Here is a 57,671-nt window from a genome sequence, read left to right on the forward strand (position 1 = left end):
TACACCGGCGTTAACCATGTTTTCGCCACCGCCGTAAGAAGTACCTACGCTAACCATTGTATCACCGTTTGGACGGTAGAACGCACCTAACGCTACGGCGTTAGCACCTTTGTAGTTACCTACACCGGCGGATACTTCCCATTTAGCTTCAGGGCTGAATTCCAATGGATGTAAAGCTGCGAGTGCGGCTGCACCGGCACCTACACGGTCAACACGGTTGTCCAAGTTGTTAATGCGGTTATTCATTTGGCCCATGCCGTTGTCAATGCTGCTGATTGCACGATCAAATTGACCTTTGTTAATTGCATCAGTTGCATTTACACCATCGCCAACGTTCTGGATTACATTACCACCCATGCTTACGTTATTGTTTTGGATAGTAATTCCATTAGTACCATCGTCGTTTTTAATCGTTAAACCACTGTTGTTGATAGTTGTATTACCGGTTGTTACGGAACCTGTGTTTACAGAGCTATCGTTGATGATAGTCTGGTTATCACCGGAGCCGATGGTAATGTTGTTAGCTACTTCGATGCTGTTAAGACCTTTAATGTCTTTGGACAATTTAATGTCGAAACCGGATCCGTCGCTGTTATTTACAACACCGATGTTGTTATCGGACAAGTTGTTTGCATCAGCGCCGCCTTTAAGTTTCATAGCATCTGTATTCTTACGAGTTACCTGATTAGCTTCCCCGCTGTCGCTTTCGAATACACGGCTGGAAGATTTAACAGCTGTGTCGATGTCATCAATCTTCTTGGAAATGCTGTCAGCTACGTCTTTCAACTGACCTTCAGTTGCTGCACGATTTTCAACGATACCTTTGTTTGCAGGATCCCATGTTGTGTTATCAAGGCCGGTAAGGAACTGACCGTTCTGGGAATCAGTAGTGCCATCAGCTTTTGTGCCGACTACATTGCTCTGGTTCCCCATTACGATACCGCCATTAGCAGCGTCACCGATAGTTACCTGACCGTTAGTACCGTCAACAACTACTTTGTTAGCACCGTCGCCGGCAGTAACTGTAGCTGCATCACCATTGATATTAACCTGTTTAGCTGCATCAGTGTCAGAACCTAAAGTAATGTTGTTTTCCAAGGATACTTTAGTACCGGTGCCATCAGCGTTTACTTCAACACTAATATTTTTACCGGCAATCACTTTATTAGCAGTTACATTGGAATTAATAGTGTCATATACAGATTTCAACTGATCTTCAGTTGCTGCACGGCCACTTACATAACCGTTAGCCGTTGGATTCCAAGTTGTGTTTGTTAAACCTGTAATGTAGTTACCTTCTTCAGCAACGCCATTGGAGTTCTTTACAGACTGTTTTGCAATGTAAATTCCTTCGCCTTCAGTAGATCCACCTACACGAACGCTGTTAAGTGCGTTCAAGTCTTTAGACAATTTAACCTGTAAGGTGTCATCAGCGGATTTTACAACACCAATGTTGCCGTCAGTTAAATTGTCGCTCGCTGCACCACCGGTAATGTTGAGTTTCTGACCATTACCGCGGGTAATTGCATTCTGATCATCGCCGGCAAACTGTAATGTTGTTTTGCCTGCTTCTTCAGCTGCACTAGCAACTTGTTTCAACTGAGCTACGTTTACAGCATCAGTATCATTTGTACCGGCTGCTACGTTAGTGATCTGACGAGTTAAGCCTGTAGCGCTGTCACCTACGGATACAGCAGCACCGGTTGCCTGCCAAGTGGACACTAACTTATTCATTTCAGTTTGGTCAGCACTTAAGGAATTTTGAGCTGCAGTCAATTCAGTTTGTTTTGCATCAATCTGATCTTGAAGGTCAAAGTATTCATTGGACCATCTGCTGTATTGGCTCTGTTGCTGTTTTAAATCAGCAATATCAGAGTTTAACGTGCTAACTGTGCTGTTGCTCGACTCAATGGAAGATTTAAGGGCATCATACTGCGTCTTATTAAGAGCACCAATGCTATCAGTATCAGTGATTTGACCCAATGGATCATAGCCGATAGCGCCTTTATCTACTGTTGCAAGGGAATTTGCACCAAGAGCTACACCGCCATCGTAGGATACATTCGTATTTCGACCGATAGCAACTGCATTATTAACAGTTGTTGTAGTTCCTGTATCAGCAGAACCAATGATAACGTTGTTATTAACGCCTGTTAACGTACGGTTATCACCAATTACTACAGCAGTCTTAGTATCTGATACTGTATTGTTGATACCTGTAATCGTTACGTTATCTACATTAGTCGCTGTATTTTTGTAACCTGTCACAGAGTTATACTGAGCAATGTCGGCACTTGTACCGGTAACGGTATTATTTACACCGATAATCGCTGTGTTCTGAGTGTAGTCTGCAGTATTACCGCCACCAACAGCTAAGGTAGAACCGCCGCCACCGGAGCTTTGAATGCCCTTACGCAATGCATCAGCCATTTCATCAACAGTCAACGTGCTGGTTAATGTGTCAATGCCGCTAATGGATTGTACAGAGTTGGTAATTTTATTGCCTGCACCGTAAATCAATGCACCATTAGCATTTTCAGCAATATTGCCTACACCAACGATACTGTTAGCGATACCGCTGGCACCGCTGTAGCCGGCAGAGCGAATGCTGTTCAAGGAACCAACTACGTTAGCGCCGAAGTTTTGAGAGCCATAAAGAAGGCTGTTGAAACCGCCGGCACCGGTGAAGTTACCGGTCATTACAGAGTACGCACCGAGCATACTGCCTAATGCACCTTTATTGTAGGAGTTGGAACCGATTGTGGTCATACCTACAAGGTTTGCCTGAGACTGGTCGTTGATTTCAGAACCGCCCATAGTGTAGCCCTTCATAGTGTGAGAGCCGATTTGAACACTGCCTGTACGAGCATATGCATTCGCACCGATAGCGATACCGCCCGGGGATTTGTCAGGATCAATTGGAAGGTCACTAGCGGATGTGTAGTTATCCGGAGTGAAGCTTAATGCTCTATCCTGTTTACCACTACCATTCAATACAGTGGCACCTTTACCCATAGCAATACTTGTTAAGTTAAGACCGTTAGTAGTAACGACTGCGTTTTCACCGATCGCAATACTGCCTGTGCCGGTGTCTCTATTACCACCATTACCCAGCACACGAGCATTTGTACCGATAGCCACGGAATTGTTGGTCTGAGCACTAGCAGCTACACCGGCAGCCAATGCATTAGAACCGGTAGCACCGTTATTGTTGTAGTTGCCGGCTGTAGTATCAGTGGAGTTAACACTGTAGAAATGAGTTTTATTAGCATTAATTGTATTTGTTAAATTTGTAATATCTGTGGAGGACGCAATGCCGTCTACAGTAACAGTACCACCGTCATTACGAGTCAGTGTCAATGTGTTACCACTTAACGATGCACTTGTTACATAGGCGTTCTTGATACCTGTTACTTCAACAGTTTTACCTGTAGAATCAGTCAATACCAAGGTACCATCAGTACCGGCGTAGGAGATTGTGCCGCTAGCCAATGTTGTATTAGTGTCAGTAGCTGTAATCTTATAAGTAGTAGAACCGTCATTTTCAGTAGCAGACGTAATGGTTACATTTTCACCTGCGTCTAAATTCACTTTAGAAGCTTTGAGCTGTGCTACGTTAACAGCATCAGTGTCCTGCATACCGGCTGCAACGCCTGTAATCTGACGAGTTGCAGTAGCTGCACCGCCATCAGTAGGAACACCTACGGAAACAGCGCCTAATGTGGACTGCCAAGTTGCGGATGTATCTGTAGATGCCGCTTTAGTTCTAGGGTTATAACCGGCTACACCGGATGCTACGCTGGCTACAGAGTCGGAACCTAAGGCCACACCACCATTAACCGTTACATTGGCATTGCTACCGATAGCCACAGCATCACTGGCAGTTGTTGCTAACGCGGAATCAGCAGAACCGATTACAACTGTATCAGCCAAGTTAGACAATGTTCTATTAGTACCAACAACAATTGTATTGTCTATATTAGTCGCCGTGTTGTTAAAGCCGGTTACAGAGTTGTACTGGCTGATGTTACTGCTTGTGCCTTTAACAGTATTGTTTACACCAATAATCGAAGTTTTCTGCGTGTAGTCAGCTGTATTACCACCACCGATTGCAAGTGTGGCACCACCACTTTGAGAGTTCTTAATGCTAGTCATCAAAGTTGTCTGCAATTCTTTAGCAGATGCACCGCCACTGGATGGAGCAGAAATCGCTGTAATAGAGTTTGTAATTTCATTGCCCGCACCGAAGATTAATGCACCATTAGAGTTAGCTGTTCTGTTTGCCGTACCAATAACACTGCTTGCTACGCCGGAGTAGTTGGATGAAGAGGTAGCGGATTCAATGCTGTTCAAAGAACCATAGATGTTAGCACCAAAGTTTTTAGCTGCTTTCGGTCCGTCAAAAAGACCGGCAAAACCACCAAGACCTTGGTAATCAGATGTTGCAATGGAATAGGAACCATTTACTGTGGAAAAAGAACCTGAGTTGTAAGCGTTCGCACCAAGCGTAGTGGAATTGATGTATAACGATTTAGCACGCACACCTGTATTAGAGGAACCGTCAACTGTAACATCACCAAGAGCACCTACATACTTGTGGTCGCCAATCATAACGCTGCCGGAACGAGCATAGGTATTCTGACCAATGGCAATACCGGCTGCCAACTGAGTTAAATCGGTTTGACCAAAGGTAAACGTTTTTTCCTGATTACCATACATATTCTCAACATAGGCATCATTACCGATAGCAATACTACCTACCTGGTTAACATAGTTGCTAGTTTTGGACCCGTCACCAACTTTAATATCGGAAACCGCTTCAACTGTACCAATTCCGGATGCGGAAATTAATGCAACAACAGCTAAGGCTGTAGCCATGGAAACGTATTTAGTTACGCTTCCGGATTCAGATTTGCCGTGGCGTTTTGCTAATTCGGACACTACCACATAACTATTTTTTACTTTACTCCAAATTACTTTATACTGCTTATTCATTAGCAGAACCTCCTAAGATTCGAGCTTTCACACAATACTCACTTAAGTTCATTTAAAAATCACACAATCAAGAGATTTTGAAAACGATAATCTCTTTTATTAACTCAGCTTATTGTATAGGTTATATCGATAACTGTCAATCATATCGAATAAACTAAATGTGTATTTTTCACAAAAATTTCATTTAATTCACTCTTTATTCAATTTTGATATAATTAAGACATCGCCAAAATTTTGATTTTATTCCTCATCTATCCCCTAAAAATCTCACTTTTTTATCAATTTTCGCAGTATTTTAATATTACATTTCATCATTATTACAAATTATCATTTTATAAATAACAATTTGTATTGTAATCCTTCTTCATTTTAAAATCAGATTTAATTTCATAAAAATATTTTATAAATTATCTCCAGCCCTTCGAAAATTTATTTTATATACGAAAATCACCAACTCATTCTTTCCTCATGCATTTTTACTCATATGATTATCGTTCATTTTATCCAATCATCGCTTTATTCAAATAATTATCATTTTATTCAACACAAAAAGGAGCTGCAGCGACCTAAGTCGCCACAGCTCCTTTCTATTTGTCTCTATTCAGTTGTTAGTCCGTTCATATAACCGGTTCATTTTTTATCCTTACCGGCATAAGCCACTAAGTGTTCTAAAACTGAAGGTTATATTATCGGCTGCTGATTAACGTATTAACGAGTCTTGTTAATTCTTCAATACGTTCATCTTGCGATGCAAGACGTTCGTTTTGATCAGCTACTACTGCTTTCAAATCAGTAATTTCTTGAGCCATTACCTTCTTAGAAGGATAGTTCTGGGTTTCACCATCACCAACACGCAAGGTTACACCGGCGTTGATCATGTTTTCACCACCGCCTAAGGAAGTTCCAACGCTGAACATTGTGTCGCCGTTTGGACGATAGAACGCACCTAATGCTACGGCACTCGCGCCTTTGTAGTTACCTACACCGGCGGAAACTTCCCATTTAGCTTCAGGGCTGAATTCTAATGGATGCAATGCTGCGAGAGCGGCTGCACCGGCACCAACGCGGTCAACACGATTATCCAGTTTGTTGATTCGGTTGTTCATTTGACCCATGCCGTTGTCAATGCTGCTGATAGCGCGGTCAAATTGACCTTTGTTAATTGCATCAGTTGCATTTACACCGTCGCCAACGTTCTGAACTACATTACCACCCATGCTGATGTTGTTGTTTTCGATAGTAATGTTCTTCGTAGGATCTTCGTTCTTAATCGTTAACCCACCATTGTTAATCGTTGTGTTACCTGTAGTTACAGAACCAGTATTGATAGTGTCGCCTTCGATAGTAGTCTGTTTATCACCGATACCAATCTTAACGCTATTGTTTACTTGAATAGTGTTAATATCTTTGATGTCTTTAGCCAACTTGATGTCAAAACCAGTCTTATCGCTGTTATTTACAACGCCGATGTTTCCATCAGACAATTCACCGGTAGCGCCGCCTTTGAGTTTCATTGGATCTGTATTCTTAACAGTTACTAAGCTACCTGCATCAGCTCCACTGTCACTTTCGAATACACGGCTGGAAGATTTAACAGCTGTGTCGATGTTGCTGATTTGGTCGGCAATATCTTTCAACTGACCTTCAGTAGCTGCACGGTCGGCTACATAACCTTCACCGGTTGGATCCCAAGTAGTGTTATCAAGGCCTGTAATGTATTTACCAGTTTGAGCTGTGCCATCAGTTTCAGTACCATCAGCACCTACAACTTTTGGTGTAACTGTTTGGTTGCCGATAGAAATTGCACCTTTCGTAGTATCGCCAACTGTTACAAGGCCGCTGTTACCATCTACAGTTACCTTGTTATCTCCAGTACCTGCAGTAATCGTGGAGTTAGTACCATCAATAGCGACTTGGTTAGAGCCACCATCACCGGCTGTGATTGTGCCGTTTGTACCACTAATAGCTACGTTCTTACCAGATGCATCACCAAGAGTGATATCATCTTTCAATGCTACCTGAGTACCTGCACCATTCGCAAGCTCAGTTACAGTAATATTCTTACCTTCAACGACTTTATTGGCTTTTACAGTGGAGTTAATTGTATTATATACAGATTGTAATTGATCTTCAGTAGCTGCACGACCACTTACGATACCATCCGTCGTAGGATTCCAAGTCGTATTAGTTAAACCTGTGATGAACAATCCATCTTCAGTTTTATTCGTAGTAGTTTTAACACCGGTCTGGTTAGCAATGTAGATGCCTTGACCTTCAACAGAACCACCAACACGAACACTGTTAAGGTCGTTCAAGTTTTTAGCCAATCTTACTTTTAAGCCACTGTCGCTTGCTACAACACCGATATTATCTACGGTAGTAAGTTGATCTGCATCAGTGATACCACCGGTAATCGATAATGTTTCATTCAGTTTCTTGGAAACTGTTACGTCTGCAGTATCGCCAGTGAAATTCAAACCATCATCCAATGTTGCCACTTCATGTGGAGTGCCATCTTCATCTGTATAAACAACACGAGTAAATCCGTCTTTACCATCAAGACCGTTAGACCCGTCTTTTACGATAATGTTGGCACTTGCATTCTTACCGTCAGCACCTGCTGAACCAGGTTCACCGATAATAGTAACGCTACCGGCTTCGCCGTTTTTACCATCTGCACCAGGAGTACCGGCTACAAGGTTATTACTCATCTTCAAGTCATAAACCTTCTGACCGTCAACATCTTTCACAGCCATAGTAAGGTTGCCGGTTCCGATGTAGCTGCCTAAAGCACCATCAGCGCCTGCAGTTGGAGCATTGCCATTTAAGGTAACTTCAGTATGTTTTGCACCTTTAATAGCACTATTCAACTGACTTACGTTAACAGCATCAGTATCAGCTGTACCGGCTGCTACGTTAGTAATCTTCTGGTTGCCATTGTCGAGGCCTGTGCTGGATAATTTAACACCGTTATTGAAGGAGATGCTACCGTCAGCCATTGTGAGATCTTTAGCCAACTTAACAGTTAAACCGCCATCAGCCTTAGCAACAACACCGATGTTATTATCTGAAAGTTTTGTTTCGTCTGTGATACCACCGGTAATAGATAAGGTCGAATTCAATTTCTTAGCAATTGTTACGCCTGCCGTATCGCCTGTAAAGTTCAAACCATCATCCAATGTTGCAATGTTATTAACAACAAACGGATTTCCTGCATTTTGCGTAATGGTTAATGTATGATCCTCCAAATCAACATCCGTTACATAAGTATCCTGGAGCCCAGTAACTTTTACCGGATTTGCAACATCAGTTGTAGTCAACGTGATTGTCCCTGCACCCGTAGATTTATCATAGGTAGCCGTACCACCGGTTACCTTGGTATCAATAGCATTTACCGTATAAGTAGTACCATCATCTGTTTTCACAGTGTTAAGTTTTACATTCTCACCTTCAACTACAGTTACTTTGTTAGCGTTCAACTGAGATACGTTAACTGCATCGGTAGGGTTCACACCATTAGCTACATTAGTAATTGTTTTACTACCTGCATCAATACCTGTTGTAGTAACGGATGGCCCATTAGTGATTGTCAAGCCTGTTGTACCAAGGGCCACTGCATCACCAACTGCAACACTATTTAAGCCTGTAAGATCTTTAGATAATTTAACTTTCAATGCAGTATCGCCGTCTTTTACCACACCGATATTACCATCTGTTAAGTTACTGCTAGCTGCACCGCCGGTAATATTGAGGACATCATTATTGCCTCGGGAAATTTCAGCTGTCTTATCATCACCGGTAAATTTCAGAGTTGTATTACCGGCATCGGAAGCTGCCTGCGCAACTTTTTTCAACTGTGCCACGTTAACCGCATCAGTATCTTCCATACCGGCTGCAACGCCTGTAATTTGACGAGTAACATTATTAGCAGCATCACCTACAGATACGGCAGCCGCTGTAGATTTCCATGTTGCTGTTGTATTTGTAGATGCCTTTTCAGTCTCTACATCATAACCTGCAACACCTGCATCAACACTTGCTACAGAACCGGAACCTAACGCTACACCATTAGCCACCGTTACATTTGCATTATGGCCAATCACAGTTGCATCGGCTACTGTTGTTGCCATAGTTCTATCTGCCGAACCAAGGATTACGCTATTGGAAGCACTTGTTAATTGTCTGCTATCACCAAGAACAATTGCTTTATTGGTATTAGTCACAGTGTTACCGCTACCGATAATTGTAACATTATTAACGTTAGTACCTGTATTCATATACCCGTCAAGCATGTTAAGCTTACTTTCATTACCTTCAGTACCTGTCAAAGTATTCCCTACCCCAACCACTTTAGAAAGTAATGCATAGTCAGCCGTATTAGCTCCGCCTACAGCAAGAACTGCACCACCGCTAGTTTTTACCATATCGCTTAAGGCCGTAATCATATCATCTGTATCACCAGAATCAATAGCTTTCTGCATACCACTAGCTAAAGGCCCTACAGTAGTCATATCTACCGGACGATACGAGTTTGTAATCTTATTACCTGCCCCCATAATTAATGCGGCATTGGCATTTTCTGTTTTATTAGCTACACCGACAATACTATTGGCCACGCCATCAAAGGTTGTTCCGGATTGTGCTCCTACAACGTTGAAGGAACCGTATACAGAAGCCGTAGCGCCTTGGAAACCAACGCTCATACCATTTTCGCCATTGCCTTCAATACGAGAGAATGCCCCGGTTACTGTTGATGCCGAACCATAGGCCGATGCTGCCGGTCCTGCAGCTATCGACATTCCGGCTTTAGCCCCTGTATTATCATAGTTTGCTACAGTACTACCTCTATCATTTACACTGTAGTAATGAGTTGCGCTGGACGCTACTTCATCACTTGTAGCCAAAGCACTTAAATCTACTTCATAGTTCTTCTTAGTATCGTTCTGCACAAATTTAATTTTCTTACTGTTAGCGTCATAAGTGCCACTAGTAGTGTAGGTGTCTTTTGATGCAACTGTATACGTTGTAGCGCCATCATCAGCAGTAGTAGGTGTAACTGTAACATTATCATTGCCTGCTACTACTGTTACTTTATTCGCATTCAACTGAGATACGTTAACTGCATCAGTAGGGTTCACACCATTAGCTACATTAGTAATTGTTTTACTACCTGCATCAATGCCTGTAGTAGTAACAGATGGACCATTAGTGATAGTCAAGCCGGTTGTACCAAGGGTTACTACATCACCAACTGCAACACTATTCAAACCAGTAAGATCCTTAGATAATTTAACTTTCAGTGCAGTATCGCCGTCTTTTACAACACCGATGTTACCATCGGTTAAGTTACTGCTAGCTGCACCGCCAGTAATATTGAGGACATCATTATTACCTCGGGAAATTTCAGCTGTTGTATCATCACCGGTAAACTTCAACGTTGTATTACCGGCATCGGAAGCTGCCTGGGCAACTTTTTTCAACTGTGCCACGTTAACAGCATCAGTATCTTCCATACCTGCTGCAACACCTGTAATCTGGCGAGTAATATTATTAGCTGTATCACCTACGGAGACAGCAGCTGCTGTAGATTTCCATGTTGCTGTTGTATTTGTAGATGCCTTTTCAGTCTCTACATCATAGCCTGCAACACCTGCATCAACACTTGCTACAGAACCAGAGCCTAAGGCAACGCCATTAGCTACGGTCACATTGGCATTATGACCAATAGCAGTCGCATCAGCCACCGTTGTTGCCATAGTTCTATCTGCTGAACCAAGGATTACACTATTGGAAGCACTTGTTAATTGTCTACTATCACCAAGAACAATTGCTTTATTGGTATTAGTCACAGTATTACCGCTACCGATAATTGTAACATTATTAACATTAGTACCTGTATTCATATACCCGTCAAGCATATTAAGCTTACTTTCATTACCTTCAGTACCTGTCAAAGTATTCCCTACCCCAACCACTTTAGAAAGTAATGCATAGTCAGCCGTATTAGCTCCACCTACAGCAAGAACTGCACCACCGCTAGTTTTTACCATATCGCTTAAGGCCGTAATCATATCATCCGTATCACCAGAATCAATAGCTTTCTGCATGCCACTAGCTAAAGGCCCTACAGTAGTCATGTCTACCGGACGATACGAGTTTGTAATCTTATTACCGGCCCCCATAATTAATGCGGCATTGGCATTTTCTGTTTTATTAGCTACACCGACAATACTGTTGGCTACGCCATCAAAGGTTGTTCCGGATTGTGCACCTACAACGTTGAAGGAACCGTATACAGAAGCCGTAGCACCTTGGAAACCAACACTCATACCATTTTCGCCATTACCTTCAATACGAGAGAATGCCCCAGTTACTGTTGATGCCGAACCATAAGCCGATGCTGCCGGTCCTGCAGCTAAGGACATGCCACCTTTAGCTCCTTTATTATCATAGTTGGCAACAGTATTGCCTCTATCATTTACACTATAATAATGTGTCTCACTATTAGCCACATCATCTTTTGTAGCCAAACCTTTTATAATAACAGCACCCTTGTCATTTCGAGTAAGTGTTAATGTTCCATCCGCACTCAATGAACCTTCTGTTACATATGTATTCGTATCTGTGGACGCAATCTTATAATCCGTTGAGCCATCGGTGGCAGTCGTAGGCGTAATTGTTACATTATCACCTGCGGTCAAGGTTACCTTATTAGCTTTCAACTGTGCTACGTTAACAGCATCAGTATCATTAGTACCTGCTGCTACATTGGTGATTTGACGTGTCAAGTTATTATCACTATCACCTACAGAAACAGCCGCCAAGGTAGACGTCCAAGTCGCACTTGCTTTTTCAGCATCAGTCAATTCTTCAACGCTTGGATTATAGCCTACTGCACCTTTATCAACACTTGCTACAGAGCTGGAACCTAAAGCTACACCACCATCAATAGTTGTATTTGCATTTCGACCGATAGTAACCGCATCACTAGCACTTGATGTCATTACAGAATCAGCCGAGCCGATAACTACGCTATTAGCTGCATCGGATACCGTACGATTTGTACCGATAATTGTTACATTATCTACATTAGTACCGGTATTGTTATACCCGGTAACATAGTTTTCCTGACTAACGTTACTGCTCGTACCTGTCACTGTATTGTTTACACCAATAATCGCGGTTCGTAAAGTATAGTCAGCTTTGTTGCCGCCACCGATTGCAAGAGTCGAGCCACCACTAGCAGAAGACTTAATAGTACTCATCAAAGTATCCTGTAAAGCCTTAGCTGAATCACCTGCTGATGTAGGTGCATTAATAGTAGTAACCGAGTTGGTAATTTCATTGCCCGCACCAAAAATCAAGGATCCATTAGCGTTAAATGTGCGGTTTGCTGTACCGACAACGCTGTTCGCGATACCGGAGTAGCGACTTGATGCTGTTGCCGATTCCACACTATTCAAGGAGCCCATAATAGTAGCACCGAAGTTTTTCCCTGCATCAAAAGTGTTTCGACCACCTAGATAGTTACCTGTGGCAATATTGTAAGCACCGGTAATAGTAGAAAAAGCACCATTGTTATAACTGTTAGTACCTAAAGTCGTTGCATTGATGTTAACGCCAGTTGCCCGAGTATTAGCACTATCAACATCCACATCGCCCAAAGCACCACGGTAATTATGAGTACCAATCATTAAACCACCGGAACGAACGAATGTATTTTCACCAATGGCGATACCAGTTGCCACTTTAGATGGGTCTGCAGGTATTCTTGAGCTTGTGGCAATACTACCACTAAATGTCGTCTGACCTAGGCTAAATAGCGCTTCCTGTTGCCCTGCCATATTATCAATTTGTGCATTTTGACCGATAGCAATACTTGCGCTCTGATCTGCATAGTTATTAATTTTTGCGCCGTTACCGATGGCAATATCACCACTACCTTTGCCGCCGTTACTATCTAGGGCTTGTGCATTATTACCAATAACAACGCTGTTATGTGGCATTGCAGTTGCTTTACCAATAGCAATTGCATCAGTACCGGTTGCACCGTTGTTATTATAGTTAGTGCCGTTAGCCGCAGAATTTACCTGGAAGTAATGAATCTTATTAGCATTCAATTGAGATACGTTGACTGCATCAGTATCCGCTACACCGGCTACTACATTAGTAATCTTCTGATTGCCCGCATTGATACCGGTTGTTGTAACGGACGGACCATTAGTGATTGTCAAACCGGTTGTACCGAGGGTTACCGCATCACCGACTTTGACACTGTTCAAGCCCGTAAGGTCTTTCGCCAACCGAACATTGAGTTTACCATCTGCGGAAACCACACCGATATTGCTGCCGGTCGTCACATCAGTAGCACCGCCGACGATATCCATGGTTTCACCCAGTTGCTTGTTAATAGCATCTCCGGAATCACCGGCAAAGCTTAAGCCTTTGTCAATATTATCTGTAATACCACTTAAATCCACTTCATAGTTTTTCTCGGTATCGTTCTGAGTGAATGTAATCTTCTTGCTGTCTGCATCGTAAGTCCCCTTCGTAGTGTAGGTGTCTTTCGATGCAACGGTATACATTGTACCACCATCATCAGCCGCAGTAGATGTAACTGTAACATTATCATTGCCTGCTGCTACTGTTACTTTATTAGCTTTCAACTGTGCTACGTTTACGGCATCAGTATCAGCCGTACCAGCTGCTACATCTGTAATCTGACGAGTGATACCTTTAGAAACATCACCTACAGATACCGATCCGGCTGTGGACTGCCATGTATACAAAGCTTTACCGGCTTCAGCCAATGCACTTTGTTTGCTGTCCAAATCAGCCTGAGCTGCAGTGATTTCAGTTTGTTTAGCATCATACTGAGCTTTGAAAGCTTGATAAGCTTCTTGCTGTTCATAACCATTAGGGTCTATCTGCTTAATTTGATCCATGTATCCTTGTAATTCAGCAGCTTCACTATTTAACGTAGTTATAGTTGTTTGTGCATCGGTTACTTCCGTCTGTAAGCTCTGATACTGCGTATTACTACCTAAAATACTATCCGCATCGGTAATTCTACCAGATGGATCATAACCTACAACGCCCTTATCTGTACGAGCCACAGAGTTAGCGCCAAGAGCTACGCCACCTTCAATAGTAACATTAGCATTTCTACCAACAGCTACTGCGTCACTAACAGTTGTTTCTAGCGCAGAGTCTGCAGAGCCGAGAATAACATTGTTATTTACACCAGTTAATGTACGATTATCACCAATTACAACAGCCGTCGTTGTATCTGTTACGGTATTATTAGTACCGGTCACAGTTACATTATCTACATTAGTTGCCTTATTGTTATACCCAGTCAACGCATTATTCTGACTAATATTACTGCTTGCGCCGGTCAATGTGTTGTTAACACCAATAATAGAAGATCTACGTGTATAATCAGCAGTATTGCCACCACCAATAGCTAACGTTGCACCACCGCTACTGGACTTTTTAATCGTATCCTGAAGCTTATCCACCATAGCATCTACAGAGTCAGCTCCACTCGTTGGCATAGAAATATCAGTAATCGAATTAGTAATCTTATTACCGGCACCAAATACTAAGGAACCATTAGTGTTATCCGTAATATTCCCTAAACCAACGATAGTATTGGCAACACCTTGGTAAGAAGGATTAAATAAACTACCACTGCCGTTTGAACGAATACTGTTCAAGGAGCCCATTACGGTTGCACCAAAGTTTTGTGCACCATAAGCCAGCGTATTTCTTCCGCCATCACCTGTAAACCCACCTGTTGCAATAGAGTAAGAGCCTACCATAGTTGAGAACAACCCTTTATTATAACTGTTTGTCCCCAAGGTAGTCTGATTTACATGGAAGCTGGAATTTTTATCCGTAATTTCTTTACCACCCATGGTGCCTTTGTACACACGATCACCAATGTCAATTGTACCGGTACGACCATAAGCATTGGTACCGATAACAATAGATGTAGCTACGCGGCTGGCATCAGTCGGATTATCATATCCACCGGAACCTCGCTTAGGCCAATTGGTAGGATCCATTCCCAACAAAGCCTCTTGTTCACCGCCACCGGTGAAGGCTTCAGCACCTTTACCGATAACAATACTACCTTCCAAAGCAATATTTTGTGCAACTCGAGCATCACTACCGATTACAACGCTGCCCTTACCACCGGAAAGAACATTCGTCCCCAAGGCTATGCCATTTTCATGTTCTGCTACAGCGTTAGGGCCGATAGCAACAGAATTTGTGCCCTTAGCACCGTCATTGTTTTGGTTAGCTGCTAATTCAGATTTTACAGAGAAGTATTTAACTTTATTGGCCGTAATATCAGCAGTGGTTGCAATACCGGTTACCTGAATAGGGGCGCCCTCATTGCGAGTAAGTGTTAAGGTATGTGTATCTGTATCCAAAGCCGCACTTTCTACAAAGGTGTTCTTCAAACCGGTTACTTCAACAGGATTATTATCAGAATCCGTTAAGACTAAAGTACCGTCAGCACCGTTAGTGCTATATGTAATTTCGCCTTTTGCCAAGACTGTATTCGTATCAGTCGAAGCAATTGTATAGGTAGTAGCACCATCATCAGCTACAGCAGACGTAATCGTTACTTTATCGCCTGCTTTTAAATCTACTTTGTTTGCTTTTAATTGTGCTACGTTAACGGCATCAGTATCTGCAGTACCGGCTGCAACACCCGTAATCTGACGAGTAATCTCATTTGCTGCATCACCCACAGATACAGAACCTACAGTAGAAGTCCAAGCGGTACCGGTTAATTCTTTAGTGCTTGGATTATAGCCTGCCACGCCTTTATCAACGCTTGCTACAGAGTTGGAGCCTAAAGCGACACTGTCGTCTACAGTCGCGTTAGCGTTGTAGCCCATAACGACTACGTTATCCGCCGTAGTCGTCAGTGTTGTATCGGCTGCAGCACGGAAGGTGCTGTTCGTCGTCGTGCTATTAGCTCGACCTAAGATAACGCTGTTGTCAGAGCCGGTTACGGTACGATTATCGCCAAGGAGAATCGTATTATTCGAGTCTGCTACAGCATTTTCATTACCTAGGTTAACGATAGAAGTAGAACCACTAACTGTGTTGTTACTACCTGTTACAGTAACATTTTCTACACTTGTTGCCGTATTATTATAACCAGTCAATAAGTTATATTGGCTAACAGCACTATCAGTTCCTTTTAAGGTATTATTAACACCGATAAGTGCCGATTCCAATGTATAATCGGCTTTATTGGCACCACCAATCGCAAGCGTTGAACCGCCACTATTGGATGCCTTAATACCTTCTATTAAACCAGTTTGTAAATCTTTTGCAGAACCATCAAGAGTAAGATTTACCCCTTCAATTTCACTTACAGAGTTAGTAATCTCATTCCCTGCACCAAAGATTAAAGATCCATTTGAATTAAAGGTACGGTTTGCAAAACCAACAACGCTATTGGCTACACCAGATGTTGTATTTTCAGCAGTAGAGGATTCTACACTGTTCAAAGAACCTACAATAGTAGTTCCCAGATTTTTGCCGGCATTATTCTCATCACCACCGCTGGCATAGTTACCACTGGCAATGGAGTATGAACCTACAATAGTGGCAAAAGCTCCGCTGTTATAGCTGTTTGTACCTAAAGTCGTACTATTAACATTAACACCGGTAGCACGGATATTGGCACTATCTACATCAACATCGCCTAAAGCTCCACGATAATTATGCGTACCAATCATCAAACCACCGGTACGAACGAAGGTGTTTTCACCGATTGCAATGCCGGTAGCTACTTTCGAAGGATCTTCCGGAATAAATGCCATACCGCCACCAGGTCTATCAACTATATTATAATTAGTTTGTCCTAGCCCAAACATAAACTCTTGCATACCGGACATATTATCAATTTGTGCATTTTGACCGATTGCAATACTTGCACTTTGGTCAACATAGTTATTAATTTTCGCCCCGTTACCGATAGCAATATCACCGCTGCCTTTACCACCATTACTATCAGAAACGCTGGCACCATTACCGATAGCAATGCTATTATCTGCAGCTGTGCTGGCTTTACCGATTGCAATAGAATCTGTGCCTTTTGCGCCATCGTTATTATAGTTAGTGCCACTGGTTCCGGAGTTTACGCTGAAGAAGTGCGTCTTATCTGCTGCAAGATCCGCTGTAGTCGCAATACCTTCTACTGTAAGCGGTTCAAGACCATTCTGCGTAAGCGTAAGTGTATTTTTATCCAAAGAAAGACCCGTTACTTGTGTATCAGTAGCAGCTACGGTGTACTTAGTATAACCTTCGGAATTATCACTAGTAACTGTAACATTATCTCCGGAGCCCACTACTTCTACTTTAGCAGCTTTGAGCTGTGCTACGTTAACAGCATCGGTATCATTTGTACCGGCTGCTACGTTAGTAATCTGACGACTTAAACCTGTTGAACTATCACCAACAGATACCGACGCACCGGTCGCCTGCCAAGCAGCAATCATCTTATCCGCAGCAATCTCATTACTGGTTAACTCTGCTTCAGCCGTTGCCAATTTTTCTTGATTTTCCTTGATTTGGCTAGCTATAGTAAAGTACTCATTATCCCACCAATTATATTGACTCTGTTCTTCTTCTAATTGAGTAATTGTCGCATTCAAATCGCTAACAGTCTGTTTATTCGTTGTAATTGTAGCTTGAAGTGCATCATATTGTGCCTGATTATTTCCTGCAAGGTTAGTTGTGTCCGTAATTTTACCGGATTGATCATAACCTATACTACCTTTATCAACACTAGCAATAGAGTTAAGCCCAAGTGCTGTACCTCCATCAATAGTCACATTTGTATTTCTACCAATAGCAACAGCATCGCTAGCTGTTGTTTCAAGAGTCGAATCAGCTCTACCGATAACGATACTATTATCAGCACCGGTTACGTTACGATTTCTACCAATTACAGTTACATTATCCACATTTGATGCCGTATTATTAAAACCGGAAATATAATTGTATGTACTGATATCATCACTTGTACCGCTCAAAGTATTATTAACACCGATGACCGAAGATAATTGAGTGTAGTCAGCTTTATTGCCACCACCCATTACCATAGTCGAGCCGCCACTATTAGATGACTTAATTGCACTCATCAGTTTAGTCTGTAATGCTTTGGCCGAACTAATAGTACTATCTTGAGGCACATCAATATCAGTAATCGAATTGCTAATTTCGTTACCTGCACCAAAAATCAAAGCACCGTTTGCATTATTAGCCACATTGGCAAGACCTACAATACTCGTAGCTACCCCGGCCGCATTATTTTCTGAAGTTGCCGATTCGATACTATTTAATGAGCCCATAATGGTGGCCCCAAAGTTTTTAGGTGCTTTAGCCGTATCATCAAAATTAAAGCCGCCAAGACCTTTATAATCCGAAGTAGCAATCGAGTAAACACCGGTAACAGTAGACATGGCACCTGCACTAAAGCTATTTGCACCAATAGTGGTAGCGAAAGGGCTCAAGTTAGGTTGAAGCATACTTGAAGCAGGATTTGTACTAAGAGTGACATCACCTATAGCTCCAGAATAATTATGCGTCCCCACCATGGTACTACCGGAACGTGCAAAAGAGTTTCTGCCTATAGCAATACCGGTCACCATATTTTCTGGATTATCCGGTGTGCCAATGCTAAAAAAGCCACCGCCACTATATTTTGTCTGGCCTAAACCTAAATAATATTCTTGACGACCATTCATATTTTCACTACGTGCGTTATAACCGATAGCAATGCCGCCACCTTGGTTTACATAGTTATTGACTTGTACTGCAACACCGATAGCAACATCACCGTTTCCCTTAGCCTTAGAGGCATCATTATTACTAATTGTGCCTTGGCCAATAATAATACTCCTATTAGCTGCCGTGTTAGCTCGACCGATAGCAATTGAATCGGTTCCCGGAGCACCATTGTTATTATAGTTGGTGCCACTTGTGCCTGTATTTATCTGAATAAAGTGAGGTGCATTGGCAGCTACGGTTGTTTGCAAAGCACTAAGGCTTGTCGTATTCGTATTTACCACTGTATTTACCGCATTAAGTTGTGCCACGTTAACCGCATCGGTAGCCTGAGTACCGGCTGCTACGCCTGTAATCTGACGAGTTAAATTATTAGCAGTATCACCAACAGAGACTGCACCTAAAGTAGACGTCCAAGTTGCACTTGCTTTATCTGTATCGGAAACAGTAGTCCCCGTCGGCACGGTACCTGCAACACCGGCTGCTACGCTAGCAACAGAGTTAGATCCCAAAGCGACACCGTCAGCTACGGTTGCATTGGCATTATGGCCCAAAATAGTTGCATCGGATACGGTCGTTTCCATTTCTTCGTCAGCAGAGCCGATGACAACATCATTTGTCGCGCCTGTTAATTTACGTTTATCGCCAATTACAACATTGGAAGTCCCGTCGGATACGGTATTGCTCGAGCCGATTACATATGTACTGTCTGTATTTGATAAGGTATTTTTTGCACCGGTAATAAAGTTATATTCACTACCATTACTTGAATTACCTGTTAAGGAGTTACTTACACCGGTAATAGCGGAGAAGCGAGCATAATCTACGGTATTAGCACCACCAACAACCAAAACTTGACCGCCACTGTTGCCTACCGAAGCAGCTAAAGCTTTAGCAGTAGCTATGGGATCCGTCGGATCAACATTACCAATATTAAAGGTTACATCACCATAAGAATTGGTTACGGCATTACCGGCACCAAAAATCAAGGTGGCATTGGCATTCTGCGTAGCATTAGCTGCACCAACAATAGCATTGGCAACACCATCAAACGGAACTACGGTTTGAGTACCTGCCGCCACAGTATTCAAAGAACCTACAACAGTGGCCATAGCACCTTGGAAACTACCACTGGCAGAATTTACCTTAGCCCCCACACCGGCTGCTACAGAACCAATACCTTGTGCACCACTATTATCTTGGTTACCCATATTAGCCAAGCGACCACCCATATCATTAGCACTGTAATACTGATCAGCCGCACTAACTCCCGCCGTCATCCCCGCACACAGTGCCAAGACAGAAAGAGCTACCCCGAGTTTCTGGCCTACGCTGCTCTTTGTTGAAGCAGCTTTGCCATTATTCTTGGCTAGCTCTGACACAACCACATACATGTGTTTTACTCGACTCCATACTACTTTATAATGACGATTCATCTATAAAGCCTCCTTACAATTAACAAATCGTTTAGAATCACACAAATTGCTAAGTATTTGCAAGTTTTTTCAAAAAAGTTGATAATCAAAAATTTTTGTTTCACTAACTCCATAAATTCTATAAAATCCGCCCCTTTTTATTCATAAACAGATTTAATAATTATGCTCTTTTTTGAGATGATTTAAACTTTGTTATCAATTAAACACTATGTGTAAACACTCCCGAACATACCGTTTAATTATACCTTATTCATTAATCATTCACTTTAATTTTAGCTATATAAATAGATAGTGTCAATCTCATTTTCAAGTTTTGATATTATTCTTCATTATTATCTCATAGTTATTTATCAATAATTTTCATGTCATCAAAATTATTTTTATACATCATGAAGATTGCATTAAGCAACTCATTATTAATTTTCAATCGGTTTGAGTGAAATTAAATTTCAAGTAAATTGCTAAATATAAGGAAAATTGACAACTATTGAATCTTCAAATCAAATAATTTGAATCCGATGCTTCACTAGTTATTTTTATATTTCTAATATTTTCTATATGCAAGTATGTTACACATTTCACGCATAATAAAACTTGATTTTAGACATAAAAAAAGAACCGCCTTATACATATCATGTATAAAGCGGTTTGCTTTTATTTTGTGGTGGATCACCAGGGGTTCGAACCCTGGACACCCTGATTAAGAGTCAGGTGCTCTGCCAGCTGAGCTAGTGATCCATAGAACGTTACTAATTATATACCAATTGGTTTTAATTGTAAAGCGAAATGTAAAGTAAATTGTAATTTGTAAAATTATGCTTTACGTGTACTTTCGCCTATACAATTACAACACGTTCTTTTCTATTTTGTAGTACTTATCTGGCAGAGTCTACAGCCATTCCATCTACTTCTTCGTCAGCGTGATTTACTTCTACTTCGGTTGCCACAGGTTCAGATTGTTTGTTAGTCCAAGCGAGGTACGCACAGATAATGAGGCTGACTAAGGTAATAATGCCCATTGGCCATGGTGTACCATTTGCAAATACAGCCAAACCGATAGAGGACACAATGCCGCTGCCGTACTGCAAGGAACCGATAAGAGCGGCTGCTGTACCGGCTTTACGACCGGCCATGTTAAGAGCTGCTGCAGTGGCACAGGCAGCGATAATACCGTTTGTACCGAAGATTACGATTACGGATGCAATAACACCGGCTACACCAAGCCAATTTGTACCGATTAATACTAACAATACTACGGCGCCGATCAAAGCGATGGCCGTAGAGGCGCGTAACAATGTATCTAAAGTATAACGACGTACTAAACGACGGTTAAAGAAGCTGGCAATGATAACGCCGATAACATTGGCGGCGAATAAAGAGCCATAATAAATTTCAGGAATTCCATAATAGGTAATATATACGAATGGTGTACCTGCGATGATGGCGTAAGCTGCCATATAGAAGAAAGCAACTACGAGCGTATATTTCATAAACGCTGTATCTTTCATCAATTCACCGTACACTTTAAACGCATTTAAAATGCCGTCTTTACGACGACGTTCTTCCGGCCAGGTTTCAGGCAAAGCCAATACAGCCACACCGATCAGAATACCGATTACGGCTACTACCCAGAAGATTGTCTGCCAAGGAGCAAAGGTTACGATGAAACCGCCCATGGAAGGACCAACGATTGGCGCTACGGCCATAACCATAGTAATCAAGGATAATTTATCAGCTGCATCAGTTACAGAATATCTGTCGCGAATCATCGCTCTGGATAACATTGGGCCTACGCAGGCACCTACGGCCTGGAATACACGCCAGATAACAAGGCTTGTCATGGATGTGGCCATGGCACAACCGATAGTACCGATAACGAATAATACAGAACCCATAATCAGCGGTTTAATGCGGCCGATGCGGTCACTGATTGGACCCCATACGAGCTGCGCAATCATAAATCCGAATAAGTATCCGCTGATAGTTAATTCTGCGCCCGGCCCCAACATTTCAGACATGACAGGCATGGCCGGTAAGTATACGTCGGTAGCCAGGGAGTTGACCGCCATAAGGGCGGCCAATATTCCGAGGAATATCATATTATTATTTCTTAAACTTGCTAGATTCATTATAAAAACCTCTCCCATATCTTAGTCATACTTAATTATTCAATAATATCTGTGGATGCGGCCACTTCGGTTTGTTTCTTATAAGCCGCTACGCGTTCTTCCAAGCGTTCAATGGTTGCTTGTAATGCTTGAGAACCCAACACCATGTGAAGTGGTGTATCTTCACGATCTACGCTTTCAATAATGCGAGTCGCCATTTTAACAGGATCACCAACAGCCAAACCCTTCTTCGGATCCAGCATGTTCAAGAAGCCATGTACATGATCATATTCAGGCATTAAGTCAGCCACTTGCGCGCTGCCGTAACGGAATTCTGTACGTGCACCGCCCGGTTCAACGATGGTTACTTTCACATTGAAGGCCGCTACTTCTTGTGCAACGGATTCACAGAACCCTTCCACGCCGAACTTAGTGGCATGGTACAAAGAATTTGACGGATAGGCAACTTGCCCGCCGTAGGACGAAATCTGAATGATGTGTCCATGTTTTTGACGGCGCAAGTAAGGCAATGCACTGCGAATGAAGGTAATGGAACCGGTCAAGTTCGTCGCAATAATATGTTCCACCTGTTCATCGCTCAACTCTTCAGCCGCTCCGAATAAACCGTAGCCCGCGTTGGAGATAATAACATCGATGGTACCGTGTTCTTTAAACGCCTGCTGCACAACCGTGCGTGTAGCTGGAACGCTTGTCACATCAAGTATTTGGCAATCAAAGGTTTTCGGATATTTTTCAATCAAATCTTTTACTTTTTCTTTATTGCGTACCGTACCGATTACAGTGTCGCCTTTTTCCAACAACTGTTTCGTCATTTCTAAACCAAATCCGCTGGATACGCCGGTAATTAACCAAGTTTTATTCATAGTCATTGTTATGTCCCCCTCAAACTAAATCGTTTTTATACACATATTTTAAATTTACTTATCATATCTAAACTTTTAAATGTTATGTTACAATCATTTACCAATTGTTACTTTAACTTGTTCATCACTGTTTTTATTAACTTATCCACCACTTACTACAGCTTGTTTTGCCGTTTCCGTTACTGTATTTCGTGGTTCGTGATTCACTTTCTGTAATTATAATAAAACAAAACGACTGTAAGAACAATTCTTATTACAGTCGTTTTCAATAAGCAAATCTAATGTATTCTGTTTTTAGTTTTTGGGGCAAGACGTTTGCACCTGATTTACACCTATTTCACGATGCTTTCCGTGCCGACGCCGAAGCTGTCCATCATGGTATAGAGGAACTCTTTTACGAGCTGGCTCTTTCGTTCTTTCTTCGCAAACACGCCATAGGTGCGTCGCAGTTGTTCAGATCCGTTGCGAAGTGTGAGCATCATTACCCGTTCGTTGAAGAATGCATTTTCATCCGGCCGTTCCACAATCATGTAGCCCCGGTTGCTCAGTACAAGAAGACGTGCTTCTTCAATGTTTTCCACGTAAATAAAGTCGCTCTTCACGCCTACATCGTTGCGATAAAAGGCCGCTTCAATATCTCGCTGTTCTTTCGACGCCAGCAAGATACAAGGTATATTCTTTAAATCGTCCAGATTTACCGTTTCCAGGTTGCTAATCGGATTTGCCTTGGCAATTTCAACAAACAGCGGATTGCGGCGCAACACCACATTCACATAGTCATCGGAAAATGCACGGCGCTGGTCATTGAAAGCCACCTGGATTTTATCATTGCGAAGCATCCAGTAGAGCTCCTCATGGGTGCCGCTGGTTACGTGAATCGACACGTTCGGATGTGTTTCGTAGAACTTGGCCACGCTCTCCTGGATTTCAGGGCCGCTATAGTCTATGACATAGCCAAAGTACAAGGTGTCGCCCTTGTCATGGTCTATACGCTTCACATCACTGCATAACTTTTCATAATCCGCTAGCAACACCGTGCCTCGCTGCGCGAATAATTCCCCCGCCGGGGTCAATGAAAAGGTACGATTGTGGCGAATGAGCAACTGAACCCCCAGTTCCTGCTCCAAGGCCTTTATTTGTTGTGAAATGGCGGACTGGGAAATATTACACGACTCCGCCGCCTCCGTGAAATTATGATATTTAACAACGGCTAAAAAAAATCGCAACTGTGTTAACATATGAACCCCTGCTCTCTACTGCTTTTACTTCATTTACTGCTCTTACTTCGTTTATTGCTCGTCAAAAAAAGACTACCTCGCCATGGCGAAATAGTCTCTTTAGTCTTAATTATTATAAATTACCGATACCGAATACCCAGAAAACCGCCAGGCGAGTAAAGCTCAAAAGTAAAATCACTTCAACCAAGAAGTGTAAAGTACCTTCCATGTTTTTGCCCAACTTGGATAAACCGGTTTTATACGCCATATCGCAACCGCACATATTCGTCCCCTCCTACCACACTTATGATGCCTACCATTTATCTTTATATTAGCAAACAATAAATTCAAAATTTTCTATACCTATATAATACTATAAAACCCTGTATTTTCTCAATACTTCAATTAAAATATTTATATCAATTCCGCATATGATATAATAAAACAAGAGTGTTTTTGATATTTTTATATATATGCTAATTTAAGTGTAGTAAAATTGTATGGATTACGAGTTTTGAAGTAAAGGTATCACATATGAGCATTGAAGTTTTATTATTTGAAATGATTAAACGCATCAGTATGGCGGTTGTTTTGGGCCTCATCGTTTCACAAATGCGTTTATTCGATCGTCTTATCGCCCACAAGTTGTCAGCGGGCGATAAAATTATTTTCGTTCTTCTCTTCTCCAGTATCGCCATCGCCGGTACATACGCCGGTATCCCGATTGATGATGCCCTGGCCAACTCACGTATGGTGGGCATCATGGCGGCCGGTCTCATTGCAGGACCTTTTATGGGTAGCGCCGTCGGCATCGTGTCCGGTATTCACCGCTACTCCTTGGGCGGCTTTACCGCCTTGGCCTGTGCCATCTCTTCCATCGTAGAAGGGGTTCTGGCCGGTATTGTGCAGAAGTATTATAAACGGACACCTGTGCCGTGGACGGTCGCTTTAGTGGTAGGCTTCGTCGGCGAAGTGGTGCAAATGGCCATCATCCTATTGGTGGCGCAGCCATTCGAACAGGCCTATATATTGGTAAGCGATATCGCCATTCCAATGATTATTGCCAACTCGTTGGGCTTGTCCCTATTTATTAAAATCACGAAGGACAGTCTTCACCAGCGTGAAATTCAAAAAGCCAGCCAGAATCAGAATATTTTGGCCATTGCCCGCGAAACGGTTCGTTACTTCCGTACCGGCCTCACACCGGAATCGGCAGCGGCCGTTGTGCGCATCATCAAGAAGCACAGTCTCTATGACGCGGTGTCTATCACCGATACGGCCCATGTATTGGCCTATATCGGCGCTGAAGTGGAACACCATGCACCGGGCGTGGCGGCTCATTTGACAAACGTAACGTTAGACTCATTAAAATCAGGTACAATTCATATAGCCTACTCACCGCAGGAAATCGGCTGTACGGTACCGAACTGTTCGCTGAAGAGCGCCATCGTAGTACCGCTGATGATTAAGTCACGCATTATCGGGTCCCTGAAAATGTATTACACCGATCCGAACCACGTACCGGACGCATCGGACGTAGCCTTTGCGCAAGGCTTGGCAGACCTCTTCTCCACGCAGCTGGAACTTACGGAAATCGACCGTCAGCAGCAGATTACGGAAGCGGCGAAAATGCAGGCTCTCCATGCGCAGATTAATCCGCATTTCCTATTTAATACATTGAATACGATTTCGTCCCTCATTCGCACCAATCCGGAGCAGGCGCGACGACTTCTCATCAAGTTCTCCCAAATGTTCCGCTTCACCTTGCAATATAACGGACGCGTCATTTCCATTGAAAAAGAATGGGAGCAGGTTATGGCCTTCGTGGAAATTTCCATTGCGCGCCACGGAGACAAGCTCTTTGTAACGCATAATATTTCCCCGGAAATCTTCAGTTACGGCATCCCGTCCCTCACCTTGCAGCCGATTATCGAAAATGCTATCAAGCACGGCCTGCAGCCTCGTGAAGTGGGCGGCTCCATCGCCATCGAAGGGTACATGACCGACACGGATATTATCTTTACTGTAACGGATGACGGCGTAGGCTTCGACCGCGATCCGTCCTACTATCTGGAACATCCGCCACAAGGACATATCGGCTTGAGCAATGTGCATCGCCGACTCTATGGCCTGTACGGTCCTAAATACGGCCTCTCCGTCACATCCACGCCGGAAGAAGGCACCATCGTAACTATTAAAATTCCTAAAATTTCACCGGAAGAATACGCATCCTCTACAACTGATGGGAACTAAATAGACACTATTTATAGCCTATTATATACATTATTACTGATAGATATATACAGTGTTACTGACAGAAACTAAGTAAACAGTTCCTATCTATACAATCAACATATAACTAATCACTACATAATCACTACATAATCACTATATAATCACCATTAAAAAGGAGGTCATCTATGATACGTACGGTTTTAATTGATGATGAAGCACCGGCTCGCGACGAGCTTCGCTACCTACTCACCACCAATCACTCCGATGTGATTTCGATTATCGGCGAGGCGGACAATGCCACTTCATCCATTTCATTAATTACCAAGGAAAAACCGGATTTAATTTTCCTGGATATTCATATGCACGGCTTGTCCGGCTTGGAACTGGGCGAAGTGATTCGAGATATTTCGCCGAAGAGTAAAATTATCTTCGCCACCGCTTACGACGAATACGCTCTTAAAGCATTCGAGCTGCAAGCCTTGGACTATGTGGTAAAACCTATCGAAGAAGAACGACTTTCAAAAGCCATTCAACACGCTATGAAGGCGATTTACCCGAACGGCCTGCCGGGGAACGGTCAAAGCATGGGCGGTCAGACGGCGAACGGGTCTATGGCGGGCGCTGATGGTAACGGAGCTGTTGGGGCCAGCGCAGCAGGCGGTTCGGGCACCTCCGCCATGAACGGTGTAACTAACCAGGCCGGCTTTGGTGCAAACGGCAACGGTGCTTCTGCATCAGGCACTATCGGTGACGGCTCCGCCGTGACCGGCACCATTGCCCCACAAGTACTGACTAACAAACTGGCCGTTGATGACGGAGCGCACATTTTACTGATTGACATCGACACCATCTCTTACATTACCGGTGAGTCGGGACGTTTAGAAGTTCACACTACGAACGGTACGTACACGTCCAACAAAACCCTTACAGAACTGCAAGAGCGCCTGAAAGGCACTTCCCTCTATCGCGTACATCGCAGCTACATCGTAAACCTCAACCAGGTGCGCGAAGTGGTACCTTGGTTCAAAGGCACCTATTGGCTGCGCCTCCCTAGCCGCGCTAAGAAAGATACGGAGTTGATTGATATTCCTGTTAGTAAGGCACAGGTAAAACCGATAAAAGAGCTACTGGGAATCAGTTAATCATTATTTACCACATGAACATTTAATAAGGCACGTTAACTCAACACCACATTGAGTCAACGTGCTTTTATTTATTATCCGACTCACCCATCCCCCCAACACAAAAGGAGCTACCTTTCGGTAGCTCCTTTTGCATTTTATTGAGGTTCATCTATGTGATGTAAGGATTTGTTATGCTTATATCTATACAAAGTCAACCTGTTTTATTTTAGGGAAGCAAGTGATTAAGTGTATGAGGTATCGATTATACTTCCCAAAATAATTTCAATATGTTTTCCTTTTCAGGAGTATATGCAATCCAATAAGGCCTAATTGACGATTAATTAAACTTCGTCAGGTTGCATATCTTTCAAGGATTCCGCTTCAACGTCAGCTTCAGTACGGAAGTCCTGTTTTTGTTTTGCAAGGCGGATCCAGCTGCGAACAGCTTCAACCATTACGAGGGATACGAGTAAGAACATTACAACACTTACTGCTACGAGCATCCATTTGCCTTCAGGAATGTAGTTCCAGAATACGTTTTCATAGTCAGCCATAACTGTGATGATGGCGATGAATACGCAAGGGATAGCGGTTACCCACGCATAGCGTTTGTGACCAAGGTGCATGATTACAGTTGTACCGATGGCTAAGCCCATAGTTGCTAACAACTGGTTGGATACACCGAATAATGGCCAGATTGTACCGATGTTACCTTGAAGTACTAAGTAGCCCCAAGCGAAACATACTAAGAAAGAGGAGAAGTATACACCTGGAGTCCAGTGAGTATCTTTCATTTTAGGAATTACCATACCAAGTAATTCTTGAACCATGTAACGGCTTACGCGAGTCCCTGTATCGATCAAAGTCAAGATGAACAATGCTTCGAACATGATACAGAAATGATACCAGTAGCTCATTAAGTGGCTCATGTTAGGAACTTTGGAGAAGATGTGAGCCATACCAACTGCAAGGGATACGGCACCACCTGGACGGTGCATTAAATCTTCACCAACCATTTGGGATAATTGAGGTAATTCGTGAACTTGAAGACCCAATGTGGAGAATGTTTCCGCAGTGGAGTTGATTGCGAAGTAATCGTTTGGATGTAAGCTTGTTGCTGCGATCAAAGCCATCATAGCGATGAAAGCTTCAGTAAGCATAGCGCCGTAACCGATTGGCAACATTTCTTTTTCGTTCATAATCATTTTAGGAGTTGTACCGGTGGATACAGTTGCATGGAAACCGGACAACGCACCGCAAGCGATCGTAATGAATACGAATGGGATAGCGGAACCGTTAAGTACAGGGCCGCCGCCACCAACATATGCGGAGAATGCCGGCATTTGAAGAGTTGGCATAACTACGATGATACCTAAAGCCAAGGCACCGATTGTACCAACTTTTAAGTAAGTGGAAAGATATCCACGAGGAGCTAACAATAACCATACTGGAAGTGCTGCGGCGAAGAAGCTGTATACAGCAAGCATGATTTGGATGGAATGACGGTCCCAAGTGAAGTATGGAGCTAAAGAGGAATGAGCGATATCTGGACCGTAGATAACAGCAGCCATGATAAGAGCCATACCGATTACAGTAGCTTCACGGATTTGACCAGGACGTAACCAACGAAGATATACACCGATGAATACAGCGATTGGAATAGTAGCACTCACTGTGAAGAAGCCCCAAGGGGAATTTTCAAGAGAGTTGGCAACTACTGCAGCCATACCAGCCATGGTGATGATCAACAAGAACAAAGTAGCAAGCAAAGTACCCATGCCGGCTGCGCTGGAGATTTCAGCACGAGCGATATCGGCGATGGATTTACCTTGGTAGCGAACCGATGCGAATAAAAGTACAAAGTCATGTACTGCACCGGCTAATACGGAACCGATAAGGATCCATAAAACGCCAGGTAAATAACCGAACTGAGCTGCAATAACAGGACCAACAAGAGGACCTGCACCGGCGATAGCTGCGAAGTGCTGACCGAATGTAACCCATTTGTTAGTTGGTACATAGTCAACGCCGTCATTGATGGCAACTGCCGGAGTTGTACGATACTGATTTACAGTAAGAACTTTGGCTGCAATAAAGGCGCCGTACAAGCGATAAGCGATCGCAAGAACGAGGGCCGATATAATAACCAAATAAAGACCGTTCATTTCCATTTGTATGAACCTCCTAGAAATAAAAATAAGTGCATTGGAAAGACTACGTTATAAAGTGTATGAATTGTTGTAGTTCTTTCATCTGTATGCATTGTAAGCCATTTATGAAATGGGGTAAACAGTTTTTCGCTGAATGGAATAAAAAGGGGGACAAATGGAAATAGTTACCCTTGAAAGGAAATGGAAATTTCGCCTGATTTTTGTAATTTATTAATTTTTCATATAATTAAACATTTAATTAAATTCCTTTTAAAGCTTGGGGATTTATAAAAAACCGCCTATTTATAAGCATTCTTTACTTATCATTACCATTTTCGTCCACTTATAAGCGCGAAAAGAGGCAGATATCAATTTTGCTGATATCTGCCTCTTAAGGTTGTAGTAATTACAGGCAATTAGTCCTATTTAGTAACTAATCACTTTAGTAACTAATCACTCTTATAACGCACTTTCGTAAATCGCCAAGATGTCTTCGGTCGTGAAGTTTGTATACGATGTGGGATAACGATTGGACGAAGCGGCAATCTTAGGAAGTGCTTCTTTCGGAATGTTCACTTCTCCAAGCGTTGTCGGTGCGCCAATGGATTTGAAATAGTTGCGCAATGCCTCAATACCGGCCAATGCCAACGCTTCATCCGATTCGAAATCGTCTCGTTTCAAGCCCCAGATGTTGATAGCAAAACGCACGAAACGAGGGATGTGACCTTTGTAAATATATTTCAGTACCATTGGGTGCACGATGGCCAGCCCTGCCCCATGCGGAATGTCGTAGAATGCGGACAACGCATGTTCGATCTGATGAGACATCCAGTCCTGTTTCTTGCCAAGGCCTAAAATACCGTTCAATGCGATGGTAGCGCCCCACATTAAGTTGGAGCGGGCTTCATAGTCCTCTTGGTTTTCCAATGCAATCGCCGCATTAGCCATAATATTTTTAAAAGTCGCTTCCAATAAGGCATCAGATAAGTTATTTGTTTCCGGTAAGGAGAAATACTGTTCCATCAAGTGAGACAGCATGTCGCAAATGCCGTAAATCATCTGATTCTTAGGCAATGTGTAAGTGTACGTCGGATCCAAAATGGAAAATTGAGGATACAGCGCATCGCCGTAACCGCCTAATTTCTTTTGGGCTTCCCAATCCGTTACAACACCGCGGTTGTTCATTTCACTGCCGGTGGCCGACATTGTGAGTACTACACCTACAGGCAAGGCGCGTTTTACATTTTCCCGTTTTACAAAGAAATGCTGCCACCAGTCATAGTCTTCATCAACGAGCGCTACGGCACCGATGAATTTAGAGCAGTCCACTACGGAACCGCCGCCTACGGCGAGCACCAAATCTACATTATGTTCTCGGCAAAGTTGTGCCCCTTCAAGCACCTTTTCCTTGCGCGGATTGGACATAATGCCCGGCAGTTCAACGACGTTCTTACCGGCCTTGGCTAATTCAGCCATAACCGCATCATACACGCCGTTCTTCTTAATACTGCCACCGCCATAGGTGAGCAACACCGTCGGTCCGTATTGGGCCAATAACTCAGGCAGCTGCTTTACACTGCCTTCTCCGAACACAATCTTTGTAGGATTATAAAATGAAAACGAATCCATAGTTGCCTCCTCCCGGCACTTTGTAACCACTTTGGCAAGTGCCGATTTATTCTACGTCAACTTTCTAGTTATTCTACATTACTTTATACTTATTCGACGTTAATTTTATAGTTATTCTGCGTTAACTTTATACTTATTCTACGTCAACTTTATAAACAATGACACGTTCATACACCTTCGGCTGCGATTCCGTACTCGCCTCCGTCAAGGACTGACGATAGCCCGGCAAATTGCAGTCATTCGGGATGAACGACGGCTCAATGCACATACCTGAATGAGGACCGTACTTCGTGCCGTCACGGCCCGTATCTTTTACCCAGTTCCCCGTGTAAAATTGGAAACCCGGTGCGTCAGATAAAACGGTAAGAGTCAATCCGCCACCGCGAAATTCGCTGCATTTCAACAGGCCTTGTCCCGGACTTTGTAAATTCTCTGCTCCTTTTGCAGCCCCCGCTTCTTTGCCGGCTGCCAATCCTTCTGCAGATTTCATTCCATCCGAAGAGCCGCCCTTGCGTGTCATATAGAAATGATCATAACCGCGATACGGTGCCAACTCTTTTTTATTAGCCTCCAACGCTTCGCCTACATTGCGCCAGTCTGTAAAATCATAGGCTGTATCTGCAACCGGCTTTAATTCACCCGTAGGGATCTGATTCGCACCGAATGGCGCATATTCATCAGCATACAAGCGTACGTCATGACTCTTTACGGTCGCTTCGCCGGTCAAGTTGAAATAACTGTGACCTGTAATATTTACAGTGGAAACCTTTGTGGTGCTGTATTCGTAACGGATAGAAAGGCCTTCGTCGTCCAGTTTCATATGAGCCTGAACGGTAAAATCGCCGGGGAATCTATCTTCTTCCTCTGTAATGGTCGCTTCTAAAACCAATTCGGACTCCGAGTGCTCCACCAACTGCCAATTCATAAAACTTAAGCTGTGACAGCCGCTATGCAACAAGTTCGGCCCGTTATTGGGATGAAAGAAATACGTAACACCGCCGATAATACATTCCGCATTGGCAATGCGATTGGCCACGCGGCCTACGGTTGCACCGAAATACGCCTGCCCCTGTAAATATCCTTTTACAGAGTCATAACCGAGTACAATGTTGCGGCCCGTAGATTTTACAATAAAATCCTGTATAATGGCACCCCAACTTAATACTCGTACGATAAAATTCTTCGACTCCAGCTCGTACTGAACTATCTGAGCCCCTGAAGGCGAAGTACCATACCCTTCACATTTCAAAATAGCCACCTCCCGTCAATAACTCCCATCGTGATTCCCAAGCATATATAAATTAAACTTTAAAGTTGCTTAATCTTTAAAATTGCTTAATCTTTAAAATCTCTTATTCTCTAAAAACTTTCCGGACTTAAGTCTCTTATTAACTCAAACGCTAAAAGACCTATTCCGCAAGCCTTTTAGCCACCGATACGCCACATAGGCCGCTTCGGCGTTTCCATATCGGCGCCGTCATGTTCCGCCTTGCGCAGTTGCAATGCATCTGCAATGATACCCATCAGCGTTTCACTGTCAGCACCGAGGCGAACAGCTTCCGCCAAGTCCACTTCTTCATCTCGCAAGAGACATAGACGCAACTTGCCGTCACTGGTTAAGCGAACCCGATTACACGAATCACAGTACGTGTGACTCATGGGGAAAATGAAGCCCACCATGCGACCGTTCGGCAATGTATAATACGTCGCCGGGCCTCGGCCCATAGACACATCAGTCTGCACCGGTGTGAGCGGACCTCCTGCGACACGCTCCAACTGAGCTTTCCATTCTTCGAAAGTAGGTCCTTTATACGTATCACCTTGGAACGGCATGTATTCGATAAATCGCCAAACTACCGGCCATTGTTCCATAAAGTCCAACAGCGCTTTCACCTTGTCGTCGCTCATGGTCTCCATTAAAACCGTGTTCAATTTCACGGAGCGAAATCCGGTGCGCACAGCCGCTTCAATACCGGCCACCACAGAGTCCATCTGCCCTTTACAGCCCGTACGGAAGTCAAACGTAGGCTCATCCACCGCATCAAAACTAATATTTACGCGCTGTAACCCCAAGTTATGAAGTCGCTCAGCTCGCGCAGCCAACAGACTGCCGTTTGTGGTCATGGAAATATCGGAAAACCACTGTTTTTCCTGCAGACCGGCCAATAAGGTTTCCAGCCCCGGATACAGCAACGGTTCACCACCGGTTAAACGGACCGCATTTATACCTAATTTATAAAAGGCTTCCAGAACAACCAGCCATTCTTCAGGCTTCAACAAATTTGTCTGACTATCCGCCGTGATAATCTCCGGTCGACAATAGGGGCAACAAAAGTTGCAGGCCTCCGTCAGCGACACGCGCACGTACTCAATCGTGCGGTTCCATGAATCCTGAATCATAGGTCCCTCGCTTCAGCGCCGGCTGTGAGCACATGATCCTCAGCGCGCTCATTAGTGCACTCCTTGATGCACTCCATACGCTGTGCCGCATCACTGTCTTCAACCGGATTTGCGTTACCTTCAATAATCTGAACTTCGTCACCAACAACGATCGTTCCGCCTGTAATTACCTTGGCGAAAATGCCCTGCGTTGGCATGATGCAGGAGCCTACGAGTTTCTGGATTTCACAGCCCGAATGGCATTCCTTGCCGATTTGAGTTACTTCGAGAACAGCCGTTTTACCGATAGAGAGCCGGGTGCCTACAGGCAATTCGTAGAGTACCAGTCCTTCTACGGTAATGTTTTCCGCAAAGTCTCCGGGTTTCACATCGGCCCCTTTGGCACGCATCAAATCGATACTTTGAATGCCCAACAGACTGATCTGGCGATGCCATTTACCTGCATGCGCATCCCCTTCCATGCCGAAATCCTCAATGAGTCGCGCCTCCGGAATATTATGTTTTTTCTTTCCTTTTTCCCTGCTTATGGAAATAGCAATAATTTTTGCCATATAGTATGTATTCCCTTTCAAGTTCTATAACTCCTTTATAGAGTTATTAATATTTAAGTAAAATTTTTGTGTAGAAATAGTATATACATTTATTTCTATGTATTGATTATTATAACACTTAAACTGTGCTACCACAAAAAAACACAGGAGCACGATGTACTCCTGTGTATAATATATAATTGTTCTTAGTCCTCTTCTTCCACTGCGTCTTCTTTACCTACACCGTTGAAAATAAGGTTAAGAATTACAGCAGTCAAGCTGCCCAAGGTAATGCCGCTGTGTAAAATAACAGCCGTCCAGCTTGGGAAGTTGTGGTAGAAGTTCGGTTCGGTCAATGTAACCATACTCATACCAATACTTACAGCCACCAACATTAAATTGTAGTTGCCTTCAAAATCTACTTTTGACAAGGCGCGAATACCACTGGCAATGATCATGCCGAACATAGCAATCCCTGCACCGCCCAATACAGAGTTCGGAATGCATGCTACGATGGCGGCCATCTTAGGCACCAAGCCGAGCACTACCAAGATGATACCCGATGTGGCCACTACGAAACGGCTCTTAACGCGTGTTACTGCAATAAGACCAACGTTTTGCGCAAACGCTGTATATGGGAAGCTGTTGAAAATGCCGCCCAACATAGTGGACAATCCGTCGGCGCGCAAACATTTTGCAAGACCTTTACGTCCCATCGGTTTGTCTACGATTTCACCGATAGCCACGCAGTCGCCCGTCGTTTCCACCATAACTACCATCATAACGATACACATGGAAATAATGGCGCCCACATCAAAGGTCGGGAAGCCGAAGGAGAACGGTGTTATTACGCCGAACCAACTTTCATTGGAAACCTTGCTGAAGTCCACAACGCCCAACAAAGTGGCAATAATAGTGCCGCCAATGAGGCCGATAAGTACGGAAATGTTGCTTAAGAATCCTTTACAGAATCGATACACCAAGATAACGATGGTAAGCGTTATAAATGCCAGCATCAAGTTCATAGGACTGGCAAATTCCGGTGAATTCGGATTGCCGTACCCGCTGATCCAGCGCACGGACACCGGCAACAAGGTAATACCGATAATGGTAATAATCGTACCTGTTACGACCGGCGGGAACAGTCGAATGAGCCGACTGAAATACGGTGCTATGAGGAAGGTAAACAAACCTGCCACAATAATGGCTCCGTAAATGGCGGGCATACCGCCTTGATGCCCGATAACGATCATCGGTGTTACCGACGCAAAGGTTACCCCTTGAATCATCGGAATTCGTGCACCGATTTTCCAAAACCCTAATGTTTGAATGAGCGTGGCAATCCCACAGGTAAATAAATCCGCATTAATTAAGTGGATTAACTGCTCTGCGCTCAATCCCAGTTGTTGTGCCACGATAATTGGCACCGCTACTGCGCCGGCATACATAGCCAATACGTGCTGCAACCCATAGGCAAACAGCTGCGTAGCCGGCAGCATTTCATCCACAGGATGAACTACTTTAACTTCGCTGTCCTTCATTTTAACCCCCATAAAACCTAACCTGTAAACTTATACTAGTATATAACTTTATAGCTTTTACAAATACCTATATATTCTAACTTATTCGCTGTGCTTATGACAAGGCGTAATTTATTCTTTTGAATAATATCTGATTTGAAAACTATATTACGTACATATATCTTTTATATAATATCTGAATGGAAAACCATATCACTTACATATAAGCATATAGAAATATAATTGCTCAAATACAGCTATACATCTTATTTTTTATTCAGTAAAAAAATAGCATACAATTCAGTATAAAAAAATTATATCGAATTTTTTCGCTTTTAATGTTTCTCTCATATTCTATTTATGTTATAATCTTACTGAAATTACAAGTATTTTGCCAGTATTTCTTGATTTTTAATAAAAACAATTACTTTGGCATAATTTTTCAAAATATTTTTTATAATCATATCATATAATGAATTTATTATTTAAGGAGACCTGCATATGAAACGATTGCTATCCTTCGCCCAACTTTTGGTCAAGGAGATTGCAGCAGATTACAATCGACATAATATTGCTCGCCTTGCTGCAGAAACGACATATTATCTTGTATTATCTATTGTACCATTTTTAATTATTATTTTGAGCGGCATTACCTTCTTCCTCCACGATGTGAATACTGTTCGTGAAGCGTTGGTCATTTTACCGCCTGAATCTCGCGAAACATTGCTGAGTATTATCGACGTCCTCTTGCAAAACCAGAGTAATACACTCTTCTCCGTGAGTATTCTGTTTGCATTCTGGACGTTATCGCAAAGTACAAAGTCTTTGATCAATGCGCTCAACTCGATCCTCGGACTGGACGACATTGAAGAAACCTTTATTCGCACCGCGAGCAAAGCGTTGTTCTTTACCTTGATTGGTACTATTACCGGCTTTATTGGTCTGGTGTTATCCGTTTACGGTCAGTCCTTCCTTCAACTGTTCGGCGATTTCTTAGGAATTCCAAAAGAAATTATCGGCTGGGCTTCCACCATCGCCACCTTGTTGCCACTCGTATCCATGTGGGTATCCTTGGCGCTCTTCTATCACTACGCACCGCGTCATGACACAGGCTGGACTATTTCCTGGAAACGCGCTGCTATCGGCGGTTTCATCGGCACCGTTCTTTGGCTCCTGCTCACCTTGGGCTACCGCTTCTACATCACCGACATCGCCGGCGGCGGTTCTGCCAACTACGGTCCACTCGTAGGTATCATGATCCTCTTTATCTGGCTTAACTGGTCTGTTCAGGCTATTTTAGTTGTAGGCAGCATGATTCACAACAACAACTTCATTTCCTTTATCGAAGCCTTCAGAAATCAGCGCAAAATCGCTGAGAAAGATTAAACCGATCTAACTGTCAAACCGTCTAAAAGGTTAAGACCGGCTATCGATTAAAATACTAAACAATTAAGGCCTTCTAAAGGCAAGACTGTCTATTGATGAAAATCAACATAACATGTTAAACTAGAGGTGTTTATAACAAGCACTCACTCTAACTATAAAGGTATATAATAAGGTGTATTAAGAGGGGCTCTATTAGAGCCCTTCTAATTTCTTTGAAAGGGATTTTCCATGGAATTATCAACGTTCATTTATTTTCTATTATCATCCATCGCGCTCACAGTCGTTCCGGGCCCGGATAACTTATACTTGTTGGCAAAGAGCATTTCCGACGGTGCCAAACAGGGCATCATCCTGGCAGGTGGTCTTGCAGCCGGCATTATCTTCCATACTACGTTGGTTATCATAGGCGTCGCAGCCGTCATCGCCAGCACACCGGTTGCCTTCCAGTTATTGAAATACTTAGGCGCCTTCTACCTCTTCTACCTGGCCCGTCAGGCCTACTCGGCAAAACCCGTGCCGGGCAAGAAAATGCCGGTTGAAACTGCAGTTGCTTCCGCCGGAAAACCTAAAACCAACGGCTTTGCCACATTCCGCAAAGGATTATTGATGAACATACTAAACCCGAAAGTGCTCTTGTTCTTCCTGGCCTTTTTACCGCAGTTCATAAATCCGGCCGGTCCGGAACCGGGCGTTCAGGTTGCCATATTAGGCCTCACATTCAGCATTCAGGCCTTTGTGATTTTTACCATCATCGCCCTTTGCGCCGGAAAATTAGGTAACCTCATCAACAAGAACGAGAATTCCCAGATCATCATGAATAAAATTCAGGGCCTCGTACTCCTCATTATCGGTGGATTCCTGCTCCTCTTTTAAATTTGACAGTCACAATGCCCCTTGTTATAATTACTTAGTAACATAAGCGCCTATAGCTCAGGGGATAGAGCGCCGGTCTCCGGAACCGGGTGCGCAAGTTCGAATCTTGCTAGGCGCACCATTCATTTGAAAGTTAAAATATATAAATAAAAGGTAGAAAACAATTTTGTTTTCTACCTTTTTTGTTTATTTAATCATCTAGGATTTTACCTGCTCCATTCTTATTATTGTTTTTCTGCACGCTGTTTTTCTAATCATTCTAACCATTCTAATCACATTAATTGACTTTTATGGTTAGAATGATTAGAATGTAAGTATAATATGAGTAGAATATAAAAGGAGGGAACAAAGTGAACTTACAGGAAATGAGTGGATACGGATTTGAGTCCATGCGCTCCCTCAATCAGTCTTTAACTTTTGAAGCAACGCAAAAAGAATTTACGCTCCGAAAGGTTACTTTCGGAGAACCGCAACTGCAAACCTTAAAGCTCGTATCTACTGATGGACTTTATACAAATCTTGGTCTCCTTTTATCAGATCAATGCCCCTACACCATCAAAGCTGCCATTTTCGAAGGAACGAATCAAAATGTATTTAAGGATCGTCGAGAATTTTCCGGCGCCCTCATACATCAACTAAATGAAGTTTACAATTACATTGACCTTAACAATCAGACGCATTCAGACTTCCACAAGCTTCTACGCATTGATACGCGAGACTATCCTGAAGTTGCAATTCGCGAAGCCCTTCTTAATACATTAGTACACCGAGACTATTCCATCAGTGCCAGTACACTGATTAGTATTTATGACGACCGCATCGAATTAGTGTCAATTGGCGGTTTACTCCCGGGCTTAGAACTAGACGATTTGATGATGGGTGTTTCCGTCTGTCGTAACCCTAACTTGGCCAATGTCTTTTATCGTTTAGAGCTTATCGAAGCATACGGCACAGGGATTCAAAAAATTATAAATGCCTATTCAGATTCTCATGTACAACCGCAGATTACTGCAACAAACAATGCATTTAAAATCACACTTCCCAATATAAATGCTATAAGCAAAACTACTCCACCCAATGTAGTGAGCGAAACTCCGGCACCTTTTGTAAACACAAACGAAGAAAAAATTATGCATGCATTAAGCGAAAAGCAAATGATTACACGCCGGGAAGCACAGGAAATTTTAGGCGTCAGCCAATCTACCGCCGGCCGTATTTTAAAAAACCTGGTAGACACTGGCCGCATCATACAGCTCGGCGGAAGCCGTACTACACGATATGAATTGCCTAAAAAAAAAATATAAATAGGCACACAAAATAAATAGACATAAAAAAGCACTCACATGTTAGATGAGTGCTTTACTTTTATTTAGCTTCAAAAAACTTCAATATTTTATCCAACGACACAGGGTAAAAGTTATTCGCATCAACGCCCACATCGTAGCGGCGAATGCCCTCCGCCCGGTTCGATTCGTTATATTCTCCGGTGGAGTGGATGTGTCCGTGAAGCATGTAGCTGCCTCGTTGATAGCGATTCCAGGCCAGCATAGGATAATGCATCAAGGCCATAAGTGCTCGCTTATGCACAAGGAATTTGTAGTCACAGATTTCCTTAAAAATACGGGCGTCATATTTATTAACTTTATCGTGGTTGCCGACGAGCAATATTTTCTTGCCATTCAGGCGCGCCAACATTACATTGGCTGCCTCCGGTTCGACGTACTGCGTCATATCACCTAAGAGATAGACCGTATCCTTGTCTGTAACCATGCTATTGTAATTTGCGATCAGCGTTTCGTTCATTTCTTCTACAGAAGTAAACGGCCGCTTTCTATGCTTAATGACTTTTGGGTACCCTAAATGAAAATCGCTGGTGAAATAAATCATGAGTCTTTCTCCTGACACTTGTACTGTACGCCCCACTCGAACATGGCCGCAATAATCGGTTCCATGGTACGGCCCAATTCCGACACGGAGTATTCCACGCGCGGTGGCACTTCCGGATAGACTGTTCGTTCAATAATGCCGTCATCTTCCAATTCTCGAAGCTGCAAGGTCAAACTGCGATGTGTTACACCTTCCATGCGGCGCTGTAATTCGCTGAATCGCAAGGTTCCCTGCAGTAAATGATATAAAATAACGCCTTTCCATTTGCCGCTGAGCACAGTAAGCGTAGTCGCTACCGGACATTTTTCACGCGGACAAGGCGCCTTGTCACCCATAGGTTCGCCGTATACCGGACGCTCTTCATCGATCGAACTCATATCGCCATGATGCTGTGTTACAGCGTTGATAGGGATGTCCGTATCTGCTTTAACAGTAACCTTTAACTTTCTATCCACTTCTATATTGGCAGTTGCTCCGTTATTCATCGTCTTCCCCTTTATTATATCATTAAAAATCAAGCTCTATCTTATTAAAATTCAAAATTTATTTCATAAAAATTCAAGCTCTACATCATTAAAACTCAAATTCTATATTATTAACACTGAAACTCTCTATATAAAAGTTACTTCTTTTTTTAGTAGTTACTCTCATTTATCGTAAGTATAAAAAATATACCTAAGTCCCTCTTAGTATATTTTATAACAATATTTTGCGTTCTTCAACCTTCTTTCTTTGTGTGTTATACTTAACATGTAAGAGTTATTGTTCCATCTTTCGAACAATCTTTTCACAGTAATCTTGAGGCACAAGCCTCATCATGTTATATATTGAATGATATTTACTATTAGAAAGGAAAAATCTATTATGAGTATTTCACGCGAAGACATTTTACAAGCTTATAATTTCCGTTATGCATGCAAAAAGTTCGACAAGAACAAAAAGGTATCCGATCTCGATTTCAACATGATCTTGGAAGCAGCTCGTCTGTCCCCAAGTTCCTTCGGTTTTGAACCATGGAAGTTTCTAGTTATCGAAAAACAGAGCTTAAAAGACAAATTGTACCCTGTATCCTGGGGCGCTCAGAAGAGCTTGGACGGTGCCAGCCATTTCGTAATTTTATTGGCCCGCAAAAAAGTGGACACTTTAGCTGATGCTCCTTACATCACTCACATCATGAAAGACATTAAACACATGCCTGAAGAAGTTCAGACTATGATGCGTGGTGCTTACGGCAACTTCCAGACTAACGACTTCAAATTGGTTGACAGCGACCGTGCTATGTTCGACTGGGCTTCCAAACAGACCTACATTGCCCTTGCCAACATGTTGACTACCGCTGCAATGCTCGGCGTAGATTCCTGCCCTATCGAAGGCTTCAACATCGAACAAGTGGAAGCAATCTTGAAAGAAGAAGGCGTTCTCGATACTGACCACTTCGGCGTATCTGTTATGGCCGGCTTCGGCTACCGCGATGAAGAACCTCATCGTGAAAAAACACGTCAGGCAATGGAAGACATTGTAACTTACGTAAAATAATTCAATAGTAAGAACTACGTTATATAAACGTAAAACGATATAAGATTGTTACGCTGTAATTACATTTAGGTAGTTGCAGCGTACTTCTATATACGGTATAGGGGGATTTATGGGGATTCTGGTGCTTTTAATAACAGCCTTGGCTTACGGTTTTATCGTTACACTCATCGTGGGCAGCTTTACCGCATTGTTGCAGCTGTTCGGCTATGAACATTTGTATAAGCCGCCGATTTTGATGACACTTTTTCAAACACTACATATTCCGGAAAACGAGTTTTATGTGGCTATTGCCTGGACTTTGCTCATATTCCTGTGTTTTATCGTGCTCTTCCAGTTGCCACCGGTGCAGGGTCTGTTTTTAAAATTTCAAAACATCTCCAAACCTAAAGATGATATCGAACGTTATCTCCAGGCTTTGTGGGGTGAAGTTTGTCAGCGCGCCAATGTGGATCCTCATAAATATCGGCTCTATATTCAACACGAAAATAACCTGAACGCCTTTGCCCTCGGCCACGATCGTGTAGTGGTACTGGTCGGCGCTTTGTCAGTGCTCGAACCTGAAGAGGTGAAAGCTTTGCTGGCTCACGAACTGAGCCATCTGGTTCATCGCGATACGACCTACGGCATGACGCACTACGCCCTGTCTCTAGCTTATAGTTGGGTTATGAATATCTTTAACTTTTCCATTATAGTGCTTACATGGATTTATAATATTCTCCGCTTCATTCCCGTTGTCGGTTGGATTGCGTTTGTCTTTATTTTGATTAGCCTCTGGTTCCGCGTTGTCATATTCATTTTTCACTTCATCGTGGACTTGTTCCTGCTTCTGCTGATTCCTTTAGGCGTTCGCCGCCAAGAGTTCAGAGCGGACCGCTTCGCCTACGAACTGGGTTACGGCGATTCCATGATATCCCTATTGGAAAAACTGATCCATTATTATGGCGACACCAGCGGTTTTACAAACCAACTTACCAACGATCATCCGTCTTCCCATAAGCGAATTGAACGAATTAAAAAGCTGTTCGAAAAAGGCGCTCCCCTTAAAATCAAATCCTCACCTCAATACTAATTCGCCGCAATACTAAGCAAGTAAGAATCCGGGCCATAGAGAATCAACCGTTCTCCATGGCCCGGTTTTTATATGCCTTAATAATTTATTGCGACCATCTGCGTAGATTATCTTTTACAACCTTTGTCCCCGCCGCCGCTTTGATGCGCTACGTCATTCTCTTACTTTGGAGCTTTAGTTGTTCCGTCGCTTCCATCAGTACCTCCATCACCATCGTGTTTGCCCTCCTCAGCCTCTTTATCTGTGCTTTTATCTTTACTGCTGTCTTTCCCTTTATCTTTGTTTCTATCTTTGTTTTTATCTTTATCTGTTCTCTTATCTTTGTCTGTATCTGAGGCTTTATCTTTATCTATATCATCGACCCTATACGGAATGAATTGACTGTCATCAAAAAATCTGGTGTAGTCAATCGATTCACACTGGTAGCGAAACTCCTCATTTTCTTTATCACCGTCCATTTTCGTATCTGTATTGCCACTTACCGGCTCCTTACTAACTATCTCTTTGTGCGCTATCTCTTTACTCGTTACCTCTTTATTTGCTACCTCTTTATTTGCTACCTCTTTACTTGCTACCTCTTTACTTGCTACCTCCTTACCTTCCAGGTCTTTATTTTCTAACTCTTTACTTCGCTTCCGTCGATTCCATTGTCGCTTGCTCATCATCTTCACATTCCGGTTGACCACTTCTTCGCCGCCTACATAGACGTGCATATTGGTCCGGTTCATCAGTTCAAACATAACCGGCCGCATGAGTTCCATAAATATAGATGCTACGGCACGTGCACCGGTTCCTCGTTGCAAAGCTTCTTCCGCTATGGCAAATAAGCCATCCTCAGACACTTCCAGCGTATTTCCCGCAGAATTGAGTAATGTGACGTATTCTTTAATCACACTATGCTTGGCTTCGGCCATAATATTCATCAAATCCGCATGATGCAATCGATCAAATCGAATCCTCCACGGCACTCGGCCCACCAGTTCCTCCATAAGTCCATACTGAATAAGCTGACTGTCCGTAATCTTGTTTTTCCGTTCCCATTTACTCACTTCTTCCATTGATACAGTTCCATTTTTAAATATCATTTGTTTGTCTTCGCCAACCGCAGCATTCTGCAGCTCATGGAAAGAGCCCATAAGGATAAATAAAATGTTCGCCGTATTAATCTGTATATCTACACATTCCACGCTTCCATTAATTACATTCCCTTCCACCATCTTTAACAACTCTGACTGAAAACAATGTTCCGGAAATTTATAATCCGCCTTAAGGTTCGGATCCATCCTCTTTTTGTCGAATTCATCAATACAGAGGATCGCTGTTTCTGCAATGGGAATGATTCTATCCTTCGATCCAAAGTTAAAATCACTCTCGCCTGCCTTTTCCATAGCCTTTAAAATAACAGGTTCCATGATTTGAGACAGTGATTTATCGCCCTTCCAGCCATTTGCCATATAATCACAAGCATTTACCGTCACTACGGGGCAAGGAAGGTCTTTAAATTCCGCCAACGCGCGAAACGTTTCTGTTTTCCCTGTCCCGCTGGATCCGATAATAAACGCATTCTCTTTAATCTGTACTTTTTCATTAGTAAATGCAGTATTGTGCTGACAGCGTTTTACATGCCACGCAATTAACGTAGACAATTGCTTCAACGCACTGTCCTGTCCTTTTACATATTTCTGCATATGCCGGTAAATTTGCTTTGCTGTTACTGTAGATTTATTCATTATGTCCCACCCCTTTACTTATTGTATCGTTTCTTCAAAAAGTATACTTTCTTTAATCTAAATATACATTTTGCTTAAATACAGTGTCAATACGTAGATTTTTTATTTTAAAATCTACATATTGCTTATTTTAGCGGTTCATAGTACGATAAAATTAACTATTCGTAAAGGGAGGTCTACAAAATGTCAACTGACACGGCTCAATATAAAGCACTGCCAGCCACATTCGGGGAACGTTTGGCCATGATTCGCAAGGAAAAGGGCTATACGACGGCTCGCGAATTTTATGATTACATGTACAATCACTGGTCTCGCCTGGATAAAACGGCGCCCATTACCTACACCACCTATTCGGCCTACGAAAATAACTCTCGTCAGCCTAAGTTAGAAGTAGCCGCCGAATTGGCTCGCTTTTTAAATACATCCTTAGATATATTGTTGGATTTATACAATGAAGAGTACGTGCTTCACTACCTGCAGTCCCATAACTACGACGCACATAGCATTGGCGAGCACATCGTAATCAATATGAATGGAAATTACATCGGCATTCAGAAGAACATTCTTCTCCGCATTCTCCACAAGGGACACAATAAATGGTCCGATTTCATTGAGCAGTATCTCAACCGCGTGTTGAGCAACACATTCCGCCATTTCTCTGACAAGAACATCCTGGCCGGCAACGATCTCATTGGCGCCGCCATGGCCGGCCTGCTGGATGTGGATTTTAACGAGTACAAGGAAAGCATGGCCCACACGACGAGAGCGTTGAAAGTGTATTTTAACGAGAATCCTGTTATGGCTTTGTTGTTCTATTACTTTACTCATACGAATCCCTTTGAAAATCCGCGACGCACAGAAGATTTCCTCAATATGACTTATACTTACTCCACATCGGAGCACCCATTCAACGAAGACTACTTGTACCAACACTACTCGGACGATTTAGTGGATATGTTCTATTATGCGGACACCATGATTCGCATCGACTTCATCGACCAGTATTTATTGGAAATATTGGGCATGAAGAAATCTGAAGCGTACAATTTAAAAACTTGGTTCTTCTTAGGTCTCGTTGGCGGTTTCCACATGGCCGAATACAGTTACAATGAAAATGATTTGAGCTCCGCTCCGACATTCTATCTGTCCCATCTCTACTCCGGTATGGAAGATGACGATGATCTGTTCATTACCATTGACGACGAAAGCCTCATTTACGAGCCGCCTTATAATAGGTCTGATAACAATCAGCCCCATATGCGTGAAACCCGCGACTCTTATACTGTTCAAAATGTATATGCCAAGGAAAAAAAGAAAGGCCCGTCCAACAAATAATAAAAAAGCCCCGCTTCTTACGAAGCGAGGCTTTTTCTTATGTAACTGAATAACCGGCAGATTTTGTAAATGCTTTAAACTCTACACAGTTTTTTCAATTAGTCGTATTTCAATTAATCATGTTTTAATTGTTTGTTTCCCAAACCTGTTTTTCTGAAGATTGTGAAGCATAAGCTAAGGATGATGGATACTACGGTAGCCAAGCCCATACCTTGAAGGATTACAGGACCGATAGCTACTTGCGCACCGCTAATACCGGTAACGAGTACAACGGATGTGAGAATCAAGTTGTCCGGACGAGTGTAGTCTACTTTACGTTCAACCAACATACGCAAACCGGATGCGGCAATGATACCGAAGAGCAAAATACTTACGCCGCCCATAACCGGTACCGGAATGGCGTGAATAACTGCAGCCACTTTACCTATAAAAGAGAAGAGAATCGCCAATACGGCTGCACCGCCGATTACATACACGCTGAATACGCGAGTAATTGCCAATACGCCGATGTTTTCACCGTAAGTCGTATTTGGAGTAGCACCGAAGAAGCCGGATAAAATGTTGGCAATACCGTCGCCCAACAAGGAACGTTCAAGACCCGGATCTTTCATCAAGTCGCGGCCCACGATGTTACTGGTTACTACCAAGTGACCCACATGTTCCGCAAATACTACGAACAAGGCCGGCAGAATCATAAGAATTGCATTAATATTAAATACCGGAGCCGACATGTGTGGCAAGGAGAACCAGGCTGCGTGTTCCACATTGCTGAAGTCCACAACGCCCATAAACGCTGCCAATGCATAACCGGCCACTACGCCGATAAGCACAGGGATTACGGAGAAGAATCCGCGGAATAATACGGTTCCTAAAATAGTTACGGCAAGGGAGAACATGGAAATCGTCACAACTTGCGTATGTGTCATGCCCAAGCTCTGCCAGGAATCACCGGTAATACCGGCCATACTCATAGCCACCGGAGCCAATTCCAAACCGATAACCGCTACGATAGCACCCATCGCTGCCGGCGGGAATAATACATCAATCCAGCCGATGCCAACGAAGCGAACTACGAAGGATAAAATTACGAAGGCCAAACCGAAGGCGATAAACCCGCCCTGTGCCGCTTCATACGGCATACCTACCGCCATTACAGCCAATACAGGTGCGATGAAGGCGAAGCTGGAGCCTAAGTAAGAAGGAATTTTACCTTTACAAATAAATAAGTACAAAATTGTGCCGATGCCGTTCATGAACAGCGCTGTTGCCGGGTCGGCTTTTAACAAATATGGAACCAATACGGTGGAACCGAACATGGCGAATAAATGTTGAAAACTCAACGGCAGCATGGCCGCATTACTGGGGCGTTCAGAAACGTCAATAAAATCTTTCATTGCCTATTCCTTTCTAAATACCAATACTGAAACACAGCTTTATAAAATAAACTGAAATACAGTTTGTTCAAATAAGAAAATACCGTTTATACGAATATTATTAGTAACACTACGCGAGTTGTTCCCTCCTCCATGTGAGCCGGTGCGAAACGACTACGTGGAGTCGATCCCTACTCTATGTGAGCCGGTGCAAAACGGCTGCGCGGAGTCAATACCTACTCAATATGAGCCGGTGCGAAACGGCTGCGTGTTTCTTCACGCAATGACGGAATATGTCCGCTTACGCCGATTTTCTTGCGCGCCATTTCACTGCGATGAGCAACGTTAAATAAAATAGCCAACGCAATGACATTGGTCAGCAAGGACGAACCGCCGTAGGATACGAAAGGCAGCGGAACCCCGGTTACAGGAATCATTCCGCTAACCATGATCATATTGAACACGGCCTGACCGCCGATAATGAGCGTAATGCCTGCAGCTAATAATTTACCGTAGTAATCTTTCGCTTTCAAGGCAATATTAAGGCCATAGTAAATGAACATAGCCACTACAATGATTAAAATAAGTGAACCGATAAGGCCCGTTTCCTGAGACCAAACGGCAAAGGCAAAGTCTGTGTGAGCTTCCGGCAAATAGTGGTATTTGGCAGAACCTTGTGCCAGGCCCTGTCCGAATATACCGCCGGAGCCGATGGCAATCATACTTTGCACGCTCTGATAACTGAGCGACTGTGCGTAGCCCCATGGATCCCACCAGGCTAAAATACGTTCTTTACGGTATGCGGAATTCATAATGCCGATAGCGGCAATAGGAATCATGGCTAAAAATCCGTATATCATGATGAGGGCGCTTTTTCGAGACAGCCCGGAAATAATCATGAGCATTACCGGAATGGCCGCAATCAGTAAGGCGGTCCCTGTATCCGGTTCAACCAAAGTGAGGGCAGCGTATAAAAACGGCAGCCACAATGCTACGGCCGGTACTTTGCGTCCATTGCGAGCGATGTTGTTCAACCAGCCGATAGAGCCTTTATATGTGAAGGTTTCCATCCAGGATAAATACCTCTGCTTGCGATGCTGCAGGTCAATCCAATGGGCGGCCCACAAAATACTGCCCAACTTGGCAAATTCCGAAGGCTGAACGGAAATTAAGCTGCCCAGCTGAATCCAGCGTCGTGCACCGTTTACCGGCTCGGCGAATTTTAAAACGCCCAGCAAGGCTACAGCCACAAAGACCATAAAGCCTTTGATAGCCACCTCGGTGTACTTAGATGAACGGAAGTGTTGGTAATCAATCTTATAGAAAAATATCCCCGCCAACGCCGAAATAAGTAAAAAGACTATATGTTTAAAGTAATTCGTCTGATAAAACGCCGGCGCAGTCGATCCTTTTACAATCATGCCGGAGCTATATACGTTAAAAATACCGATAACTATCCAAATGAGACTACAAAAGATAATCCCCTGAAAATCGCTGCGAACTATGTGCGTCTTCCAATATTTTCTTATTGCCTTCACCATTTGAATCATGGCTTACGCCTCCTTTGGTTTAATGGCTTCCAAACGGAAAATCGGCTGTCCTTTTTTACTGAATTTTTCTTCGTATTCGGTCTTAACGTTCGGTAAGTCCGTGCTATGTAAATCGTAAGTTACATTTTTTAACGTCCAACCGGCGTTTTTAAACTCTTCCAAGGAGAATAAGAACAAGCCTTCGTTGTCGGTTTTAAAATGAACTTCCCCATCTTCTTTTAAAAGACGTGCATATCGTTCAAGGAAACGATGATAGGTTAAGCGACGTTTTGCATGGCGCGCTTTTGGCCATGGATCGCAGAAGTTGATGTAAAAACGGTCAACTTCGCCCGGTTCAACGATGCCTTCGATACCTTCAATGTCAAATAAGGTAACGCGTGCATTCGGTGCACCTTGTTCGAAGATTTTCTGTGCTGCGTAGTATAATACGCCGAGCTGTACTTCAAATCCGAGGAAATTGGCTTCCGGATGTTCTTCCGCCATGCCGGCGATAAAACGACCTTTACCGGTACCCAGTTCCAAGTACAAAGGCTTTGTAGGGTCTTCAAATAATTCGCGCCATTTTCCTTTGTGTTCTTCGTGATTCTCCAACACAACGTGGGAGCTGTATTCGTGAATTGCTTCGTCAATCCATGGTTTTCTACGTAATCGCATAATCTCTCCTTCTAATATGCTCTAACTTAATTATAAAAAAGGTGTGAGAATTCAGTCAATGAAATTCACGCCCTATACTTGCTAAACATTGACAACAACGGTCATTTCGCAGGCCGTCAATGCGCCATTACTAATTGTATCAATAAAATCGAATAGATTCAATATATAAAAAAAACGAACCTCTCATTAGAGAAGTTCGTTTTCGTCTTGTATGGTGGACGATGACAGGATCGAACTGCCGACATCCTGCTTGTAAGGCAGGCGCTCTCCCAGCTGAGCTAATCGTCCGTATTTGGTGACCCGTGGGGGAATCGAACCCCCGATACCGCCGTGAAAGGGCGGTGTCTTAACCGCTTGACCAACGGGCCAAAATGGTGACTCACCCGCGATTCGAACGCGGGACACCCTGATTAAAAGTCAGGTGCTCTGCCAGCTGAGCTAGTGAGTCATGTGTAAAAGTGGCAGGGGTGAAAGGATTCGAACCTTTGAATGACGGAGTCAGAGTCCGTTGCCTTACCGCTTGGCGACACCCCTATCTTAACAAAGATTAAATCCGATGAAAAATTGGCTCCTCGAGTAGGACTCGAACCTACGACCGATCGGTTAACAGCCGATTGCTCTACCGACTGAGCTATCGAGGAATGCAATGGAGCGGAAAACGAGATTCGAACTCGCGACCCCCGCCTTGGCAAGGCGGTGCTCTACCACTGAGCTATTTCCGCATGTCACAACAGAAACAATTTTACATCGTTAATAAGTAATTGTCAAGAGTTTTTTTATTACTTATTATCTTCAAGTCAGTTCCCCTGACTGCTTTACTATAATATCAAATAGCCTTGCGTCCTGTCAACACCTTTTTTACATTTTTTTTACAAGTTCTTAATTTAATGTAAAAATTAAACGAAAAGAATGAAAAAACGGCACAGCTGACTTATGTTATGTTAGTCTGTGCCGCTTTGCCTATCTGTCTTTGCCGCTTTATTCTGCTCCGTCATTGAAACTTAGTAAAGCGTGAACACATTCGGAATCGGAAGTTCCATAGTGCCCAAGCCTACACCTTTGTGTTTGCTTGCTTCCGCATCATTCATCATCTGAACCACCACGTCCATCAATTTGCTATCCGCCATAGGTCCATATGGTTCCGCTTGTAAAGTTTTTACCAAAGCAGCTCCCGTAGGTGTTACCAATTCACCTTTTACAGGTGTAACATACGTAGGAAATCCTTCTAAAAGATTTTTCGTAGCGGGCGTAGGAATATCCATGAGTCCATGGGCGCAGCGCACCTTGCCATGCCCCACATGGAGCGGCGAAAATTGCACAGACGTCACTTTCAGATAGTCCAGACAAATCATGGTGCCCACAATATCAATAATGCAGTCGATGGCGCCCACCTCATGGAAATGCACTGCTTCCAGCGTCGTATTATGCGCCTTCGCTTCCGCATGTCCCAAGTGAGTAAACGCTTCTATGGCCTTCTCCTTCACCCACGGTGACAAATCGGCAGCCTCAATGATGGCCTTTATTTCCATATAACCGCGATGCTCACCATGACCGTGAATACGGCCCATAATCTTATGGCCCAAATGATGAACCGCAGATTCTTCCTTAGCAAACTTTAGTTCAGCAGATTCTATTTTCACTGAATGCGCTTTGTAGTGTGGATCCAACGCTACATTAAAGTAGGTCCCTTCCACACCGCTTTTATTTTGTTTTTCATGTATCAACGAAAAGCCGCCCAAGTTGAGCTTGGCCAGTTCGTTTTCAAAATATTCAAAAGGAACGCCATAGTCAAGCAGGGCGCCAACCATCATGTTGCCGCTTACCCCTGACATGGCCAGTCCATACAGCTTCTTCAAGAGCTGCACCTCCTCTTTATTCTCCGGCCGTTACAGCAGACTGCCACATAGTTTCCATATTCTTCACATTGTTACAATAATATGGCACATAGTTACAGACTTTTGTTACATAGTTACAGTTTACTTAACGGCCGTCCTGCAAAATATTGCCGGGACCATCCTCTGCTACGGTTACTTCCGCTTCACCGAATGTTTTCATGTCATTCAGCATGTGAAGGGATGCATCCAATAAAGATAAACCGAGTGTGGAGCCTACGGCTTCATCGACTGCCAAATCGTAGTTCAAATATGTGGTGAATCCTAGGTATTTCATCTGTGCTTTGTGAACCGGTTCATTGTACGCAACAGACGGGAATACATAGTCTTTTACAAGCGGATTAATCTTCGCAGCCGCCAACACAGCCGCACCTGTAACTGCCGTATCAAATACAACGGCGCGCTGCAGTGAAGCCGCCTTTAATAAAAAGCCGGTAAGCATTACGATTTCAGGAGAACCTACGGCAGCTAATATATCCACCGCTTCTGCCTCTTCCAGACCATAACGTGCCATGGTCATTTGCAAACGCTCCGCTTTTTCGCGAATCGACAAGGTGCATTCGTTATCGGTCAATAATTCCGCCATATCATACTGTGTGATGGCCTTGGTCAAAGCCAATCCGCTGAGCAAAGAGCGTTCGCCAATGGTGCCCACGCCAATAGCGTCAATGCCTTGAGCCGCCATTTCTTCCGCCAAATCAGCGCCGGCCTGCAGCAATGCATCCACGTCCGCCTTATTTTCAAAAGCCGGATGCATGCCGAAGAAACGGCTTCCGTTATTAACTTTTTTCTGAATTACATTTGTCAGGTCAGTGGTGTCCTGTTCCAGCCCCGAATCAACTACATAAATAGGTGCATTCAGGCGTTCTGCCATAGCACCGGTAGGGCTCGGACCTTCTGCCAAACGTGCCACTACAGCTTTCGACTCATGCCCTTTTGTGTGATTTTGAGGGCCATCCACCGCCGTGTCACCGGCAAATATGATGATGCCTTTTTTCACACTCTTAGGCTGTTCGTTTTCAAAAATGCCGGCCAAACGTACGGCAATTTCTTCCAGTTTAGCCAAGCTGTATAAAGGTTTCGTCAAATTATCCACACGTGTGCGGCATACGGTCATACAGTCCCCGTTCAACGGTTTTATTGTGATCTCTTTCATTTGTCGCACCGTCCTTCCAATGATTGATACATACGCACAGTCATGTCGAGCATGGACATTTGCATGGCACCGCCGGAGGCTTCGCCCAGGCAGAGGCCCAATGTTACGTAAGCGGTTAAGCCTAATTTTTCCAAGGCTTTTACATGACCTTTTTCCGCTGACAAGTGGGAGGCCATTACATATTCCATGCTGATTGGCGCGATGGCATGTGCCATTAGGGCGCACGCCGTCGTGTTATATCCATCTAAAATAACTAAGCATTTTTCAGCGGCCGCACCAAGAATAATCCCCATGATGCAGGCAAATTCCAAACCGCCTACCGATTGGAGCACGGCCAAACCGTCTTCTTTCGGAACATGGCTATATTTTTCCAATACATCGTGAACGATGCGGGTTTTCAATGCTAACCGTTCGTCGGAAATATTCGTGCCCCGACCGGTTGCTTCTTCTGCAGTAAGACCTACATACTTCGCCGTAATAATCGCACTGGCCGTCGTGTTGCTGATTCCCATTTCACCTACGAGGAATGTGTTGAACCCTTCAGCCTTTTTCTCCTGCACATAGGCGATGCCCACTTCAATGGCTTTAATGGCTTCGTCTTTTGTCATGGCCGGTTCTTCTAAAAAGTTTTTAGTACCCATTGCCACTTTCGAATGGCGAAGGCCCGGAGTGTCCGACATATCAGCCGCGATGCCCACATCGATGGCGTCCAGCGCTGCGCCGCAATAGCCGCCCAATGCATTGGCGCCGGCCCCTTTTGCAACCAAATAGTTGCGCGTCATGTCTACAGTAACGCTCTGTGGATAGGCGCTGACACCCATCGTAGCTACGCCATGATCGGCGGAGCAGATGACCATACTGCCCTTTGGCAATACAGGATACACCTGTTCCGTGGCCATGGCATATTGTTTCACCATATCCGCCAACTTACCGTAACTGCCGTATAAAGTCCCCTTATTCCATACTTCGTCTATCACCTTGCCGATGGAAACATCAGCCGGCTTAATTCTGTCGCATGTGTCTAAGAATAAACTCATTTATTTCTCCTAATCTAAATTAATTCTGATTCTGAATTAAGTCGTTCTTCTTCAATCTAAATCATGTCATGACTTGTTAATCCAAATCAAGTAATTGATACATAATCTAAATCAACTCATATTCGAAAATTTATCGCGAATCTCCTTGGCCTCTATCAGATACTGCTCTAACGCTGCCTCATCGTCACGTTGTAACATATCTTCCAGCGCATCTACTTCTCGTCGCAGAGCATTCAATGCGTTCGCCACTTCCAGACGGTTACCGCCGATGATTTCACGCCACATAGAAGGCAAGCCGCCTGCCACACGGGTTACATCGCGAAATCCGCCGGCCGCCAATGACAGACGCAAATCGCCCTGTTCATCGCCACCGGCCACTTTAGCTACCATGGCTGCCACTAAATGAGGCATATGGCTTACTGCCGCCATAAAGCCATCGTGCTCCGCCATATTGATATATTCTACGCGCGAACCCAGATGCGCGCCCATGGCGGCCAATTCCTGTGCTCCTTCTTCGCTCCAGGACGGATCTGTATCATTTAATACAATCCACGTGCAGCCTGCAAACAGATGAGGCGTAGCCATTTCATAGCCGCCCTTTTCAGAACCGGCCATTGGATGAATGGACACAAACTTCGCATGAGCCGGTATGTGCGCATGCACTACGGCCGCAAAGTTGCGCTTCGTACTTGATACGTCGGTAATAAGTGCACCGTCCTTGAAAAAGGGAATGCACGTTTTAAAGACTTCCCCATTCGTATCCGGCGGCAATGCAAATACTACAATATCTGATTGGCGAATAACGGTTTCTAAATCTGTACTCGCCTCATGAACGCCGCCATCGGCCACCGCCTTATCGCATACGGACTGGCGCCTCGCGTACCCCACAACGCGGTAGTTCGAGCTACCGCTCAACCCTTTCGCCATAGATCCGCCAATTAAACCAAGTCCGATAATTCCAACTGTTCTACTCATAACTTCCCTCCATGAGCCCCTCTCTCAATAGGCTCCCTACTATACTACAATTACTATCCGAGTAGATAATAAATAATATTTATTATAACCCTTATTCCTTAAATATTTCCAGTTTTATATTATTCATAACAACATATAAAAAGGCGCTGTAACAGAGTACTGCTACAACGCCACTTATATTTATTTTCATATAGCCTCAAGCTTCAATAAGTTTCCTGTTTTTCCACTTACCGCTATGCCAACGCCATACGAAGATGATGGCACGCACGCCTTCGTCGATGGCCATGGCAATCCAGATGCCTACGAGGCCCCAGCCGAGCCAGATGCCCAAAATGTAGGACAGGTTAACGGCACAGAGCCACATGCCGAACACGCCTACAATCATCGGTGTTCGAATGTCGCCGGCCGCCTGCAAACACTGCACCATGATAATATTTACGGACCGCCCGATTTCGAGGAAAATTTCTACGAACAAAATCGTTTTGCCCAGAGAAATAATCTCCGGATCATCGGTGAAGAACGCGAATATATAGTCAGACAGCAGATAGAATGTAGTGGATAGTCCAATACTGATAGCCATACCCAGCCACATGGTGCGCCATACGCGGTTGGAGATTTCATCCTCCCGGTCGGCACCGACCAAGAAGCCAACGATGATTTGCGCCGCATTGGCCAAGGCAATGGTGTACATATAACAGAACATGGAAATAATGTACGCATATACCTTCGTATTAATAACCATGATACCAAAAATGTTGACCATTTTCATAATCGTTGTCTGAGACAACTGGTAGGACAAGGTTTCCCCGCCGGACGGCACGCTAATATGCAAAAGTCGTTTCAGCGTATCCTTCGGGAATGTCTTCAAATAGGACCAGGACAGTTTAATTGGCAACTGCGTCTTGAAGAGGTAGTATACCAACGCAAGTCCTACGGCCTTACTGATCAATGTGGAAATGGACACACCGAGCACACCCATGGACGGGATGAAGGCCCAGCCGAAAATGAGGATCACATTACTGATGATGTGGAACACGTTCATTACGAAGGCTACACACATAGTAATGATTGGCAGGGAGAATCCGCGGAACGCCGCCACAAAGGCGGTATACACGCCGGTAATTGGAATACTGAAGGCTACGATACTCATGTAGAGGCTCGTTTCTTCCATAACCTCTTCCGGCACGCCCAGCCAGGCGAACAGCCAGCGATGTGACACTATTATAAACAGCGCCGCGCAGGCACTGAATACGAAGTTAAAGGCAATACTCACCGTTGTTACTTCGTTGATTTTATCGGGATTCTTCGCCCCTAAATATTGAGCGATTAAAATGGTACTGGCCGTACTCATGACGATAATCAGCATGATGAAAATATTCATGACCTGATTGGCATTTGCCACCGCCGCTACGGCTTCTTGGGAATAATGACTCATCATGAACTGGTCAATGTTCCCGATAAGCATTTGTAGGAATATTTCGATAAAAATCGGCCAGCTCAGTGAAACTACAGATAAGCTTGCGCTTTTTGTCGGAGTTCTCATACTATTCCTCGATTTTATCCAATGCTTCGTTGTTAATCAACATTTGCCAATCCTGTACGAGGCGGAACTTGGCGTTTACTTTTGCCATGTCCCAGTTTTCCCCTTCTGGGAACCAGTTAGCCGGCATGCAGGCACATTTGGCAAAGTTAATGGTATATCCCATTTTTTTGACTTCTTGAGTGGCCCACCAGGCCCCTACCGCATCACGGCCTACGAGGAATATTTCATCAAAATGAGTCTGTTCCAGCCATGTATAAATACGGTCCCAGTACTCTTTGGGGATTACACTGTCTTCCAGGCACTCCTGCAAGTTTTGGCGCGCCGCAGACATCATCTCAGGTGTTACTGTTACCATAGTATCTCCTTTCGTTCAAGTAAATGACAAACTAATAATTCACTTTTAAGTTACATCTTCGCTACTTCCGCAAAGGCTTTATCAGCCACATCCAATGTTTTTTCAATGTCTTGAGAAATATGGGATGTGGACAGGAAGTTGCTTTCGTATTGGCTTGGTGCATAGTAAATACCATGGCTCAAGCTGTAATGGAAGAATGTTTTGAACTGTTCCATATTGCAAGCGGACGCATCGTCAAAGTTGCGCACCGGTTTATCTGTAAAGAACAAGGTAAACATAGAGCCTACCGATTGTAACTGTACAGGAACCTTGTGAGCCGCCGCACGTTCTTTCAAGCCTTGGCAAAGAGCTGTTGTAGCTGCTTCCACCCGTTTAAATACAGTCGGATCCTGCTGCAACAAGGTCAATGTAACTAAACCGGCTGTCATTGCCACCGGATTACCGCTCAAAGTACCGGCCTGATAAATCGGACCGGCCGGTGCCACCTGGCTCATCAAGTCGCGACGTCCGCCAAATACTGCCATTGGAAGGCCGCCGCCTACGATTTTACCTAAGCAGGTCAAGTCAGGCTCGATGCCGTATTTTTTCTGTGCACCGCCGGATGAAGCACGGAAGCCACACATAACTTCGTCGAAAATTAAGATAGCGCCATGTTCTTTTGTTTCTTCGCGCAATGCTTCCAAAAAGCCAGGTACAGGCGGTACACAACCCATGTTACCTGCTACCGGTTCCACGATAACAGCCGCAATGGAGTCCCCTTCTTTGGCGAACAGTTCTTTCACTGCTTCAATATCGTTGTATGGAAGCGTAATTGTATCAGCTGCTACCGATTTAGGTACGCCCGGGCTGTCAGGCACACCGAAGGTAGCCAAGCCGGAGCCGGCTTTAACTAACAAGCAGTCGCTGTGACCATGATAACAGCCGATGAATTTTACGATTTTATCACGGCCTGTTACGCCGCGAGCCACGCGGAGCGCACTCATTGTCGCTTCCGTACCGGAGTTAACCATGCGGAGCATTTCCATGTGTGGCATGAATGCCTGAATCTTTTTAGCCACTTCCGTTTCAAGTAAAGTTGGAGCACCATAGCTGGTACCGCGCAATACAGCTTCCTGCAAGGCTGCAACCACTTCGGACTTCGCATGTCCAAGAATCATAGGTCCCCAAGAAAGCACATAGTCGATGTATTCGTTTCCATCGATATCGTAAATTCTATCCCCTTGCGCGGAGCTGATAAATGGCGGTTCAGAACCTACGCTGCGGTATGAACG

The 57,671-nt window shown here is 43.7% G+C and carries 32 protein-coding genes, 8 tRNA genes and 1 pseudogene (1 of these 41 running past the window's edge); 9 read left to right on the top strand and 32 right to left on the bottom strand.

The window, feature by feature from the left end; genetic code table 11:
- The 7 genes from KHZ77_RS08840 to KHZ77_RS08870 form a co-directional block, all read right to left on the bottom strand.
- Positions 1-4,995 (bottom strand): ESPR-type extended signal peptide-containing protein (locus KHZ77_RS08840; RefSeq protein WP_295198054.1); only part of this gene is annotated, 4,995 nt, incomplete at its 3' end.
- Between the two features lie 686 nt (positions 4,996-5,681).
- Positions 5,682-20,252: an ESPR-type extended signal peptide-containing protein gene (locus tag KHZ77_RS08845; RefSeq protein ID WP_295198057.1), complete on the bottom strand. Its 14,571-nt coding sequence runs from the start codon at positions 20,250-20,252 to the stop codon at positions 5,682-5,684.
- Positions 20,253-20,914: 662 nt separating this feature from the next.
- Positions 20,915-20,990, bottom strand: a tRNA-Lys gene (locus tag KHZ77_RS08850).
- A 137-nt stretch (positions 20,991-21,127) separates the two neighbouring features.
- Positions 21,128-22,381 (bottom strand): multidrug effflux MFS transporter, encoded by a 1,254-nt coding sequence (locus KHZ77_RS08855; protein WP_295198059.1) that lies wholly within the window; start codon positions 22,379-22,381, stop codon positions 21,128-21,130.
- Positions 22,382-22,416: 35 nt separating this feature from the next.
- Complete coding sequence (locus KHZ77_RS08860; protein ID WP_295198061.1) at positions 22,417-23,250, bottom strand: SDR family oxidoreductase; 834 nt, start codon at positions 23,248-23,250, stop codon at positions 22,417-22,419.
- Between the two features lie 326 nt (positions 23,251-23,576).
- Positions 23,577-24,482, bottom strand: a complete 906-nt coding sequence (locus KHZ77_RS08865) for a LysR family transcriptional regulator (protein WP_295198063.1) — start codon at positions 24,480-24,482, stop codon at positions 23,577-23,579.
- Positions 24,483-24,594: 112 nt separating this feature from the next.
- Positions 24,595-24,744, bottom strand: a complete 150-nt coding sequence (locus KHZ77_RS08870) for a hypothetical protein (RefSeq protein WP_295198065.1) — start codon at positions 24,742-24,744, stop codon at positions 24,595-24,597.
- 251 nt (positions 24,745-24,995) lie between these two features.
- Here KHZ77_RS08870 and KHZ77_RS08875 point away from each other — a divergent pair, with 251 nt between their 5' ends.
- Positions 24,996-26,714 carry a LytS/YhcK type 5TM receptor domain-containing protein gene (locus KHZ77_RS08875; protein WP_295198067.1) on the top strand — a complete coding sequence of 573 codons (1,719 nt, stop codon included), beginning with the start codon at positions 24,996-24,998 and terminating at the stop codon, positions 26,712-26,714.
- 167 nt (positions 26,715-26,881) lie between these two features.
- A complete protein-coding gene (locus tag KHZ77_RS08880; RefSeq protein WP_295198069.1) occupies positions 26,882-27,838 on the top strand; it encodes a LytTR family transcriptional regulator DNA-binding domain-containing protein in 957 nt (318 codons plus the stop codon).
- Positions 27,839-28,161: 323 nt separating this feature from the next.
- Here the strand turns inward: KHZ77_RS08880 and KHZ77_RS08885 are convergent, their stop codons facing one another.
- The 6 genes and pseudogenes from KHZ77_RS08885 to KHZ77_RS08910 all read right to left on the bottom strand — a co-directional run bounded on the left by KHZ77_RS08885 (position 28,162) and on the right by KHZ77_RS08910 (position 36,070).
- A complete protein-coding gene (locus KHZ77_RS08885) occupies positions 28,162-29,991 on the bottom strand; it encodes a carbon starvation protein A (RefSeq protein ID WP_295198071.1) in 1,830 nt (609 codons plus the stop codon).
- Positions 29,992-30,429: 438 nt separating this feature from the next.
- Complete coding sequence (locus KHZ77_RS08890; protein WP_295198074.1) at positions 30,430-31,599, bottom strand: iron-containing alcohol dehydrogenase; 1,170 nt, start codon at positions 31,597-31,599, stop codon at positions 30,430-30,432.
- 133 nt (positions 31,600-31,732) lie between these two features.
- Positions 31,733-32,848, bottom strand: coding sequence for an aldose epimerase family protein (locus KHZ77_RS08895; RefSeq protein ID WP_295198077.1), 1,116 nt, complete (start codon positions 32,846-32,848; stop codon positions 31,733-31,735).
- Between the two features lie 176 nt (positions 32,849-33,024).
- On the bottom strand, positions 33,025-33,999 hold the full coding sequence (gene moaA, locus KHZ77_RS08900) for a GTP 3',8-cyclase MoaA (protein ID WP_295198079.1): 975 nt from the start codon (positions 33,997-33,999) through the stop codon (positions 33,025-33,027).
- Between the two features lie 119 nt (positions 34,000-34,118).
- A pseudogene (locus KHZ77_RS08905) lies at positions 34,119-34,550 on the bottom strand (MOSC domain-containing protein); the annotation flags it as partial.
- Positions 34,551-34,735: 185 nt separating this feature from the next.
- On the bottom strand, positions 34,736-36,070 hold the full coding sequence (locus KHZ77_RS08910) for a nucleobase:cation symporter-2 family protein (protein WP_295198083.1): 1,335 nt from the start codon (positions 36,068-36,070) through the stop codon (positions 34,736-34,738).
- Between the two features lie 480 nt (positions 36,071-36,550).
- Here KHZ77_RS08910 and KHZ77_RS08915 point away from each other — a divergent pair, with 480 nt between their 5' ends.
- From KHZ77_RS08915 to KHZ77_RS08930, 4 genes are all read left to right on the top strand, one after another.
- A complete protein-coding gene (locus tag KHZ77_RS08915) occupies positions 36,551-37,435 on the top strand; it encodes a YihY/virulence factor BrkB family protein (RefSeq protein WP_295198086.1) in 885 nt (294 codons plus the stop codon).
- Between the two features lie 228 nt (positions 37,436-37,663).
- Entirely contained in the window at positions 37,664-38,308 is a 645-nt protein-coding gene (locus KHZ77_RS08920) for a LysE family translocator (RefSeq protein ID WP_295198089.1), read from the top strand.
- Between the two features lie 46 nt (positions 38,309-38,354).
- A tRNA-Arg gene (locus tag KHZ77_RS08925) sits at positions 38,355-38,429 on the top strand.
- 229 nt (positions 38,430-38,658) lie between these two features.
- Positions 38,659-39,612, top strand: coding sequence for an ATP-binding protein (locus KHZ77_RS08930; RefSeq protein WP_295198092.1), 954 nt, complete (start codon positions 38,659-38,661; stop codon positions 39,610-39,612).
- A 61-nt stretch (positions 39,613-39,673) separates the two neighbouring features.
- Here the strand turns inward: KHZ77_RS08930 and KHZ77_RS08935 are convergent, their stop codons facing one another.
- Complete coding sequence (locus tag KHZ77_RS08935) at positions 39,674-40,195, bottom strand: metallophosphoesterase (RefSeq protein ID WP_295198095.1); 522 nt, start codon at positions 40,193-40,195, stop codon at positions 39,674-39,676.
- Positions 40,192-40,680, bottom strand: a complete 489-nt coding sequence (locus KHZ77_RS08940) for a helix-turn-helix domain-containing protein (protein WP_366664956.1) — start codon at positions 40,678-40,680, stop codon at positions 40,192-40,194. The genes KHZ77_RS08935 and KHZ77_RS08940 overlap by 4 nt, the downstream gene beginning before the upstream one ends.
- Positions 40,681-41,059: 379 nt before the next feature.
- On the opposite strand from KHZ77_RS08940, the gene KHZ77_RS08945 reads away from it, so the two are divergent.
- Positions 41,060-41,731, top strand: coding sequence for an NAD(P)H-dependent oxidoreductase (locus tag KHZ77_RS08945; RefSeq protein WP_295198097.1), 672 nt, complete (start codon positions 41,060-41,062; stop codon positions 41,729-41,731).
- 109 nt (positions 41,732-41,840) lie between these two features.
- Positions 41,841-42,800, top strand: coding sequence for a M48 family metalloprotease (locus KHZ77_RS08950; protein ID WP_295198100.1), 960 nt, complete (start codon positions 41,841-41,843; stop codon positions 42,798-42,800).
- A gap of 161 nt (positions 42,801-42,961) precedes the next feature.
- On the opposite strand, the gene KHZ77_RS08955 is transcribed toward KHZ77_RS08950, so the two are convergent.
- Positions 42,962-44,530 (bottom strand): AAA family ATPase, encoded by a 1,569-nt coding sequence (locus KHZ77_RS08955; RefSeq protein ID WP_295198103.1) that lies wholly within the window; start codon positions 44,528-44,530, stop codon positions 42,962-42,964.
- A 183-nt stretch (positions 44,531-44,713) separates the two neighbouring features.
- Between KHZ77_RS08955 and KHZ77_RS08960 the strand changes: the two genes are divergently transcribed.
- Positions 44,714-45,865 (top strand): helix-turn-helix transcriptional regulator, encoded by a 1,152-nt coding sequence (locus KHZ77_RS08960; RefSeq protein WP_295198106.1) that lies wholly within the window; start codon positions 44,714-44,716, stop codon positions 45,863-45,865.
- A gap of 113 nt (positions 45,866-45,978) precedes the next feature.
- On the opposite strand, the gene uraA is transcribed toward KHZ77_RS08960, so the two are convergent.
- From uraA to hemL, 16 genes are all read right to left on the bottom strand, one after another.
- Entirely contained in the window at positions 45,979-47,259 is a 1,281-nt protein-coding gene (gene uraA, locus KHZ77_RS08965; protein WP_295198108.1) for a uracil permease, read from the bottom strand.
- A 215-nt stretch (positions 47,260-47,474) separates the two neighbouring features.
- Positions 47,475-48,788 carry an FtsW/RodA/SpoVE family cell cycle protein gene (locus KHZ77_RS08970; RefSeq protein WP_295198111.1) on the bottom strand — a complete coding sequence of 438 codons (1,314 nt, stop codon included), beginning with the start codon at positions 48,786-48,788 and terminating at the stop codon, positions 47,475-47,477.
- Positions 48,789-48,791: 3 nt separating this feature from the next.
- A complete protein-coding gene (gene trmB, locus KHZ77_RS08975; RefSeq protein ID WP_295198114.1) occupies positions 48,792-49,442 on the bottom strand; it encodes a tRNA (guanosine(46)-N7)-methyltransferase TrmB in 651 nt (216 codons plus the stop codon).
- 212 nt (positions 49,443-49,654) lie between these two features.
- Positions 49,655-49,730: transfer RNA gene (locus KHZ77_RS08980), tRNA-Val, on the bottom strand.
- A gap of 5 nt (positions 49,731-49,735) precedes the next feature.
- Positions 49,736-49,810 (bottom strand) — tRNA-Glu (locus KHZ77_RS08985).
- A gap of 4 nt (positions 49,811-49,814) precedes the next feature.
- Positions 49,815-49,890, bottom strand: a tRNA-Lys gene (locus KHZ77_RS08990).
- 11 nt (positions 49,891-49,901) lie between these two features.
- Positions 49,902-49,976 (bottom strand) — tRNA-Gln (locus KHZ77_RS08995).
- Positions 49,977-50,007: 31 nt separating this feature from the next.
- Positions 50,008-50,083: transfer RNA gene (locus KHZ77_RS09000), tRNA-Asn, on the bottom strand.
- Positions 50,084-50,089: 6 nt separating this feature from the next.
- Positions 50,090-50,164: transfer RNA gene (locus KHZ77_RS09005), tRNA-Gly, on the bottom strand.
- 279 nt (positions 50,165-50,443) lie between these two features.
- A complete protein-coding gene (locus KHZ77_RS09010; RefSeq protein WP_295198116.1) occupies positions 50,444-51,298 on the bottom strand; it encodes a LarC family nickel insertion protein in 855 nt (284 codons plus the stop codon).
- A 124-nt stretch (positions 51,299-51,422) separates the two neighbouring features.
- Positions 51,423-52,490: a nicotinate-nucleotide--dimethylbenzimidazole phosphoribosyltransferase gene (locus tag KHZ77_RS09015; protein WP_295198118.1), complete on the bottom strand. Its 1,068-nt coding sequence runs from the start codon at positions 52,488-52,490 to the stop codon at positions 51,423-51,425.
- Positions 52,487-53,527, bottom strand: a complete 1,041-nt coding sequence (locus KHZ77_RS09020; RefSeq protein WP_295198121.1) for a nicotinate-nucleotide--dimethylbenzimidazole phosphoribosyltransferase — start codon at positions 53,525-53,527, stop codon at positions 52,487-52,489. Before KHZ77_RS09020 ends, KHZ77_RS09015 begins: the two co-directional genes overlap by 4 nt.
- 111 nt (positions 53,528-53,638) lie before the next feature.
- On the bottom strand, positions 53,639-54,502 hold the full coding sequence (locus KHZ77_RS09025) for a prephenate dehydrogenase/arogenate dehydrogenase family protein (RefSeq protein WP_295198124.1): 864 nt from the start codon (positions 54,500-54,502) through the stop codon (positions 53,639-53,641).
- 196 nt (positions 54,503-54,698) lie between these two features.
- Complete coding sequence (locus KHZ77_RS09030) at positions 54,699-56,045, bottom strand: MATE family efflux transporter (protein ID WP_295198126.1); 1,347 nt, start codon at positions 56,043-56,045, stop codon at positions 54,699-54,701.
- 1 nt (position 56,046) lies between these two features.
- On the bottom strand, positions 56,047-56,400 hold the full coding sequence (locus tag KHZ77_RS09035; protein WP_295198129.1) for a hypothetical protein: 354 nt from the start codon (positions 56,398-56,400) through the stop codon (positions 56,047-56,049).
- Between the two features lie 50 nt (positions 56,401-56,450).
- On the bottom strand, positions 56,451-57,671 hold the 3' portion of the coding sequence (hemL, locus tag KHZ77_RS09040; protein WP_295198132.1) for a glutamate-1-semialdehyde 2,1-aminomutase. Its footprint extends 78 nt past the window's final position; 1,221 of the gene's 1,299 nt are visible here — the last part of the coding sequence; its start codon lies beyond the right edge, outside the window; the stop codon is at positions 56,451-56,453.

Origin of the sequence: Veillonella sp. (genome assembly GCF_018364065.1) — a bacterium.
Lineage (GTDB): Bacteria > Bacillota > Negativicutes > Veillonellales > Veillonellaceae > Veillonella_A.

Excerpts from the sequence above, each read along its gene's own strand:
- KHZ77_RS08845 (WP_295198057.1), bottom strand. The coding sequence starts at position 20,252 with ATGAATCGTCATTATAAAGTAGTATGGAGTCGAGTAAAACACATGTAT.
- KHZ77_RS08855 (WP_295198059.1), bottom strand. The coding sequence starts at position 22,381 with ATGAATCTAGCAAGTTTAAGAAATAATAATATGATATTCCTCGGAATA.
- KHZ77_RS08860 (WP_295198061.1), bottom strand. The coding sequence starts at position 23,250 with ATGACTATGAATAAAACTTGGTTAATTACCGGCGTATCCAGCGGATTT.
- KHZ77_RS08865 (WP_295198063.1), bottom strand. The coding sequence starts at position 24,482 with ATGTTAACACAGTTGCGATTTTTTTTAGCCGTTGTTAAATATCATAAT.
- KHZ77_RS08870 (WP_295198065.1), bottom strand. The coding sequence starts at position 24,744 with ATGTGCGGTTGCGATATGGCGTATAAAACCGGTTTATCCAAGTTGGGC.
- KHZ77_RS08875 (WP_295198067.1), top strand. The coding sequence starts at position 24,996 with ATGAGCATTGAAGTTTTATTATTTGAAATGATTAAACGCATCAGTATG.
- KHZ77_RS08880 (WP_295198069.1), top strand. The coding sequence starts at position 26,882 with ATGATACGTACGGTTTTAATTGATGATGAAGCACCGGCTCGCGACGAG.
- KHZ77_RS08885 (WP_295198071.1), bottom strand. The coding sequence starts at position 29,991 with ATGGAAATGAACGGTCTTTATTTGGTTATTATATCGGCCCTCGTTCTT.
- KHZ77_RS08890 (WP_295198074.1), bottom strand. The coding sequence starts at position 31,599 with ATGGATTCGTTTTCATTTTATAATCCTACAAAGATTGTGTTCGGAGAA.
- moaA (WP_295198079.1), bottom strand. The coding sequence starts at position 33,999 with ATGATTCAGGATTCATGGAACCGCACGATTGAGTACGTGCGCGTGTCG.
- KHZ77_RS08910 (WP_295198083.1), bottom strand. The coding sequence starts at position 36,070 with ATGAAGGACAGCGAAGTTAAAGTAGTTCATCCTGTGGATGAAATGCTG.
- KHZ77_RS08915 (WP_295198086.1), top strand. The coding sequence starts at position 36,551 with ATGAAACGATTGCTATCCTTCGCCCAACTTTTGGTCAAGGAGATTGCA.
- KHZ77_RS08920 (WP_295198089.1), top strand. The coding sequence starts at position 37,664 with ATGGAATTATCAACGTTCATTTATTTTCTATTATCATCCATCGCGCTC.
- KHZ77_RS08935 (WP_295198095.1), bottom strand. The coding sequence starts at position 40,195 with ATGATTTATTTCACCAGCGATTTTCATTTAGGGTACCCAAAAGTCATT.
- KHZ77_RS08940 (WP_366664956.1), bottom strand. The coding sequence starts at position 40,680 with ATGAATAACGGAGCAACTGCCAATATAGAAGTGGATAGAAAGTTAAAG.
- KHZ77_RS08945 (WP_295198097.1), top strand. The coding sequence starts at position 41,060 with ATGAGTATTTCACGCGAAGACATTTTACAAGCTTATAATTTCCGTTAT.
- KHZ77_RS08950 (WP_295198100.1), top strand. The coding sequence starts at position 41,841 with ATGGGGATTCTGGTGCTTTTAATAACAGCCTTGGCTTACGGTTTTATC.
- KHZ77_RS08955 (WP_295198103.1), bottom strand. The coding sequence starts at position 44,530 with ATGAATAAATCTACAGTAACAGCAAAGCAAATTTACCGGCATATGCAG.
- KHZ77_RS08960 (WP_295198106.1), top strand. The coding sequence starts at position 44,714 with ATGTCAACTGACACGGCTCAATATAAAGCACTGCCAGCCACATTCGGG.
- uraA (WP_295198108.1), bottom strand. The coding sequence starts at position 47,259 with ATGAAAGATTTTATTGACGTTTCTGAACGCCCCAGTAATGCGGCCATG.
- KHZ77_RS08970 (WP_295198111.1), bottom strand. The coding sequence starts at position 48,788 with ATGATTCAAATGGTGAAGGCAATAAGAAAATATTGGAAGACGCACATA.
- trmB (WP_295198114.1), bottom strand. The coding sequence starts at position 49,442 with ATGCGATTACGTAGAAAACCATGGATTGACGAAGCAATTCACGAATAC.
- KHZ77_RS09015 (WP_295198118.1), bottom strand. The coding sequence starts at position 52,490 with ATGAAAGAGATCACAATAAAACCGTTGAACGGGGACTGTATGACCGTA.
- KHZ77_RS09020 (WP_295198121.1), bottom strand. The coding sequence starts at position 53,527 with ATGAGTTTATTCTTAGACACATGCGACAGAATTAAGCCGGCTGATGTT.
- KHZ77_RS09025 (WP_295198124.1), bottom strand. The coding sequence starts at position 54,502 with ATGAGTAGAACAGTTGGAATTATCGGACTTGGTTTAATTGGCGGATCT.
- KHZ77_RS09030 (WP_295198126.1), bottom strand. The coding sequence starts at position 56,045 with ATGAGAACTCCGACAAAAAGCGCAAGCTTATCTGTAGTTTCACTGAGC.
- KHZ77_RS09035 (WP_295198129.1), bottom strand. The coding sequence starts at position 56,400 with ATGGTAACAGTAACACCTGAGATGATGTCTGCGGCGCGCCAAAACTTG.